At 58.2% G+C, this 55,390-nt stretch carries 44 protein-coding genes and 1 tRNA gene; 21 read left to right on the forward strand and 24 right to left on the reverse strand.

The window, feature by feature from the left end; genetic code table 11:
- Window positions 1-191 precede the first annotated feature (191 nt).
- The 4 genes from LK493_RS07605 to LK493_RS07620 form a co-directional block, all read right to left on the reverse strand.
- Complete coding sequence (locus tag LK493_RS07605; RefSeq protein WP_199409482.1) at window positions 192-1,361, reverse strand: ATP-binding protein; 1,170 nt, start codon at window positions 1,359-1,361, stop codon at window positions 192-194.
- Between the two features lie 228 nt (window positions 1,362-1,589).
- Window positions 1,590-2,966 carry an MATE family efflux transporter gene (locus LK493_RS07610; protein ID WP_117746646.1) on the reverse strand — a complete coding sequence of 459 codons (1,377 nt, stop codon included), beginning with the start codon at window positions 2,964-2,966 and terminating at the stop codon, window positions 1,590-1,592.
- A gap of 87 nt (window positions 2,967-3,053) precedes the next feature.
- Window positions 3,054-4,682: an amidohydrolase gene (locus LK493_RS07615; RefSeq protein WP_158554608.1), complete on the reverse strand. Its 1,629-nt coding sequence runs from the start codon at window positions 4,680-4,682 to the stop codon at window positions 3,054-3,056.
- 315 nt (window positions 4,683-4,997) lie between these two features.
- On the reverse strand, window positions 4,998-5,990 hold the full coding sequence (locus LK493_RS07620) for a helix-turn-helix domain-containing protein (protein ID WP_217750206.1): 993 nt from the start codon (window positions 5,988-5,990) through the stop codon (window positions 4,998-5,000).
- Window positions 5,991-6,118: 128 nt separating this feature from the next.
- Between LK493_RS07620 and LK493_RS07625 the strand changes: the two genes are divergently transcribed.
- Window positions 6,119-6,310, forward strand: a complete 192-nt coding sequence (locus tag LK493_RS07625) for a hypothetical protein (RefSeq protein ID WP_227790628.1) — start codon at window positions 6,119-6,121, stop codon at window positions 6,308-6,310.
- Window positions 6,311-6,345: 35 nt separating this feature from the next.
- Here the strand turns inward: LK493_RS07625 and LK493_RS07630 are convergent, their stop codons facing one another.
- Window positions 6,346-7,755 carry an APC family permease gene (locus tag LK493_RS07630; protein WP_227790629.1) on the reverse strand — a complete coding sequence of 470 codons (1,410 nt, stop codon included), beginning with the start codon at window positions 7,753-7,755 and terminating at the stop codon, window positions 6,346-6,348.
- On the opposite strand from LK493_RS07630, the gene LK493_RS07635 reads away from it, so the two are divergent.
- Window positions 7,754-8,023 carry a hypothetical protein gene (locus LK493_RS07635; RefSeq protein ID WP_147325424.1) on the forward strand — a complete coding sequence of 90 codons (270 nt, stop codon included), beginning with the start codon at window positions 7,754-7,756 and terminating at the stop codon, window positions 8,021-8,023. The two genes, LK493_RS07630 and LK493_RS07635, sit on opposite strands and share 2 nt — an antisense overlap.
- Window positions 8,024-8,301: 278 nt before the next feature.
- On the opposite strand, the gene LK493_RS07640 is transcribed toward LK493_RS07635, so the two are convergent.
- From LK493_RS07640 to ptcA, 3 genes are all read right to left on the reverse strand, one after another.
- Window positions 8,302-9,507, reverse strand: a complete 1,206-nt coding sequence (locus LK493_RS07640; protein ID WP_022094159.1) for an agmatine deiminase family protein — start codon at window positions 9,505-9,507, stop codon at window positions 8,302-8,304.
- Window positions 9,508-9,875: 368 nt separating this feature from the next.
- Window positions 9,876-11,315, reverse strand: a complete 1,440-nt coding sequence (locus tag LK493_RS07645) for an APC family permease (protein WP_022093785.1) — start codon at window positions 11,313-11,315, stop codon at window positions 9,876-9,878.
- Window positions 11,316-11,448: 133 nt separating this feature from the next.
- A complete protein-coding gene (ptcA, locus tag LK493_RS07650) occupies window positions 11,449-12,522 on the reverse strand; it encodes a putrescine carbamoyltransferase (protein WP_227790630.1) in 1,074 nt (357 codons plus the stop codon).
- A 330-nt stretch (window positions 12,523-12,852) separates the two neighbouring features.
- Between ptcA and LK493_RS07655 the strand changes: the two genes are divergently transcribed.
- Window positions 12,853-13,818 (forward strand): response regulator transcription factor, encoded by a 966-nt coding sequence (locus LK493_RS07655; protein WP_117635778.1) that lies wholly within the window; start codon window positions 12,853-12,855, stop codon window positions 13,816-13,818.
- Window positions 13,819-14,147: 329 nt separating this feature from the next.
- On the opposite strand, the gene LK493_RS07660 is transcribed toward LK493_RS07655, so the two are convergent.
- Both LK493_RS07660 and LK493_RS07665 read right to left on the reverse strand, forming a co-directional pair.
- Window positions 14,148-16,370 (reverse strand): ABC transporter permease, encoded by a 2,223-nt coding sequence (locus LK493_RS07660; protein ID WP_227790631.1) that lies wholly within the window; start codon window positions 16,368-16,370, stop codon window positions 14,148-14,150.
- Window positions 16,360-17,145: an ABC transporter ATP-binding protein gene (locus LK493_RS07665; RefSeq protein ID WP_227790632.1), complete on the reverse strand. Its 786-nt coding sequence runs from the start codon at window positions 17,143-17,145 to the stop codon at window positions 16,360-16,362. The genes LK493_RS07660 and LK493_RS07665 overlap by 11 nt, the downstream gene beginning before the upstream one ends.
- 313 nt (window positions 17,146-17,458) lie before the next feature.
- On the opposite strand from LK493_RS07665, the gene vsr reads away from it, so the two are divergent.
- From vsr to LK493_RS07680, 3 genes are all read left to right on the forward strand, one after another.
- Window positions 17,459-18,445: a DNA mismatch endonuclease Vsr gene (gene vsr, locus LK493_RS07670; RefSeq protein WP_227790633.1), complete on the forward strand. Its 987-nt coding sequence runs from the start codon at window positions 17,459-17,461 to the stop codon at window positions 18,443-18,445.
- A gap of 498 nt (window positions 18,446-18,943) precedes the next feature.
- Window positions 18,944-19,873, forward strand: coding sequence for an AraC family transcriptional regulator (locus LK493_RS07675; RefSeq protein WP_227790634.1), 930 nt, complete (start codon window positions 18,944-18,946; stop codon window positions 19,871-19,873).
- A gap of 56 nt (window positions 19,874-19,929) precedes the next feature.
- Entirely contained in the window at window positions 19,930-20,553 is a 624-nt protein-coding gene (locus LK493_RS07680) for an HAD family hydrolase (RefSeq protein ID WP_227790635.1), read from the forward strand.
- A gap of 221 nt (window positions 20,554-20,774) precedes the next feature.
- Here the strand turns inward: LK493_RS07680 and LK493_RS07685 are convergent, their stop codons facing one another.
- The gene (locus LK493_RS07685; protein ID WP_022095149.1) at window positions 20,775-21,632 is read right to left on the reverse strand and encodes a class II fructose-bisphosphate aldolase; all 858 of its coding nucleotides are present in this window, start codon (window positions 21,630-21,632) and stop codon (window positions 20,775-20,777) included.
- A 334-nt stretch (window positions 21,633-21,966) separates the two neighbouring features.
- Between LK493_RS07685 and LK493_RS07690 the strand changes: the two genes are divergently transcribed.
- On the forward strand, window positions 21,967-22,770 hold the full coding sequence (locus LK493_RS07690; protein ID WP_227790636.1) for a DeoR/GlpR family DNA-binding transcription regulator: 804 nt from the start codon (window positions 21,967-21,969) through the stop codon (window positions 22,768-22,770).
- Window positions 22,771-22,835: 65 nt separating this feature from the next.
- On the opposite strand, the gene LK493_RS07695 is transcribed toward LK493_RS07690, so the two are convergent.
- Both LK493_RS07695 and LK493_RS07700 read right to left on the reverse strand, forming a co-directional pair.
- Complete coding sequence (locus LK493_RS07695) at window positions 22,836-23,996, reverse strand: FprA family A-type flavoprotein (RefSeq protein ID WP_227790637.1); 1,161 nt, start codon at window positions 23,994-23,996, stop codon at window positions 22,836-22,838.
- Window positions 23,997-24,125: 129 nt separating this feature from the next.
- Window positions 24,126-25,112, reverse strand: a complete 987-nt coding sequence (locus LK493_RS07700; protein ID WP_227790655.1) for a LacI family DNA-binding transcriptional regulator — start codon at window positions 25,110-25,112, stop codon at window positions 24,126-24,128.
- A gap of 383 nt (window positions 25,113-25,495) precedes the next feature.
- Between LK493_RS07700 and LK493_RS07705 the strand changes: the two genes are divergently transcribed.
- The 3 genes from LK493_RS07705 (at window position 25,496) to LK493_RS07715 (ending at window position 29,899) form a co-directional block, all read left to right on the forward strand.
- Window positions 25,496-26,701, forward strand: a complete 1,206-nt coding sequence (locus LK493_RS07705) for a galactokinase (protein ID WP_227790638.1) — start codon at window positions 25,496-25,498, stop codon at window positions 26,699-26,701.
- Window positions 26,692-28,320, forward strand: coding sequence for a UDP-glucose--hexose-1-phosphate uridylyltransferase (locus LK493_RS07710; protein WP_227790639.1), 1,629 nt, complete (start codon window positions 26,692-26,694; stop codon window positions 28,318-28,320). The genes LK493_RS07705 and LK493_RS07710 overlap by 10 nt, the downstream gene beginning before the upstream one ends.
- Window positions 28,321-28,597: 277 nt before the next feature.
- Window positions 28,598-29,899 (forward strand): ATP-binding protein, encoded by a 1,302-nt coding sequence (locus LK493_RS07715; RefSeq protein WP_227790640.1) that lies wholly within the window; start codon window positions 28,598-28,600, stop codon window positions 29,897-29,899.
- A 270-nt stretch (window positions 29,900-30,169) separates the two neighbouring features.
- On the opposite strand, the gene LK493_RS07720 is transcribed toward LK493_RS07715, so the two are convergent.
- The 7 genes from LK493_RS07720 to LK493_RS07750 all read right to left on the reverse strand — a co-directional run bounded on the left by LK493_RS07720 (window position 30,170) and on the right by LK493_RS07750 (window position 36,341).
- The gene (locus tag LK493_RS07720; protein ID WP_227790641.1) at window positions 30,170-31,105 is read right to left on the reverse strand and encodes a hexose kinase; all 936 of its coding nucleotides are present in this window, start codon (window positions 31,103-31,105) and stop codon (window positions 30,170-30,172) included.
- Between the two features lie 55 nt (window positions 31,106-31,160).
- The gene (locus LK493_RS07725; protein ID WP_227790642.1) at window positions 31,161-32,042 is read right to left on the reverse strand and encodes an aldose 1-epimerase family protein; all 882 of its coding nucleotides are present in this window, start codon (window positions 32,040-32,042) and stop codon (window positions 31,161-31,163) included.
- 119 nt (window positions 32,043-32,161) lie between these two features.
- Window positions 32,162-32,686: a galactose-6-phosphate isomerase subunit LacB gene (lacB, locus tag LK493_RS07730; RefSeq protein ID WP_006234831.1), complete on the reverse strand. Its 525-nt coding sequence runs from the start codon at window positions 32,684-32,686 to the stop codon at window positions 32,162-32,164.
- 63 nt (window positions 32,687-32,749) lie between these two features.
- The gene (lacA, locus tag LK493_RS07735) at window positions 32,750-33,178 is read right to left on the reverse strand and encodes a galactose-6-phosphate isomerase subunit LacA (RefSeq protein WP_006234830.1); all 429 of its coding nucleotides are present in this window, start codon (window positions 33,176-33,178) and stop codon (window positions 32,750-32,752) included.
- Between the two features lie 307 nt (window positions 33,179-33,485).
- Window positions 33,486-34,457, reverse strand: a complete 972-nt coding sequence (locus LK493_RS07740) for a hypothetical protein (RefSeq protein ID WP_227790643.1) — start codon at window positions 34,455-34,457, stop codon at window positions 33,486-33,488.
- A 327-nt stretch (window positions 34,458-34,784) separates the two neighbouring features.
- Window positions 34,785-35,123: a PTS lactose/cellobiose transporter subunit IIA gene (locus LK493_RS07745; protein WP_006234827.1), complete on the reverse strand. Its 339-nt coding sequence runs from the start codon at window positions 35,121-35,123 to the stop codon at window positions 34,785-34,787.
- Between the two features lie 213 nt (window positions 35,124-35,336).
- Window positions 35,337-36,341 carry a LacI family DNA-binding transcriptional regulator gene (locus LK493_RS07750; RefSeq protein WP_227790644.1) on the reverse strand — a complete coding sequence of 335 codons (1,005 nt, stop codon included), beginning with the start codon at window positions 36,339-36,341 and terminating at the stop codon, window positions 35,337-35,339.
- Between the two features lie 357 nt (window positions 36,342-36,698).
- Here LK493_RS07750 and LK493_RS07755 point away from each other — a divergent pair, with 357 nt between their 5' ends.
- Window positions 36,699-38,465, forward strand: coding sequence for a lactose/cellobiose PTS transporter subunit IIB (locus LK493_RS07755; protein ID WP_227790645.1), 1,767 nt, complete (start codon window positions 36,699-36,701; stop codon window positions 38,463-38,465).
- A 66-nt stretch (window positions 38,466-38,531) separates the two neighbouring features.
- Complete coding sequence (gene lacG / locus LK493_RS07760; protein WP_227790646.1) at window positions 38,532-39,971, forward strand: 6-phospho-beta-galactosidase; 1,440 nt, start codon at window positions 38,532-38,534, stop codon at window positions 39,969-39,971.
- Window positions 39,972-40,232: 261 nt separating this feature from the next.
- On the opposite strand, the gene LK493_RS07765 is transcribed toward lacG (LK493_RS07760), so the two are convergent.
- Complete coding sequence (locus tag LK493_RS07765) at window positions 40,233-41,261, reverse strand: LacI family DNA-binding transcriptional regulator (protein WP_040358938.1); 1,029 nt, start codon at window positions 41,259-41,261, stop codon at window positions 40,233-40,235.
- A gap of 350 nt (window positions 41,262-41,611) precedes the next feature.
- On the opposite strand from LK493_RS07765, the gene lacG (LK493_RS07770) reads away from it, so the two are divergent.
- Window positions 41,612-43,054: a 6-phospho-beta-galactosidase gene (gene lacG / locus LK493_RS07770; RefSeq protein ID WP_321573279.1), complete on the forward strand. Its 1,443-nt coding sequence runs from the start codon at window positions 41,612-41,614 to the stop codon at window positions 43,052-43,054.
- Between the two features lie 176 nt (window positions 43,055-43,230).
- Window positions 43,231-44,991 carry a PTS lactose transporter subunit IIBC gene (locus tag LK493_RS07775; protein ID WP_022094682.1) on the forward strand — a complete coding sequence of 587 codons (1,761 nt, stop codon included), beginning with the start codon at window positions 43,231-43,233 and terminating at the stop codon, window positions 44,989-44,991.
- A gap of 333 nt (window positions 44,992-45,324) precedes the next feature.
- Here LK493_RS07775 and LK493_RS07780 read toward each other — a convergent pair whose 3' ends face one another.
- Entirely contained in the window at window positions 45,325-46,326 is a 1,002-nt protein-coding gene (locus tag LK493_RS07780; protein ID WP_227790656.1) for a LacI family DNA-binding transcriptional regulator, read from the reverse strand.
- A gap of 284 nt (window positions 46,327-46,610) precedes the next feature.
- Here LK493_RS07780 and LK493_RS07785 point away from each other — a divergent pair, with 284 nt between their 5' ends.
- The 5 genes from LK493_RS07785 to LK493_RS07805 all read left to right on the forward strand — a co-directional run bounded on the left by LK493_RS07785 (window position 46,611) and on the right by LK493_RS07805 (window position 52,330).
- A complete protein-coding gene (locus LK493_RS07785; RefSeq protein WP_227790648.1) occupies window positions 46,611-48,389 on the forward strand; it encodes a PTS lactose transporter subunit IIBC in 1,779 nt (592 codons plus the stop codon).
- A 75-nt stretch (window positions 48,390-48,464) separates the two neighbouring features.
- On the forward strand, window positions 48,465-49,886 hold the full coding sequence (gene lacG / locus LK493_RS07790; RefSeq protein WP_227790649.1) for a 6-phospho-beta-galactosidase: 1,422 nt from the start codon (window positions 48,465-48,467) through the stop codon (window positions 49,884-49,886).
- A gap of 457 nt (window positions 49,887-50,343) precedes the next feature.
- Window positions 50,344-50,610: a type II toxin-antitoxin system Phd/YefM family antitoxin gene (locus tag LK493_RS07795; RefSeq protein WP_195363394.1), complete on the forward strand. Its 267-nt coding sequence runs from the start codon at window positions 50,344-50,346 to the stop codon at window positions 50,608-50,610.
- Window positions 50,600-50,905 carry a type II toxin-antitoxin system RelE/ParE family toxin gene (locus LK493_RS10385; protein ID WP_227790650.1) on the forward strand — a complete coding sequence of 102 codons (306 nt, stop codon included), beginning with the start codon at window positions 50,600-50,602 and terminating at the stop codon, window positions 50,903-50,905. The genes LK493_RS07795 and LK493_RS10385 overlap by 11 nt, the downstream gene beginning before the upstream one ends.
- Window positions 50,906-51,073: 168 nt before the next feature.
- The gene (locus LK493_RS07805) at window positions 51,074-52,330 is read left to right on the forward strand and encodes an ATP-binding protein (RefSeq protein ID WP_227790651.1); all 1,257 of its coding nucleotides are present in this window, start codon (window positions 51,074-51,076) and stop codon (window positions 52,328-52,330) included.
- Here the strand turns inward: LK493_RS07805 and LK493_RS07810 are convergent, their stop codons facing one another.
- Window positions 52,331-53,095: a DeoR/GlpR family DNA-binding transcription regulator gene (locus LK493_RS07810; protein WP_227790652.1), complete on the reverse strand. Its 765-nt coding sequence runs from the start codon at window positions 53,093-53,095 to the stop codon at window positions 52,331-52,333.
- 205 nt (window positions 53,096-53,300) lie between these two features.
- Between LK493_RS07810 and LK493_RS07815 the strand changes: the two genes are divergently transcribed.
- Window positions 53,301-54,353 (forward strand): aldose epimerase family protein, encoded by a 1,053-nt coding sequence (locus LK493_RS07815; RefSeq protein WP_227790653.1) that lies wholly within the window; start codon window positions 53,301-53,303, stop codon window positions 54,351-54,353.
- Window positions 54,354-54,437: 84 nt separating this feature from the next.
- Here LK493_RS07815 and LK493_RS07820 read toward each other — a convergent pair whose 3' ends face one another.
- The gene (locus LK493_RS07820; protein WP_227790654.1) at window positions 54,438-54,917 is read right to left on the reverse strand and encodes a PTS system mannose/fructose/N-acetylgalactosamine-transporter subunit IIB; all 480 of its coding nucleotides are present in this window, start codon (window positions 54,915-54,917) and stop codon (window positions 54,438-54,440) included.
- A gap of 157 nt (window positions 54,918-55,074) precedes the next feature.
- On the opposite strand from LK493_RS07820, the gene LK493_RS07825 reads away from it, so the two are divergent.
- Window positions 55,075-55,150, forward strand: a tRNA-Thr gene (locus LK493_RS07825).
- Window positions 55,151-55,390 lie beyond the last annotated feature (240 nt).

Consider the following 55,390-nt stretch of genomic DNA (forward strand, 5'->3'; position numbering starts at 1 on the left):
GGAGAGAGCGCTCCCGCAAACTGCCTCTTGACAACTTATAGGAGCGTCGGTTTTATTGAGTATTTGTTGCGATGTGCTCGGCATATCCAAATAAGTCTACTCACTTGCATCTAAGACGCACCAGATAGGCAAAAACCGCCGCAAAAAGGGGGCCGGTTCCCTTCGCGGCAGCCGTTAATACGCCGAGCTTGTTATCGTAAAAGCCAATCACGCGCCGAAACCACACTACAGTCTTTCGACTCATACGTTGAGTCCACGCGGGCCACAACATAGCGCGCATCTTTTGCAATGTCGATCTCATCGCATACAGTCTGTAGATGGCGGGCGTACTTATCGTGATACGTTCTGGATGATTTTATTTCGATAGCCTTGGGACTCCCTGAGTTTGTACAGTCGAGCAAATCGATTTCACGCTTGCTGTCGTCCCTATAGAAATACAGCTCGGGATTCTCGCCCACGTTGAGATGGCTCTTCGCCGTTTCGGAAACGATGAGGTTTTCGAAAACGGCCCCCAGATAAGGGCTCTCCAATAGTTGCTCCAGTGATCCAATTTTGAGCAAGTAGCAGAGCAGCCCCGTGTCGTAAAAATAGAGCTTGGGCGTTTTAGTTAGACGCTTCTTGGCATTTGCATAATAGGGCTGCAGCGAAAACGTCAGGTAGCTCTGCTCCAGAATGGACAACCAGCTTTTAATGGTCGATACGCTCACGCCCGTATCTCGAGAAAGCGAGGATATATTGATGAGGGCACCGACGCTCTGAGCAATTATGGACAGAAACTTATGAAACTCCGCCTTATTGCGCACATCAAGCAAGCCCACAACATCGCGCTCAACATAGGTATCGATATAGCTGGGAAAATAAACCGAGGACGGCATTCCGGCGGAACGCAGGCGAGGGTATCCCCCTTCGAGCGCGAACAAATCCACTTCCAGCTGCCCCTGCTGGCCCCTCTCCGCTTCTCGAAACGATAATGGCAGCAATTTTAAGATCCCGACTCGCCCGGCAAGAGACTGCCCGATGCTTTTCATCATCAAAAAGTTTTGCGAGCCTGTAAGGATGTATTGACCGGCGTCTCCCCGCTCATCCGAAACAACCTGGATCATTGAAAACAAATCCGGGGCGTATTGCGCCTCATCGATGATGAGTCCGCCCTTTCGGTTGCGGATAAAACTCACCGGATCCTCCAAGGCCGCGCGCCTCGTTTGAGGGTCCTCAAGCGTGACGTAGGAATAGTCGGGAAAGGCATGCCGAACCAGCGTAGACTTACCACTCTGCCTAGGCCCTGTCAACGACACAACAGGAAACCAGCCTGCCATGCGAATGAGCAACTCATGCAAATCCCTGTTAATGAACTCAGCCATATCAACGCCCCTTATTACGCTGTTACCATAATCGAATAGTTTCATTCTCCATAATCTTATAGTAGCGTTTACCATAATCTTATAGTAACCCAGTTCAAAAGCATTATTTATAGAGCCGAAATCTCAGACCCTAAATAACAAAAGCCACCACAATGGGGGCTGTCCCCATTGTGGTGGCTTGCAGGCGAGTTAACTTGTTCGACTATCGTACGCCAGCCATGTCCGAGCCTAGAGCGTGGCAAGGCGCTTGGACTCGTGCGCGGCGAGCGCAATGGAGATGATGCCAGTAATGGCATCGGCCACCACCAGGGCGATCCACACGCCCTCGACACCCATCATGTTGCCGAGGAGGTACATAAGCGGCACCGAGCAGATCACATAGCGAAGCAGGCCCGTAAACGTGGCGACACCCACCTTCTCGACCGCCTGGAAATACATCGACATGGTCATGGCAAGATAGCCCAGGGCAACAGCCAGGATGACAGTACGCGTGGCGTTGGCGGCAACCTCAACGAGCGCAGGATCGCTGCCGGCAAAGAAGGCGCACACCGGGGTGGCGGCAAGCCAGAGCGCGACGGTGACCAGCGCCAGCGTCACAACCTGGTACTTAAGCGTGCAGGAGAGCGTCTCCTTAAGGCGTGCCCAAGCCTTTGCGCCGGCGTTGAAGGCAGCGATGGGCTGCAGACCGTAGGAGAAGCACTGGGCAACCATCATGGTAATGTAGAGGATGTAGCCGTTGATCACGCCAAAGGCTGCGATGTAGAGCGAGCCCATGTCGCCGCCGAGCGAACCCAAAAGCGAGTTGGCAACGGTATTAAAGATAAAGGTCGCACCCTGGACCAGGAAGAACGGGAAGCCGATCTTGAAGATCTGGCCGCAGATGGCGAGGTCGAGCTTAAGGTCGGCCAGGCTAATCTGGAGCTGGGACTTTTTGCCCCCGATGAACCAGAAGATACCGATGGCCCAGATACCGATGGAAAGCCCGTAGTACACGCCGGCGCCCATAACGCCAAACTTGAGCACAAACGTGGAAAGCGCGAGCCAACAGATGGCGACGATGGCCGAAACGGTCATGAGGTTGGCCTGGATCTGAACCTTCTCGTCCACACGCATCACAGCGGTGATCATCTGGCCAATGACCGTGAGCGGCAGCAGCACGGCGAAGGTGCGCACGCCGGCAACGGTATCGGCCATGATGTCGGGCGTGGCGCCAAAGAATGTGCAGATGGGCTCGGTAAACACTGCCATCACCACAGCAAGCAGCACACTCACGATCGTGGTGAGCCAAAAGCCCTGGCTAAAAGCCTTGCTTGCGCCCTTGATGTCGCCGGCACCCAAAAGGTTGCCCACCACGGCGGGCACGCCGGTGCCAAACAGGTTGCCAAAGGCCAGGTTGATGTACTCGACCGACATAATGATCGAGACACATGCCAGGCCGTGGGCACCTAGGCCCCAACCCATCACGAGGCCCTCAAGGACCACCATGATGATCTGGGCGAGCATGCCCTGGCCGGTGACGATGGTGTACTTACGCACCAGACCGGGAATCGGTTGGGAGGCGAGCTCGCGCTCCTCCTCCACGGCAGCGGTTACTTCTTCTGCCATTGTTCTCCCCTTTCCTTGAGAGAGTAGTGCTGAATGGATGTCAGGCGGCTGACAACTGGCACCAAGCCGCCCAATCAAACGATGGCGCTATGCCTCAAAGACCACCTTGCCGGCGATCATCGTGAGGGCTGCGGTAGCCTCGAGCACCTCGGCCGGCTCGCAATCAAAGAGATTGCGGTCGAGCACGCAGATATCTGCCTGTTTGCCGCACGCGAGCGTGCCGATGCGGTCCTCGGCATGCATGGCGTAGGCGCTGCCATAGGTGTAGGCGCGCAGAGCCTCGGCCATGGTAATGCGCTCCTGGGGGAACCAGCCCTCAGGGTTGGAACCGTCCTCGAGCATGCGGAAGACCGCGCCGTACACCTCCTCCATGGGCTCCAAGCCCACAACGGGGAAGTCACTGCCCAGGTGCACCACGGCTCCGCTGGCAAGCAGGCTATGCAGGGGCCACGAAAGCGCGGCACGCTCGGGACCCACGGCTTCGTCCTTGGCAAGGTCAGCCATATCGAGCAGCATGTGCCACGGCTGCATGCCGGGGCAGACGCCGAGCTCGGCATAACGCGGCATATCCTCGGGTTGAACCGTCTCGTTGTGCTCCATGGAGTGGCGACAATCCCGCTTGCCATGCAAGCGCTCGCCCTCCTCAAAGCAATCGAGCACAAAACGCACCGAGCGATCGCCGATTGCATGGATGCGCGTGTCAACGCCCCATTCCTGCGCCCTCAGGATGGCAGCACGGATGCGCTCCGGCTCCTCCGCGGGCTCACCACAGGTGTCGGGTGCGTTGCTATAGGGTTCAAGCATCCAGGCGGTATGGTCGGAGCACACACCATCAAGGAACTGCTTAAAGCCGTGCCACTCCACCTGCGTACCCGGGAAGGCGTATTTCTCCTTGATCTGCTCGAGCGTCAAGGACTCGTTTTCGAACAGGTCGGTGTACAGGAACACGCGCAGCGGCAAGTCGCCCTTGGCATTAAGACCTGCCAACACCGCATACGGGTTTTCCATGCTCACAAACGTAGGATTGACCATGCCGACCGTAGTGATTCCCAGGGCATTGGCGCGCCGGGCGGTTTTTGCAAACGACGCGTCAACAACCTCGGGCGCTGGGTCGTAGACCTCGTCCATAAAGAAGGCGCCGGCGTTGTTGGAAAACACGCCCGTCAGATTGCCGTCGGCATCCTTAAGGATCTTGCCGCCTGCGGGATCGGGCGTCTGCGAAGTTACTCCCACCTTGTTGATGGCGCAGGTATTGGCACTAAAGGTATGCAAGTCAACCTGCTGCAGAAATACCGGGCGGTCGGAGATGTACTCATCGATCATCGCGGCCGTGGGCATCTCGGGGACATCCCACTGGAACTGGATAATCTGGCAGCCCAGAATCCACTCGTTATCGGGATGGTCGGCCGCAAACGCCACGACACGTTCCATCGCCATCTCAAAACTGGTGCAGTCGATGAGGTTGACGGCAAAATCGGGGTCGGTCATAAACGCGCCCTGGGCAAAATGCGTGTGCGAGTCGATCAGGCCGGGCATGACGAGCTGGTCGCCAAAGTCGCGCACCTCGGTATCGGGACCGATAAACGGTGCCAGGTGAGCATCGTCACCGCAGGCAACGATTTTATCGCCCCGCACGGCAACGCCGCCCTTAAACGGCTCGAGCCCATCGCCGGTAAAGACGGCGTCGCTCTTGATAACTACATCAGCCTTGTCCATGCGAGCCTCCTCAGGCATCTTTGGTTGTAACGCGGACGCACCGCCCGCGTGGGCACTCGGTTGGGAGCGTAGCGCTCCCGCATCGGCGCGTGCCTACAAGCCGTGCTCGGACGTCTGTCCCACGTCCGCGGCTTCGCGCTACACCCATTGATACACAGGGGCAAATCCGTGCCAAGGCCAGGGACCGCAAACGGTCAGTTTAAGCAGGTTTACACGCTTTACCTGCAGGTTTATTGTCTGAGATTATTACCGCTTCATTACGCCCAACGGTGTGGCCGCCCACACAGCAAGACCCGCATGCGAGGAAGAATGAGGCTAGGAACGCCAAAAGGTATCTATAAGGTCATCTCGGTTGGAGACGCCGCTTTTAACGTAGATGCGATGCAAGTGTGCCTTGACCGTGCCAGGGCTGATGACCAACTCGCTGGCGATGTTTTGGGCGTCGTTGCCCTTCAGCACCAGCGTGAGCACCTCCTGCTCGCGCCGTGACAGCTTATGGGCGTCGGCATAAATCACCACACGCGATGCGAGATCGTCCTCAGAGCTTGCGCTCTCGGCTGCCACGTCCTCATCGGCACGCGGATGACGGGCATACACACGCAGGATATGGCTAAACTGGCAAAAAAGCTGAGCCGCGCATACCACGAGCAGCACGTTTTCGGAGATATTGCGCTCGGACAGATACCACAAAAAGAGGCCGATGACGGGGTTTTGGGAGTCGGGGCGGCAGAACAAGATCATGTAGGTGTCCTCGGCGATCACGCAAAACACAAGAACGAAGGCCACCTTCCAAAAGAGCTTTGAGCGGTCGAGGTCGAGTTTCTCAACACGCGTTGCTCTGTACCGGTAATGCCAGGCGGCATAGGCAAGACATCCTACATTACCCAGGTCACGCGTGAGCCAAAAGAGATACTGCTGCACCTCTCCGGCAGCGCCGCTGCGAGGCACCAGCAGCAATTGCAAGATTGAAAACGGCACGATAGCGAGTCCGAGCATGCGCGACGTCGGTCTTTTGCGCAAGCGCGCAAACATCCATAGCACCACGCAGGCATAGATGGCAATACCAAGCACGCAGCGCAGCAAGGGGTGCTGCAGCGGCTCGCTAAAGGTAACGGCGTAGTCGTATTTGAGCCGATTGTACTCGTCAAAAAAGATGACCGACATATCGAGCATATAGAGCAAAAAACCCGCCGCGGCCACGAGGCTGTCGCGACGGCGCGTCATGAGCCAAACCACCAATGCCACGGCACTGGTCACCAGAGCCACACCCATGATAATCGTGGTGTAGATATAGAACGCGAAACTCATGCCCGCCTCCCCTGTCTAGATGCTGTGAGGATGTTGACAGATTCTTTGCCGCAAGATTAGACTCACCGATTAAACGTACTGTATCGTTTAGATAAACAAGCTGTGTCTCACCGATGAAAGGAGATGCCATGACACCGATCGCTCCGCTCAAGATGCTCGTCGCGCCCGCCGCCAAGGCCATCACCCAACTCGGTTCTTCCATGACCTACGACAATGTCCCCTGCGCCGTTGAGGCGCGTTCGGACAGCTGCCCCTACCTGGGCCACGTCCCCTACTTTGCACCCAAGCTCGCATCTGATCCCGAGCAGCGTGAGCAGTAATCCAAGATGCATCTAGCACCGCACAACTCGCGGCGCTACTGTTTTGGTGCAAAGCGACCTGTCCCCCTTGCGCCAACGCCGGGATTGTCGATGCTGCGGCCGCGGCGCGATATGAGGCGCGAAACCTCGCCCAGCAACACGCCGATCACCACACCCATGAGGATCGGCAACTTTGACATCTCGGCGGGCGAGCTGTTAAGCGGCACGATTGTCGCAACAATCGAAAGCACGAGTTCTACCACCGGCACCGCAAGCGCTACCGCAAGCACCTTGCCCTCGAAGGGCGCGCGAAACACGCGCGGGCGGTCGTCGTATTTACGCAGGCGCCAAAACGCCGGGAACATCGGGATATAGCTCATGAGCAGAAAGACGACGTTCATCGAGAAGAAGACCCAAAAGACGTCGGAACCTTCACCCAGCGGAATCTGAAGTAGCAGCACCAAGCTGGCAAAACAACCGTTAATGAGTGCCGAGCCGTTGGGCATGCCGGTCTTCTTGGACACCAGCGCAAAGGGACGCGGCATGTTGCCATGGCGCGCGGCATAGCTCGCCACGTTGTTGACGCCAAAGCTCCAACAGATCATGTTGGCAAACAGCGTTACCAGAAAGGCCACGCCCACGACCATCGTCAGCGGGTGAGCGCGCCCCACCATGGCGGCAACCGCGTCCACAATGCCCGAATCGAGTGAAAGCTGCTCGGTGGGAACCGCGGCTCCAATACCGATGCCACAGATAATGTAGATCGCCGCGATGGCAACGCCACCGGCGATAACCGCCTTGGAGATATCGCGCGATGGGTTCTTCATCGTGCTGGCAAAGGTCGCGACCACCTCAAAGCCCATAAAGTTGAATAGGATGATTGAAAGATACGTCAGTGAGTTAGTGTCTCCCAGATCGGGGACAAATGTCTTAAACGACATATCGTTGGCAAAGCCGTTGTTGCAGGCAAACCAGATGCCGATGATTCCCACCACGGCGGTAATGAGCACCTTGATGACGGCGCCGCCATCCATGACCCAATCGGCCTCGGCCACCGGCTGCATTGCCATGACCGTGACGCCCCACACAAAGGCAAGCTCGATGGCAATTCGGACCCCAAGCGAAAATTCGATGCCCCATACCGCATTGATGACACTGGGGAACATGCAGGCGATACTTGCCACCCACAGTGGAAAGTTGACCCAATAGCACCAGGAGCAGCGTGCACACCAACGGTCTCCCAAGCCCAGGCGAACCCAGTCGTACAGGCCGCCCTCGGAATCGAACGCCGTACCGAGCTCGGCCACCACCAGGCCATAGGGAAGCAAAAACGTAATGATAAGGAAGATCCACCAGAAGAACTGCACGTTACCCATGGCAGATGCCGGAGCAGCCGCCTCGATGGTAAAGACAACGCAGATAACCGAGAGGATGACCTCGAACAGGGAGAACTTTTTACCTGCCATGGCACGCTTCCCCTACAGCAAAAAGGATGGCATCTGTACCGAAGGCGCAGCCCAAGGTAGGGTTGCAGGCCGCGTCACCGGTGCAGGTGCCATCCCAAAGAGAAGAGAGGATGCAATTGTTGGACCAACGCTCGCGGAACAGGCGCGTGTAGATAACGATACGCTGGTACATAGATACTCCGATCAAAACGGCCGCGATTGCGACCGGAATCTTTTGGCAATTGAAGACGCGTCTGACCTGGGATATTCAAGCGAACAATTGGCCTAACCCGCAATAAATCCCAGATCAGACGCGTACTCAATCAAAGAGGCGGGCACTCCGAAGTGGAGGCAACGGAGTGCCCAAAGAAAAACCCAGCCGACCAAGACATCGAATAAACCGACCATCAATGCCCCGAGATGGTCACGGTGCGATTCACCGACTGTCCGATTGATCGGCTGGGTTTCTGAGGTGCGGCAGATTGCCCTGAAAGAGGAGGGCATAGACCTTAAGGGTCATGCCCGACGATTGAAGGGCAAGGTGCCGTGCCTCGGGAAGACAGACAATTACGCGGACGGCTCCTGCTGAGTAATGCAGTGGATGTTGCCGCCACCGAAGACGACCTGCTCGGACTGAACGCCGACGCACTTGTAGACGCCCTCGCCCCAGACCTCGTCGTAGATCTTCTGGAGCGTGTCGACGGCCAGCTGGTCGTTCTCGTCGCCGTACTGCGGGACGATAACGCCGTGGTTGGTCACGAGGTAGTTCATGTAGGAGGCGATCAGCGGCTCGTCGGGGACGCGCGGCTCGGCGTTCTCGTCGGCGTCGATGGTGTCGCAGGAAGCCTGGTCCATGAACAGCGGGTTCACGGGCATGCAGAGCTTGTAGACCTTCATCTTGCGGCCCTTGGCGTCGACGGCGTTGGAGAGGGTCTCGTAGGCAGCGTGGCACTGCTCGTAGAACGGATACTCGGGATCGTCGGTCCAAATGCAGGCCATGACGCCCGGCGCGATGAACGTGGCGACGTCGTCGATGTGGCCGTTGGTCTCCTCGGGGTCGATGCCCTCCTTGACCCAGATGACCTTCTCGACACCCAGGTAATCCTTGAGGTGCTCGTCCATGTAGGCGCGAAGCTCCTCGCTCCAGGGCTCAAACTTCTTGCGGTACTTGGGCCAGATGGACTCGGGATCCTCTTCCTCCTCCAGAACCGCAGAGCAGGTGCGGCCCGGGGAAAGCAGGCACTGGTCGGTCACGACAAGGGTGCCCTCGCCGTCGACGGTGATGGAGCCGCCCTCGAGGATCATGTCGTCGGGACGATAGCGGCGGCAGCCGGAGAGCTCAGCCATCTTGAGGGCGATCTGCTCGTCCTTGTCCCACGGGAAGTACAGGCCGTCGACGAGGCCGCCGTAGGCGTTGAAGTGCCAGTGGTTGGCGCGCTTCTCGCCCTTGCCGTTGATGACGTAGGTGGCGGCAGTGTCGCGGAACCAGGCGTCGTCGGTGGTCATCTCGATGACGGTGACGTTCTCGTCGTTCTCGAAGACGGCCTTGCAGTTGGCGTAGTCGACCTGGTTGGCGCACATATAGACCGGGGTGAACTCGGAGATGGCGCGGGCGATGGCGGCATACTGCTTCTGGGCCGGCTTGGCGCCGTGGGCCCAGGTGTCGGTGCGGTGGGGCCAGCCCATCCACACGCGATCCTGCGGGGCGAACTCGGCGGGCATGAAGAAGCCGTCGGCCTTGGGGGTGGACTCGGACTCGGTGATCGTACGCATAAGATTTCCTCCAAATCGAACGATCGCTTGCTGCGGGCGGGTTACCCGCAGCCTAAAACCAAGAGATGGTAGGCGCCCGTTCCCCGGCAAAGGTCGGGGCGCCCGGTGCCGGTTTTCACGGAATCGCACCGGCAAGCGACGACGTAACCAAGTGCGCGGAGACAAAACGCACGAAGGATACGGAAGAGAGATTGGGGTGGGCGGTGGTTACCGGAGCTATCGCTCACACCCACCCCGGGGGAATGGTTAGCAAACCTGTCGCTTGGACACGCCTCCGAAGAGGCTAGAGTGCCCGGAGTCGGGAGCGACAAGCCCGACGAAGCGCGCGTTGGTACACGAGGAGGGTTGGAGCCCCAGAACCGGGTGCTCTAGTTCTCCTCGGCCTCGGCGGCCTCCTCAGCGAGACGCTGGGCTGCGAGCTCAGGGGTCAGACCCTTGTACTCGGTCTCGCGGCCCTTAGCGCTGACGACGCGGACGACCTCGCCGATGAGCACGAGCACGATGAAGATAACGATCATCGGGACCTTGTCGCCAATTTCAGCAGCGGAGAACGGGATCAGCGTGGCAACGATGGCAAGAACCAGCTCGATGCAGGGGATGGCCAGCATGACCTTCATCATGGCGCCCTTAAACGGGAACGTGAAGATGCGCTCACGGTTGGGGTCGTTCTTACGAAGGTTGAGGAACGCCGGGAACATCGGGATGTAGGTCAACAGCAGGAAGACGACAGAGGTGCCAAAGAGCATCCAGAAGACACCGTTGGAGATGGCGTCGATGGGAACGAGCTGCAGGCACAGCACCAGGGAGGCAACGACAGCGTTGACCAGGTTGGCGCCGTTGGGCATGTCGTCATCCGAGATCATCGAGGCGAAGACCTTGGGCATGTTGCCGTGCTCGGCAGCGTAGCGAGCAACGGAGTTAACGCCGAAGGACCAAGCGGCCATGTTGGCGAACAGGGTGATCAGGAAGGCGATGCAGATGACCTTAAAGATCATGGAGTCGCCCACCATGGTCTGGACTGCGACGATCATGCCGTAGTCGGGATCGATGGAGTCGGCCGGCACGGCGGCGCCGATGCCAAAGCCAGCGAACAGGTAGATCACGGCGATGGACAGGCCACCGACGATGATAGCCTTGGGGATATCGCGAGCGGGATCGGCCATGTCGTCGGTCATGGTGCAGATGACCTCGAAGCCCATGAAGTTAAAGATGATGATCGACAGGTAGCCGAGAGCGTTGGTGTTGGTGAGCTCGGGCAGGAAGGTGGCAGCGGACATGTCGTTCGCAAAACCGTTCTCCATGGCATACCAAATGCCCAAAGCGCCAACGATAACGGCAACGGCGACCTTGATGATGGCGCCACCGTTAAGGACCCACTCGGAGTCGGCCGCCTTGGAGCGGCCCATGAGGTAGACGATCCACACAAAGGCAAGATCGATACCCATCTTGGCGATCAAGTTGAACTCGACGCCAAAGACCATGCCCAAAATGTCGGGGAACATGGTAGCCAGCGAGGCGATCCACAGCGGGTAGTTGACCCAGTAGTAGTACGAGATGCGGGCGCCCCATTTGTCGCCCAGGCCATCGCGTACCCAGTCGTAAATGCCGCCCTCGCCGTCATAGGTGGTACCGAGCTCGGCGACAACCATGCCGTAGGGAAGCAGGAAGGTCAGGATCAGGAAGATCCACCAGAAGAACTGCTGGTTGCCAATGGCAGCAGCAGGAGCGGCGGCCTCGCAAACGAAGACGACGCAGATGATGGTCGAAATGACCGTCAAGAAGGAAAGCTTTTTCTTTCCGTCGCTCATGATGAGCTCCTTCGCTCAGTCTTGGACAGATCCGAGGCCCTAAGGTATTAAGGCAATTGCTTGGGCCTCGGTGAGCGGGCGACAGGAGACGAGCATCCGCCGCCCGCAAACGTGCTTTTAGAAGCCTTGAGGCTTAGAGCTGCTCGAGAGCCTCGAGAGCGGCGTGGAGCTCAGCCTTGGCGGAGTACTCGACACCCTCGTCGTTGAGCGGGGTGCGCTTGCCCAGGGCGGCAAGGAGAGCACGGATGGAGTGCTTGCGGTTCTCGGCCTCGACCCAGCACAGGGAGCGCTCGGGATCGTCCATGACTTCGTCGACGACCTCCTCGTTGCGGGTGGCCGGCAGGCAGTGCATGAACTTGGAGTTGGGGCCGGCAAAGTTCATCATGTCCATGGTGACCTGATACTTGGGATAGAACACGTCCATGTAGTTCTCGCCCGAGACCTCCTCGTCGTACAGGCCATACCACACGTCGGTGTAGATGAAGTCGGCGCCCTTGATGCACTCGATGTCGTCGGAGATGACGACAGAGCCGCCGGAGACCTTGCAGTTCTCCTCGGCGATGGCCATCATCTGCTTGCCGAACTCGGCGCGCTCCTCGACGGTGCCAACGTGCAGGCCGCCGTCGGGAATCTGGTGGCCCTTAGGTCCAAACTGGACAAACTTCATGCCGACCTTGGAGGCGATGAACATGAGGGAGACGCAGACCTGGGTGGCGTCGCCGATGAAGGCCAGGGTGCAGTCCTCGATCTTCTTGCCCTCGGGGAGGTTCTCGAGCATGGTCATGAGGTCGCCCATCTCCTGCGTGGGATGGTTGAACTCGGACATGCCGTTGATGACGGGCACAGCGGAGCCCTCGGCGAGGCCGACGACGTCCTTGTGACGGTCAACGCGAGCCATCATGATGTCGAGCAGCGAGCCCATAACGCGAGCGGTGTCGCCCAGGGACTCGTGACCGCCGAGCTGGATGGTGCCAGGGCCATAGAACTGAGCATGGCCGCCGAGGTCGGTCATAGCGGTCTCGAAGGAAAGACGAGTGCGGGTGGAGACCTGCTGGAAGATCATGCCAAGGCTCTTGTTGCGGAGCAGGTGCGGATAATAACCGTCAACCTTGATGGCCTTCTTCATTGCCAGACCAAGATCCTCGATAGCCAGGATCTGCTCTTTGGTGAAGCCGTTGGTGTCGATGAAATCCTTAGGCAGTGCCATGTCGATTTCCTTTCCGCCGGTCTTGCCGACTATTACTATGAGGCGCTCGAACATCACGCCTCGTGTTGACAAGACCATCATTCACCCGTATGCAATTTTTACCTAGTTTATTCGGGATTAAAGACCGTTCATGGAGTTACACCCCCTCTAAACCAATATAAACCCGCAGGTCAAGAGTTTACAGGGGGTTTACCATCTAGAACCGCGAACGGTATACGGCTATGCTGTATCTCGGCGCCTAATCCGCAATGAAACGAAGGGTTGAGACGTCTATATCCCACAAGGTATACAGAGCTCGGCCATAGAATAAATGAGATGGGACGGTGACAGATGAACACCCTGATGTTCTTCTATACCCTAGCGATACTCGTGATCTGTATTGTGACGGCGGTGCTCTCGCTTGCCGCCTATGCCTCGTCTCGTCGACGCTTCTTTATCTATGGCAGCGGCGTATTTATCTGCTATGCCATCGAGATGACCGAGATTTTCTTTTTTGAATACACGCTGCAAAACCAGAGTTTTCCAGCCAGCGACTATTACTCAATTACCATGCCTGTGTTGCGGACCTTTGTGGCGACCGCTTCGCAGGCTTTTATTTGGCTCATTGCCATGGATTTGCTCGACAAGCATTCAAAAAAGCAGTTTGTCATTCCCGTCGCAACGTTCTTGCTGAGCGAGCTGCTGATTATCGTCGCTGTCCCCTACGGCCCCATTCATCAATGGCTCTACTACACGATGCGTCAGGTATTCCTTGTTTTCGTGGGGCTATATATCTTTTGGACGGCACGCAAGAGCACGCAAGTCGAGCTGAAGGCACGCGTTAACAACCAACGAAAGCACCTGATTATCGGCGCTATTCTGGTCGGTTGCATCGTTGCCGAGGATTTCTACAACATTCTGATTGTCCCCATGAGTCTGGCGCCCTCTTGGCTGCAACTATATCTGTCCGAGCGCAACTTTAGCGAAAACGTCTTTGCCTGCTACTTTGCGATTCTGCTGATCATCTACTCCTACCACGTGCTTTCAATCCGCATGCAGGAGGCGCCCGAGGAAAAGAACGTCAGCGATCTTGATCGACACATCGAAGAGCAGATGCCCTTCTATCGCAACGCCTACAAGCTCTCCAACCGTGAGACCGAAGTTATGCGTCTGGTCGTACTGGGCAAATCGAACCAAGAGATCGCTGACGAGCTATTCCTTGCCGTGGGCACCGTCAAGACCCACATCCACAACATCCTGGTCAAAACCGAACAGCAAAACCGCACGACGCTCATCCTCCACTTTTGGAAGCGATAACCTGCCAAAAAGGGACAGGTTTATTTTGGCAGGTTTTATCTGGGCAAACGCCAAAAACCGCCGCGAGGGAGCTACTTTCCCTCGCGGCGGTTTTCTAGCAGTAAAACCAAGTGAGTAGGCTTTTGGCGGGATGCCGAGCACACCTCAAAACGCCACAGCCCTGACCTGCGATTTTATTGAGCACTTGCCGCGATGTGCTCGGCAGATCCAAAAAAGCCTACTCACTTGCATCTGAGATGCTCTAGATACGCAAAATACCGCCGCGAAGGGAGCTGGACTCCCTTCGCGGCGGTTATTCGCTCTGATTTTGCGACGGTTTTGCCCGCTTGTTATTCGCTGTAGCGGGTGGCGATGGCGGCTCGCACCATGCCGGTGCTCATGAGGTAGGTCACCAGGAAGTAGCCGCCGTAGGCTGCCAGGAAGATTGCACAGGTGAGGCCCACGGTGCCACCGATGCTCATATTTCCGAATATGCTCACCAGCTCGATGATCACCTTAAGTGCCACAAAGGAGTGCGCCAGGCCCACTGCCAGCGGGAACAGGAAGAATACCGCTTGCTGCGCCATCACCGAATGGCGAATCTGGCGGTCGTCGCAGCCGATCTGTGCCAGCACACGATAGCTGCGGCTGCCGTCGGCCACGTTGGAGAGTTGCTGGATCGACAGAATCGCCGCGCATGCAACGACCAATACAAAGCCGATGTAGATGGCTAGGTAGCCAATAAGACCGTTCATTTGCGCTGCTTGCGCGTACATCTCGGAGCGTGTGATGAAGGTTCCCCACGACCCCGGCTCCTTGCCGTCAACGAGCAGATTGTCGAGCACAGTGTATTTAATACTCTCGTCTGCCTCGGTCGTATCCATCCCCTGTTTGTAGTTAACGAGCAGGCTACTGGAATACGGCTGCAGATTAAGTTGGGACAACAGCTCGTCGGCAACGACGACGGTACCCGGATTACTGCCCATCGCCGAGTTGGCGATGGCCGCCGTATCTTCGTCCGACTTATCGGTTGCGGGCTTGAGCGTATGCCCGCCCAAGGTAAGGGCATGGCCGCCAGCCATATACTTGGTGTACAGGTCGACCAGCTCGCCGCCCATATCACACGTGAGCAGATACTGGTCGTGACCGATGTGCACCGGCTCCTCGCCCATCATCTGACGCAGTTTGTTGTACTGGCTCGCCGGCGTCACAAACAGACCCATCGTATCGGCATTGCTACCCCCGAACGCCTTGGGAAGCTTTTCGCCCATGGCCTTGCACATTTCACTTGGAGTCACCGAAGGATCCGAACCGCCAAGCGGGTAACTCAGATACGAATCGATCTGCACATGCTCACCGGCAACATCGGCGATATTGACCTTCTTGCCGGTCTCGTCGTTGTTGTCCGCCGACTTGCCCTTACGATCGCCGTGCCATGGATCGCCGTGCCATGCGGAATACAAATCGACCGTACTATCGGCCAGCACCATGCGATCGGCTTCAGACGGATTGATGTACTCTTTGTAGTAGTCGAGCGTATCGGGCGTGTAATAGACATACGTCTGTGACACGTCAACAGGGTTATAGCGCTCCAGGTTTTCGTTCATCACATTGGCAATCGACATACCGCACGTCACCGAGGTGATGGCCAAAAACAGGAGCATCGCGATGACGCCCATCGAAAAGCACACCGTGTTGACCTTGGCCGCAAGCTGGCGCACGGTAAACATGTTGAGGCCGCGCCAATACACGCCGCGCAGGCTCTGCAGCAGCTTGATGAGCATGCCCGAGAGTCCCCAGAACAGGGCAAAGGTGCCCACTGTAACCATAGCGGTCGTAATACCAAACTGGTTCATGGCCTCTTGCAACTTGCTGTCCGTCGCGGTTAGCGGGAACCCATCACGTAGCAGACGGTAATAGGCCACGCCCACAAGCGCCACGCCCACGGCAAAGATGGCAATCGCAATCCAGGGGTTGCGTGTCTTGATGCTCTCGTTGCGACGCTCGGCACCCATAAGCTCGATGAGTTTGGTACGACGCACGGCGCGAAGGTTCAGCAGTAGCGTGAGCACAAACATTACGAGCATGCAGACAAGGGTCAGGTTGAACGCATGCACCGAGAAAAAGAAGTGAAAATTGGCGATCTGTGTCTTAAAGAGCGAGGCCGTAAAGAACGTCATGAGCTGGGAGAGTCCCACACCCAGCACAATGCCAGCGACAAAGGCCACGACCGACACTATCACGGTCTCGAGCGCCATGATCGTGGCGACGCGCCCGCGCCCCATGCCGAGCACCTGGTACAGGCCAAACTCCTTCTTGCGGCGTTTCATGATGAAGTTATTGGCGTACACCATCAAAAAGGCCATGACACCGGCCAAAAAGTACGTCAGGTCGCCGAGCATGCTGCCCATAACCTGCGCCAAGCCCTCTTCATCAATTCCGGCGATGTCGACCTGCATCGAGATGGTGTTAAAGGCATAGAAGACCGTGACGCCCAGGGTGAGCGTCAAAAGGTAGACGAGGTAGTCGCGGCCGGCACGGCGGACGTTACCCCAAGCGAGTTTACAGAGCATCGGAGCCCTCACCGCCCATCATGGCAACGACCTCCATAATGCGGTCGAAGAACTCTCGGCGGTCGGTGTCGCCGCGGCGCAGCTCGGTGAAGATCTTGCCGTCGCGGATAAACAGCACACGGCTCGTGTAGCTGGCGGCAAAGCTGTCGTGCGTGACCATGAGCACGGTGGCGCGCAGGCGGCGGTTGAGGGCCTCTAGGCTCTCGAGCAGCAGGCGGGCGCTTTTGGAGTCGAGGGCGCCGGTAGGCTCGTCGGCCATGATCATGGTGGGGTCGGTGACGAGCGCGCGAGCCGCGGCAACGCGCTGCTGCTGGCCGCCGGACATCTGGTAGGGATACTTGTCGAGCACCTGACTGATGGACAGGCGCGCTGCCACATCCTGCACGCGGGTCGAGATCTCTGCCGAGTTTGTGCGGGCGATGGTGAGCGGCAGGGCGATGTTCTCGCGTGCCGTGAGCGTATCGAGCAGGTTGGAGTCCTGGAAGATAAAGCCGAGCTCCTCGCGGCGGAACTGCGAAAGCTTAGCCTGCTTCATGCGTGTTACGTCCTGCCCGTTGATGCGGATCGTGCCACTTGTAGCGCTATCGATGGTCGACAGGCAGTTGAGCAACGTCGACTTGCCCGAGCCCGAAGCGCCCATGATGCCCACGAATTCCCCGCGGTTGACGGTAAAGCTGACGTCGTTGAGCGCGCGGGTCACGTTACCCAGCGCCCCATATACCTTTTCGAGATGCGCGACCTCCAGTACCGGGGTCGCTGCTTGCGTGGTTTGCATACCGAGTCCTTTCTTGCGATTAGTCTACGGCATCTATAGTCGCAAGAAGACGAGTCGGCTACCATCGATATGGCTTACGCTTGCCTTACCGTTGTGTAAGGTAGGGCAGCTCATTTGGGACGGGCTTTTTTGACTACTGAGCGCATGATTTTTCTGGGACGGGGATTAAAAAATCATTATGTACCGAATGATTTTTTAATCCCCGTCCCAGAAAAATCATCGACGAGGCAAAGGGGCATCCCGTGGGTAGTCAAAAAAGCCCCGTCCCAAATGAACCGCCCTGCCATGTGTTGATGCTGAGAGAGGACTCCTGTTGAAGACTGTTCATGTTGCCGCTGGGATCATTCGCAAGGAAGGATCCGACGAGCTACTGGCCGTGCAGCGCGGCTATGGCGACATGCAGGGACTTTGGGAGTTCCCCGGTGGCAAGCTCATGCGCGGCGAGACGCCCGAGGACGCCGTACGCCGCGAGCTCATGGAAGAGCTGCAGGTAAAAGTCACCAACCTGCGCGATTTCTATACCGTTGAGTATGACTACCCCGATTTCCATCTCTCCATGGAGTGCTACTACTGCTCGCTCGCCGATGAATCCGATGAACCCCAGAAGCACGACCGCCAGCTCGATATCCGCTGGATTCCGCGCGCCTCGCTTGCCACGGTGGAATGGATGCCCGCCGACAAGGGGCTTATCGATGCCCTGATTGAGCTGAAGGAAGACCGACTCGAGACAAGCTCCGCCGATGACGCCGTGCCCAACACAGCCGACAAACCCGCCACCAAACCCAAGCGCGCACCTAAGCGCCGCAGCAAGAAGCGTCCCAAGCCCGGTCTGCTCGACGGCATCGATACCTCGGACCTCTCCGCTGACGAGCGCGAACTGGTCCGCCGTCGCGCCGCCATCAAAAAGTCCATGAAGGGCAACAAGCGCGCCAATACCAAGCCAGAGCTGCTCGTTCGCCAGCGCCTGCGCGCAGCGGGCCTCACCGGCTATCGCCTGGAATGGAAGGTTCCCGGCAAGCCCGACATCGCCTTTCCTGGGCGCAAGATTGCCATCTTCGTCAACGGCTGCTTTTGGCACCGCTGCCCCAAGTGCAACCCGAGCCAGCCCAAGCGCAACGTTGAGTTTTGGGAGGCAAAGTTCCGTCGCAACGTCGAGCGCGACCGCGCTGCCGTGGCAGCACTCACTCAAATGGGCTGGACACCCATAACCATCTGGGAATGTGAGCTCAAGAAAGACCGCATCGACGCCACGATGGAAAAGGTCGTCGAGCAGGTGCGCGCCGCAGAGCCGCAGCGCTAGGAACGAGCCATCCACACGCCCCACACAGGCGAACCACACCCGCGCCACAAACCTTAGAAAGCCCTTAAGCTCAAAACCTTTCAAGAGTGTTACTCGATAGCCTTGAGCTGCGGTTTCATGGTTACATCAAACCTGATTAAGCCTTTCTTTAGCGCTTCTTTGCAACAGCCGCGGCATAATACTGCCAACGCACGGGACCTAGCAGCACACCCCGTGCGCAACCTTTTGGTGGACATCGAGGAGGCCGCATAAGCATGCATTCTTCCAATGACGCAGCACAGCAGCCATCCCTAAAACATGCAAACCTTTTCTCCTTCCCCCCGACACAGAGAAACAGCCTCCTCGACTCCCCCACCACAAAAACCAACCGCTCAACCAATCAGAGCCTCAACTTGCGAGCATCCTTCGAAAAGCTCCAGGCATCCCTAGACAAGGCGTTCCCCGAACAGGCAAGAGCAATCTAAGCCCATCGCGCTTTATACTGATGCCATGCGAAACATGGATCACATAGAATTGCACCGCGGAGGACGCGAGGAAGCGTTTCCCGAGACCGCCGAAGACTGGCCCTATATTGCCGAACGCGCAGAATTCGCTCGCTATCCGGGCAATTCCGTCCCCTGGCACTGGCATTCCGAAGTTGAGCTTTTCTACATGGAGCAGGGAGCGATTGACTATCGAACGCGCGCGGCTCATGAGCACGTACGCTTTGAGGAAGGGTCCGCCGGCTTTATCAACGGCGGCGTTTTGCACAGCACGCTGCAATCACCCAATTCGGCGCCAGCCATTCAAATGCTGCATATCTTTCAGCCGTCGATGCTCGGCGATCCCGCGGGACGTCTCCAAAAGCGCTACATCAACCCATTGCTTCAATGTCGAGGCGTCGATGTGCTCAAATGGTCGCCCACCAACCCCGACGATATGCCCTTTATCGATTTGCTAAAGAGTTCCTTTAACCACGACCTTCAACGGCCGCAGAACGAGATGGCGCTTCGGAATAGCTTGTCAGAGCTCTGGATTCAGATTTACGCCAAGGCCGAACCGCTCTTTTCCTCCGACAACGCCTCTTGGATGACCAACCGCGACGTACAGTTCAAGGCAATCCTGGACTATATCCGCGCAAACTATGCAGCCACTATAGATGTGCCCCAGATGGCATCTGCAGCCGGCGTAAGCGAAAGAGAGTGTTACCGCATTATCGAAGCTTGCGCAGGAACGACCCCGGCGGCATATCTGCGCGCATACCGCGTAAACCGTGCTTGCGAACTTTTGGCACACACCACGCGAACGGTCCAGGCAGTCGCGCGCCAATGCGGCTTTATAACAGCAAGCCATCTTGGCCAGGTATTTAAAGAACAAATGGGGTGCACTCCTTCGAGCTATCGAGCAGCGAGGCAGAATCTCGATAGCACCAGGCAGAAATCCCGCTAGCCCTTCTTCTGTCACTGCATCAAACTTGCAGGCAAACAACAGAGAGGAGCAATCATATGAAGCACTTTGACCATATCGCATTTGACGTTGATGGGACATTGGCAGATACAGAAGAAAGCGTTCTGTCATCACTTGGCCAGATTGTCCAAGAAGAAACCGGCAAAACGCTCCCCCGACACGAGCTTGAATTTGCCCTCGGCATACCCGGCAAGAACGCCCTTGAGAAACTTGGGATCTACTCACAGGCAACGCTGGATCGCTGGTGCCAAGTTGCCGCCAGCTTTAAAAGCACCATCAGCGTGTTTCCCGGCTTGCACGAAGTTATCGCGACACTCTCCGACAACGGCTGCAAACTTGGCATCGTCTCCTCACGTGCGCGCGACGAATACGCAAAAGAAATTGCACCCCTTGGCTTCGATAAGTATTTTGAGCACATCATCCTTGTCGAAGACACAACCGAACATAAACCCGCACCCGCTCCCATGCTCGAATATCTCCGGCGTACGGGCGCGAATCCTGGCAACGTCGTCTACGTTGGCGACACCGTCTACGACGAACAATGCGCAACTTCGGCAGGGGTCAGTTTTGCCAGAGCGGCATGGGGATCACACCAAGACATCCCAAACGCCACCTACAACCTCAAAACCCCCAACGACCTGTTAGCCCTAACAACCAAGTAACCCTCCCATCCCAAATTCGCAGTCCTAACGCCACAAGGGCGACGACCTCGAGTAGGTCAACCTGGGAGGGACGAGGGCTTAGCTCCCCAATCTTTCCGCAGGGGGCAAAAAGCCTCGCCGCACGAAGTGCGCAGCGAGGCTTTTTGCATGCCCGAGGACGATTGGGGAACTAAGCCCTCGTCCCTCCCCGGGATATGTAGCGAGTCGGAGTACCCTTGCTGTTACTCTGCTTTGCCCACAGAGTTGAGGTTGGTCATGCGGATCTTAACCAGCTCGGTGATCTCACGCATGCCCTCCTTGGCCGGCTTCTTGGGATCGAAGCAAGCAGGGTTCTCGGCCATGTAGGCCATGAAGCCCTTGGTGTAGGCCTGACGCAGCTCGGTGGCGTAGTTAACCTTGCAGATGCCGTTCTTCACAGCCTCGGCAACCTGCTCATCGGGCACACCGGAGGTGCCGTGCAGAACCAGCGGCACGTCGACGGCGTCGCGAATGGCCTTGACCACGGACTGCTCGATGTGCGGATCGCTCGTGTACACACCGTGGCTGGTGCCAACGCCAATTGCGAGGGAGGTGCAGCCGGTACGCTCGACGAACTCCTTGGCCTCGGCAGGATCGGTGTAGGGGCTCTCGCCCTCAACCGCGGGACCGTCGTCCTCCTTGCCGCCAACCTTACCGAGCTCAGCCTCGACAGGCACGCCCATGGCGCGGCCAGCGTCGGCGACGGACTTGGTCAGGGCGATGTTGTCCTCGAAGGACTCGTGCGAACCGTCGATCATGACAGAGGTGTAGCCCGTGCGGAAAGCCTGCATGCAGCGGTCATAGCCATCGCCGTGATCGAGGTGCAGAGCGACGGGCACGGAAGCGCGCTCGGCGGCAGCCTTGACCATGCCGTAGAAGTAGTCCAGACCAGCGGTCTTGATGGTGCCCGGGGTGGTCTGCATGATGACGGGGGACTTGGTCTCCTCGGCAGCGGCCAGAACGGCCATAACAAACTCGAGGTTCTCGACGTTGAAAGCGCCAACAGCGTAGTGGCCGGCCTGAGCGTCCTTGAGCATCTTTTCGGTGGTAACAAGTGCCATGAGCGTTTGCTCCTCTCCCTCGCCCGCATCTGGACATCGGGCGTAGTTGTTCGCAAGGCGTTTTACCTTGCGTTTTGCTGCGCCCATTGTATGAAATTCAGCGGCTTTACACGCGCGAGATATTGAGCCCATGCAGGTCAATACAGTCGTTTTTGAAAAGTAAACGGAAGGAATTTGAGCCGAGTGGACATGTTCGATATTGAATTTTAGGCGTTCAGCGTCTTTCTTTTATAGAAAAGATAAGTAATCGAAAGGTGTTTTCTTACTCAAAAAGAAAATGAACGAAAATAGAGTCAACACAATTCCTGCAAATTTAGCCGAGAATGGAGCAAGCATGGCCCAAGCCAACAACCGCGCTTTTGCCGACGAACGCCGTACCGCCATTATGGAAATGCTCGATCATAATGCCTCGGTGCAGGTAGCAGAAATCGCCCAGACCTTTGGCGTGTCCTCCGTCACCGCCCGCGCCGACCTGGACGCGCTCGCCGAAGCAGGCAAGCTGCGCCGCACGCACGGCGGTGCCGTATCACTCCACAAACGTCTGACCGTCTCCACGCAAGATCGCCGCATCAATGTCAACGTCGCCGCCAAGCAGGCCATCGCGCAAAGCGCCATCGAGTTCGTCAATGACGGCGACACGCTGCTCGTCGACTCGGGCACCACGGCGCTCGAGTTCGTCCGGCTCCTCGATCAGCGCGACGGTATCACCGTCATCACGGCCGACATTACCATTGCCGATTACATCGACGAGAGCATGCCCTCAGTCGATGTCGTCATGCTGGGCGGGGCGCTGCGCAAAGGCCATCGTTATTTGTACGGACCGCTCACTATGCAGGCGCTCCAAATGGTCCATGCCGATCTGGCCGTCATGTGCCCCGGCGCCTTTGTCCCCAGCTGCGGCTTTACGACCGACTTTCCCCAGATGGCCGAGACCAAAACGGCTATGATCGCCGCGGCCCATCAAAGCGTCGCCCTCATGGACGCCAGCAAGGTTAACGGACGCGGCATGTACCGCTTTGCCGAGCTTGCCGATGTCGACTCCATCGTGATGGACCGTGACCCCGACCATGCCGTCGCCACCTCGATCGCCGAGGCCACTGACAGCTCACGTCCAGCCCTCGTCATCGCCGGCGCTTAAACAAAAACCACCACAAAGGTGCCTGTCCCCTTTGTGGTGGTTTTGACGGTAGAAGCGAGCCGTTGTTACTTGGACAGCTCGTCGGCGAGGGCCTCGATCTGAGCGCGCGAGGCGTCGTTGAGCGAGCCCAGCACGGTCACCTTGTTCTGCGTCAGGGTGATGTCCTTCATACCCTCGAGCTCCTTGGTCATAACCTTGGCGGCAGCGGGCGCCCAGGAGCCGGCCTCAACGAGCGCCACCGTACGGTTCTGATAGGCGTGCTCGGCGAGCGTGTGGATGAAGGTGCTCATGCACGGGAAGATCTCGCCTTGATAGGTAATGGAGGCGAGCACCAGACGGTCGTAGCGGAACGCATCCTCAACGGCCTCGGCCATGTCGTCGCGAGCCAGATCAAAGACGGAGACCTTCTGGCCGCGAGCCTCGAGCGCAGATGCGAGCTCCTCGACGGCAGCCTTCAGATGGCCATACACGCTCGCATAGGCGATCGTGATGCCCTCGTCCTCGGGCTGATAGCTCGACCAGGTGTTATAGGTGTCGAGGTAGTAGCCCAGGTTCTCGGTCAGCACGGGGCCGTGGAGCGGGCAGATGATCTGGATGTCCAGGTCGGCGGCCTTCTTGAGGACGGCCTGCACGAACTTGCCGAACTTACCGACGATGCCAAAGTAGTAGCGGCGAGCCTCGCAAGCCCACCCTTCCGGATCCTCGATGTCGTTGGCGCCAAACTTGCCAAAGCCGTCGGCACTAAAGAGCACCTTGTCGGTGGACTCGTAGGAGAAGATCACCTCGGGCCAGTGAACGTTGGGGGCGCCGATAAAGGTCAGGCTGTGGCCGCCCAGGTCGAGCACATCGCCCTCTTTGACGACCATCTTGCGCTCGGGGTAGTCGGTGCCAAAGTAGTTGACCATCATGCGGAAGGCGCCCATGCTAGCCACAATCTGGGCCTGGGGATAGCGCTCCATAAAGGCGGCGATACCGGCGGAGTGATCGGGCTCCATGTGATGGACAACCAGGTAGTCGGGCGTACGGCCGTCGAGCGCGGCCTCGAGGTTGCCGAGCCATTCGTCGACAAAGCCAGCGTCAACCGAATCGGCGACAGCGATTTTATCGCCCAAGATAACATAGCTGTTGTATGCCATGCCGTTCTCGGACACGTCGTACTGGCCCTCAAACAGGTCAATGTCGTGGTCGTCGACACCGATGTAGCGGATATCCTTGGTGATCTCCATCAGGCAAAGCCTCCTAGATAGACAAAAGAGCCCGTCTATCATAGCACTCGGCAGCATTCCAACTGTTATCTGCCGGCATCCTTACCGATTGTTATTGAAATACGATAAATCGCCGTTTACCTGCGTAAACTATGAGCGTGGTATCGCCGTGCTATGTCGAATAATGAGCTGGCCGGGAATACGAATGGCAACGGTTTTGCCCGCCGTACCCGCCTCGGGAACCGCATGCTCGAATACCTCGCGTCCGCGCTGATGCAAATCGAATCGAACGGTCGTGAGCTCGTTATGCGCGACAAAATCATCGAGCGAATCGTCGACACCCACCACGCTCACGTCCTCGGGCACGCGCAGGCCGCTATCACGCAGCGCGGCAATCGCGCCATTTGCCATCTGATCGTTTGCCGCATAGATCGCCGTCATGGTGTGATCGTGCTCGGCCAGGTACCTGCCGGCCTCGTAGCCGCTGTTGGCAGACCAGTCGCCCTCGAGCGGCTCTGCCGGCTCGATGTGTTTACGCTCGAGCGCATCCTGCCAACCGGCGCGACGAAATTGCTCGTCGACCGAGAACGACGGGCCGCCGATATAGCGAATCTGCTCGTGCCCCAGCTCAAACAGGTGATCCATTAGCAAGAGCGAGCAGCCGTAATGGTCGGAATCGACCGTGGTCACGCGCGGATGCGCGTACATGGTAACGATGACCGTGCCAATGCCCGGCAACGGATCAAACGTCTCAAAGTCGGGCGCCATGCGACTCATACCGATGATGATGCCGTCCACCGGCAATGCGGCCATACGACGCGTGGCCTCGGCAAGCGAGAATTCCTCGGTCTTGGACATCTCGACCAGCGTGATGGCGCAATGATGCTCGCGAGCAGCGCTGGCGATGCCATCGATCATTGAGAGGTTGCCAAACTTGGTGACATCGTTGATGCATAGGCCGACCGAATGGTAACGGCCGTCGCGCAGCGAGCGACCGGCATAACTCGGACGAAAGCCGAGCTCTTGCATAGCGGCCTGCACGCGCTGGCGCGTCTGCTCGTTAACGTTGGGCAAGCCGTTGGCGACGCGCGAAACCGTCTGCTGCGAAACGCCAGCAGCGCGGGCGACGTCGGCCATGGAGACCGGACGCGTACCTGTATCGTTGGACGGGCGCCTTGCCACAGGATCACCTTCACCCTTGCGAGATCTGAATAGCGTGCATGCCGGCCCGGGCAGAAATACATCCCGCGCCGAGGCCCGCCATCGTCGGACGCATGCTAACGTACTCTACTTTTTCAATCCGCAACTCTTCTGCTTTATAAGTCCATACAGCAGTACCGTTCACGGCTGTATTTCTACCGATTACCAGATTCTCAAAAAGTGACAAGCGTTGTGTTATGAGTACGTTAACATAGCCCGTAACGTGCGGTATCGTGAACACTTGGTTCATGCCGCTTCAAGTTGTTAACGTACTCATAACGACGCAAAACCCACCCGGGCGCGCCAAGGAAAGGACTCCCATGACCACCCCCGACGAAAAGACACTCGCCACGCTCACCAAGCTATTTGAGGAGGAGTTTGGCCCCATCGGCGACCGCCAGGTGCTCTACGTGCACGCGCCCGGGCGTTCCGAGATCAGTGGTAATCACACCGATCACGAAGGCGGTCACGTTATCGCCGGCTCGCTCGATGTCGCTGTCGACGGCATCGCCGTGGCAACCGACTCCAACAAGATTCGCGTCGCCGACGAGGGCTATCCTACGTTTGAGATCACGCTCGATACGCTGGATGTTCAGGAGTCCGAGAAGGGCACGTCCGCAAGCCTCGTCCGCGGCATGGCGCACGAGATTGCAGCCCTTGGCGTTGAGCCCCACGGCTTCGACTTCGCCTTCACCTGCTCCGTCCCCTCGGGCGGCGGCCTTTCCAGCTCTGCCGCCGTCGAGGCCGCGTACGGTCGTGCCATGGAAACCCTCTGGGGAGCACCCGCCGTCGAGCCCGTCGCGCTCGCCCAGATGAGCCAGCGCACCGAGAACAACTATTACGGCAAGCCCTGCGGTCTGATGGACCAGGCCGCTGTGTGCCTGGGCGGCCTCGCCTACATGGACTTTGAGGACCAGGCTCAGCCTAAAACCCAGAAGCTCGAGCTCAACTTTGAGGATCACGGCTATGCGCTCGTGCTCGTTAAGGTCGGTGCCGACCACGTGGCCGCCACCGACGACTACGCCGCCGTTCCGCGCGAGATGCAGGACGTCGCTGCCGAGTTTGGCAAGGCACGCCTGTGCGAGGTAAACGTGGCGGACTTTGACGCCAAGCTCCCCGAGCTGCGTGCCAAGCTGGGCGACCGTGCCTGCCTGCGCGCCGTTCACTACTGGTACGAGAACGGCCTGGTCGACAAGCGCTGGGCAGCTCTGAACGCCGGCGACATCGACCAGTTCCTGGTCCTGACGCGCGAGTCCGGCGCCAGCTCTGCCATGTACCTGCAGAATGTTGTTGCCAAGCTGGGTTCCGAGCAGCCTTCCATGTATGCCCTGGCGCTGGCCGAGCACGTGCTCGACGGCCGCGGCGCCGTCCGTATCCACGGTGGCGGCTTTGGTGGCACCATCCAGGCCTTCGTGCCGCTCGACCTGGTCGACACCTTCATTGCCAAGATGAACGGCTGGCTGGGCGAGGGCTCTGCCCGTCACTACGCCATCTCTGACAAGGGGGCTTACGCGGCATGGCTGTAATGACTGACGTGCGCGAGGCCGCACAGAACCTGATCGAGTACGCCATCCACCGATCGATGATCGGCCAGGACGACCGCATCTGGGCATACAACACCATTTTGGAGTGCATCGGCGCTACGGGGCCCGCGCTCGATATGGCCTGGGCGCTCCAGGTTGAGAAACTCTCGCTCTTGCACCCCGATACCCTGCCCGACTTTGACCTTGAAGGCACGCTTGCCGCGCTTTCCGAGACCGCCGTTGCCAACGGTGCCGCCGAGGACACAGCATCGGGCCGCGACCGCATCGCCATGCGAATCATGGGCGTGCTCACGCCGAGGCCTTCGGTTGTAAACGAAGAGTTCAACGGACGTATGGGCGTCAACGAGCCCCGCGCCGCAACCGACTGGTTCTACGGCCTGTGCTGCGACGCCGGCTACGTGCGCCGTGCCGCCATCGCGCGCAACATCAAATGGAGCACCCCCACCAACTGGGGCGATCTTGAGATCACTATCAACCTGTCCAAGCCTGAGAAGGACCCGCGCGATATCGCCGCGGCAGGTGTAGCCAAGAACACGGGCGAGAAGTATCCCGCCTGCCAGCTCTGCATCGAAAACGAGGGCTACCCCGGACGCTCCGCCGCAGCCGACGGCGGCGCTCATCCCGCCCGTCAGAACCTGCGCGTTATTCCCATCCAGCTCGACGGCGAGCGCTGGGGTTTCCAGTACAGCCCGTATGCGTATTTTAACGAGCACTGCATTGCTATGAACTCCGAGCATCGCCCGATGCACGTGGACCGCAAGAGTTTGACCTGTCTGCTTGACTTTGTCGACCTGTTCCCGCACTACTTTATTGGCTCCAACGCCGACCTGCCTATCGTGGGCGGCTCGATCTTGTCGCACGACCACTTCCAGGGCGGCGCGCACGAGTTCCCCATGATGCACGCCGCCGAGATCTCGCAGTTTAGCGTGCCCGGATTTGATCAGGTTAGCGGTACCGTGCTGCAGTGGCCGCTCTCGGTGCTGCGCCTGCGCTCGCATGACCGCGCCCAGCTGCTCGACGCTGCCGAGAAGATTATCCTCGCCTGGCGCGAGTGGACCGATGAGTCTGTGGGCGTCATCGCGTACACAGCCGATGGCGTGGCGCACAACACCGTGACGCCCGTCATCCGCCGCGTCGACTCTCGCGGAAATGCCGGCGGCGAGATCTACGAGGCCTACCTGGCGCTTCGCTGCAATATCACGACCGACGAGCACCCGCTAGGCGTTTTCCACCCGCATGCCGAGTACCACCACATTAAGAAGGAGAACATCGGCCTGATCGAGGTCATGGGCCTGGCCATTCTGCCGCCGCGCCTGGTTCCCGAGCTTGGCGCTGTCCGTGAGCATCTGCTGGCAGCCAAGGTCGATGCCAGCTACGATCTTGCCGGTGCGCTCGAGGGCGATGATCTTTGTCGCAGCCATGCCGCGTGGGCCGAGGACGTCTTTGCTCGCCGCGCCGACGAGCTTACGGTGGATAACGCCATCGATATCCTGCACGAGGAGGTCGGCGTGGTGTTTGGCCACGTGCTCGACAACGCCGGCGTCTTTAAGTGGGACGAAGCCGGCCGCGCCGCCCAGCAGCGCTTTATCGACTCGCTGTAGAGCACAGACCCGGACGCTCAACGGCAGCCCCCACGACATAGCCACCTACACGACAACGGCGCCCGCCGGCAACATCGCCGGCGGGCGCCGTTTTCTGATGCAAGGGTAGCTAATTTGCACCAAAACAAGGAGTGTTCCAAACTGCCGGCAGAGAAGGAGCGCCCCAGGTGCCGACCTAAACCCCACATTATTCGATGGAAAAACGTGGTTTACTCCCACATTTTTCGATGGAAAGACCAAGACGGTCTTATACTAACCATGATCGTTAGGGGGCAGTATGCAGCGACAGCTAATGGACGAACTCATCGCTTGGAAATCTAGGTCAAACCGCAAGCCCCTCCTGCTTAAGGGGGCCCGCCAGACGGGAAAAACCTGGCTTCTCAACGAATTCGCAGGCCAGCAGTATCAAAACGTCATCCGTTTTGACTTTATGCTCGAACCGGGCGCACGTTCGCTGTTCGACGGAAGCCTTGACCCCAAACGCATCATCTCCCAGATAGAGCTCCTGCGCGGCCAGACCATAACGCCGACAGACACGCTCATCATCTTCGACGAAATCCAAGAGGCACCGCGTGGCATCACCTCGCTCAAATACTTCAACGAGCTGGCGCCGGAATACCATATCATGGCAGCCGGCTCCTATATGGGGCTCGCGCTCCGACGCGAAAACGAGTCGTTCCCCGTCGGCAAGATCGACCAGCTTACCATGCGCCCCATGGGGTTTGTCGAGTTCGTTCGTGCCGTCGATGGCGATCCGCTCGCAGATGCCATCCTTGCCGCAGACATGGACCTGCTGGCGAACGTTTCCGAAAAGCTCGAGCGCCTGCTCAAGGAATACCTCGTTGTCGGTGGCATGCCAGAAGTTGTCTCCGCTTTCGCCGCCTCCCACGATTTCATCGAGGCCCGCAGGCTTCAGCAGCAAATCATCGAAGCTTATGAATCCGATTTTGGCAAGCATGCGCCAGCCCGCATCGTCGAGCGCATGAGGCTGGTTTGGAAATCCCTTCCCGGCCAGCTCGCAAAGGAAAACAAGAAGTTCGTCTACGGCGCGCTTCGTCCCGGGGCGCGCGCACGCGATTTTGAGGAAAGCCTCCAGTGGCTCATGGACTATGGAATCGTTCATAAGGTACCACGTGTTTCCGCCCTAAGAGCACCGCTCACAAGCTACGAGGATCTCTCGGGCTTCAAGCTGTTCTGCATCGACACCGGCATCCTCGGAGCACTCTCCGGCCTCACGCCAGCCATTGTTCTGAACGGGCCCGCTGTTTTTACGGAGTTCAAAGGCTCGCTGACCGAGCAATACGTCGCACAGGAGCTTTTGCTCCAAGGCAAAACTCCCGCGTATTGGTCATCCTCCTCCGGCAATGCAGAGACTGACTTTGCCATCGACCATGCGGGGACCGTGCTTCCGCTCGAGGTCAAGGCAGCAGAGAATCTCAAAGCAAAGAGCCTGAGGATTGCCTGCGAGAAGTTCAAGCTCGAGCGCTGCGTGAGAACATCGTTAGCGGCATATAGAGACGAGGGCACGCTCGTCAACATTCCGCTCTGGGAGATTGGGCAAATCGACAAGCTGGCATAGGCGCTGTGGAGGGGGTGCCCCGTAAGGAGTGTCCCAAACTGCCAGCAGAAAAGGAACGTCCCTATCTGCCGCATTCCCGAAGCAAGGCAACGCCGATGTCTTGGAAACGACAGCGAGCGGGCCGCATTTGAGACAAGGTGACGCGAAACGAAAGGGCGCTGACCTTCTGGTCGCGCCCTTGAAGTTGAACGTCAGATTGTCCAAATGCGGCCCGCGCAGCGTCGGCAGGTTACGGCGTTTGGTAAAACGCCGTAACTCGACGCCGTAACCCTAAAGCTCCGTTACTTCAACGCTGTTGTAGACCTCGTCCCAGCGATCCATGACCAGGTGGCCGGTCTTGGGATCCATGGCGTTAAGCTTGCCGCAGGTATTGGCGGTCTTGAGCACCGTGACGTCGTCGGCACCAGCAGCAATCGCATGCGCAAAGCCGGCGATGGTCGAGTCGCCGGAACCCGTCGCGTTCACAGCCGCAATCGCGGGCGTCTTGGCGCGGAACGCACGGCCCTCATGGAAGCCCACCGAACCGGCAGCGCCCATCGAAACGACAACCCAGGGAATACCGGCAAAGCGGCCATCGGCGGCAAGCGCCTCGCGCAGGGCATCGACATCATCGGTCGTAAAGGACGTACCCAGCAGGCCGTTGATCTCGGTCAGGTTGGGCTTTACGAGCTCAGGCTTAGCGTCGGACTCCAGCGCGGCCTCCAGCGATGCACCCGAGGTATCGAGCAGCACCTTGGCGCCCGCCTCCTCGGCAATCTTGACCAGCTCGGCGTAGTAGCCGGCATCGACACCGCGCGGCAGCGAGCCCGAAAGCGTCACGACATCCGCCTTCGCCGCGAGCTCGGCAAACTTGGCCGTAAAGGCCTGGAGCTCGGCGGGAGCAATCTGCGGACCGCTCTCCAAAAGCTCGGTCTGATTGCCCTCGTGCAGAATATTCAGGCAAATGCGCGTCTCACCGGCGATGGGCACAAAGTCGTTCTTGACGCCATCGGCATCCATGAGCTCGGCCATATAGGCACCCATGTGTCCGCCGAGCAGACCGGTCGCGAGCACATCGTCGCCCAACTGCAGCAGCACACGGCTCACGTTGAGGCCCTTGCCGCCAGCGGTCTTTTCGGGCGTCACACGGTTCACGTCGTCGATGATCAGCTTGTCGAGCTGATAGCGCGTATCAATCGACGGGTTCATGGTAACGGTCAGAATCATGTTGAACTCCTGTTCCGGGGCACGACACGCGCGGCCCCAAACATACGATAGCTCGTTAAAGGATCTCGATCTCAAAGCCGCGGGTAACGGTCTCCCCCGGCTTGGCCACCAGGCAGCCGCGCTTGTGCTCCAGAATATCGTCCTCGTCGGAGCAGGTGGACAGGCCGCCCCACGGTTCCACGGCCACAAAGTCCCCCTCGGGCTTGCTCCACACAATCAGGTACGGCATATCGGGGAACGTCAGGCGCACGCCCTTGTCCTCGGTCTTCTTGGTCAGCGTAACCACGCGGCTCTCGAGCACGTCAAAGATGGTCTCCGCGAAGTCAAAGAGTTCGTGGGTCAGCGGCAGGTCATGGCCAACCATCGGGTTCTTGCTGCGACGCTCAACATCAATCAGGCCCGTCGAGGGAACGGCAGTACAGAGCTCGGCGGCCTCGCGCTGCTCAAAACGGAGCTCGTAGTCGTCATAGGACTCGCCCTCGTCGAGCGGGCACTTAAAGCCAGGGTGACCGCCCACAAAGAATGGCATGTCCTCGGTGCCCTCATTGGTCACCTCGTACGAAACGGCCACCTTTGCCGCATCGATCGTGTAACGAGCAACGATCTTAAACGGATACGGGTACTGCTCGAGCAACTCGGCATGGTCGGCAGAGCTTAGGCTCAGCGCAACCATGTTGTCGCTCTGCTCCTCGAGCTTCCACTCCTGTTTGCGCGCAAAGCCGTGGCGGGCGAGCTTAACCTCGCGGCCGCCCATGGTCATTGCGCGACCGTCACGAAGACCGCCGCAGATCGGGAAGCAAATAGGTGCCTGGCCCGACCACACCGCCGGATCGCCCTGCCACAGATACTCGCGACCGTCGGCCACAATTGAGGTGAACGAGCCGCCCGCCGTGCTCAGTGCTACGCGGATAGAACCGTTATCAAGAACAAACTCCATAGGAGCCTTCCCTTTCTTACGACAGCCCGCCAAGTCAATAGGGCTGATAGAAAACCGGCCCGCGCCCCCTCACAGAAACGCGAGCCGTCAACGGACTAGTTAATTACGCCGGATACCCGCTAATCATGGTACTCGCCGCGGTCCCACTTCTCCAGGAACTCGTCAAAGAAGTGCGGGTCAGCCTGAGCCTCGGCGTCGGCCTTGTTGCAGGCATCGATCTTGGCAATCAGGGCGTCGTGCTCGGGGGTCTTCTCGTAGGGCTCCTCCAGGAAGGCAAGCATGATATCGGCCATCAGGAACTCGCCGGTGATCTTGCCACCAAAGCCCACGATGTTGGCGTTGAGCTCGCGACGGGCATACAGGGCAGAGGTCATGTCGCGGACCAGGGCGCAGCGGGCGCCGGGAACCTTGTTGACGGCGTTGGTGATGCCGATGCCGGTGCCGCACAGGGCCACGCCAAAGTCGGCCTTGCCGCTGGCAACAGCCTCGCCCACGGCCTTGCCATAGATGGGATAGTGCGTACGGGTGTGGCTGTAGGTGCCGCAGTCGAGCACCTTGTAGCCAGCCTGCTCCAGGCGGTCGGCCAGATAGATCTTCTCGTCCGTAACGATATGGTCGCAACCGATTGCGATGGTCTTCTTCATCAGAACGTCCTTTCGTCTGAATTCACAAGTTGAGGTAGAAGTTCGAGTTCTCGGTGGCTCTCGTTAGGCCATCTTGTTGAGCATGTCGACACGGATCTGGTGACGGCCGCCGGCGTACTGGGCGCGCAGGAACTCGCGGGCGATCTTCTTGGCGACCTCGGTGCCCACAACGCCCGGGCCCATGGTGACCATGCGCGAGCCGTTGTGCTCGCGGGTCATGTAGGCGGAACGCTCGTCGGAAATGTTGGCGACGACCATGCCCTTAATCTTGACGGCGGCCATATAGGAGCCGACGCCGTACTTATCGAATGCGAAGCCCTGGGAATCCTTGTGCTCCAGCAGGTCCTTGGCAACGGCGGTCGCGGAATCGACAAAGTCCGCGGCAGGGGTCTCGGAATAGTCGACGACCTCGTGACCGTCAGCGATGAGCATCTCCTTGATGGACTCCTTCATCGACATACCGTCGGCATCGGAAGCGATTACAACCCTCATGACATCCTCCTTGAGAGATACGCAGCTGCGTAGTTTCTGTTTGGAAGTGTTGAATCGCGTTCAGGTCCGGGCATCTGAACGTGCGGTTCTTCACTGTTCGTGTTTATTTGAACACATTCGAACATAAACTGCAACAACTATTTGTTTATCTTTGTTCTTTTTTGAACAAATACCGTTCACGGATGATTGCTGACCGTTTGAGCCGGGCGCGGACGCAGCGACCATGTGTTCAACAAACAAAAGGGCGGCCGAGAACGTGTCTCGGCCGCCCTTCTTACAGTTGATCTTCCAAAGAACGCTTTGCCGCCTACTCAGACTGCCTGCCCTTCTTGGCGTGCTTGGACGGAGCACTCAGAAAGCGGCCCGTCAAATAGTTCGCTGGGCCGGAAATATCAATCCCCAGTAGCGTGTGTCCCAGCCACAGAAACGCCGCGAGCACCAGCAGCGGGATAACGCACGAGGTCACGATCATCACAATGACGCCTTCGATGAGATCGGTCACTTGCTGCACAATTTCATCGGTCATCTGCTTGGCGCCGCTGGTCACCGACGTGACGAGGCCCGAGGCACCGTCGGCAAGCTGCTCGAGCACGCTCTTGGACTCTGCGGACTCGGTCTTTTTCTTGCTTGTTTTGGAGCTGTCGCTATCTGCCGCACCCGCAGCGTCGGCCGCCTTTTGCTCGGCCGCCTCGATGCTCACTCGATACGTTTCGTCGACCTTTTGCGACACCCATACGCTTGCAGGCACCAAGGCCATTCCGATCATGGCGACCACCAGCACGCGAGTCGCCACGCGGCGCAGGACGGCGCTCGTGCTCCAGCGCCCGTGAATGCCGAGCGACACCGCAAAGAGCACCAGCGCAAACGGGATCAGGATGCCCAGGCCAACCGACCACAAAATGGTCAGCAAGTATTTCTCGAGGTAGAGCACGGCAAGCACGATGCCCAAGTTACCCGAAAGCTGCGCGAGCTGCTCGGCAACCGGTGTTCCCGTATCACCCGGCAGCGCGGTAATGCCCGCAGACAGCGCCACGCACGAGGTCGTGAGCGCCAGTACGTTACCTTTCTTTTGATCGATGACCTCGATGGTGGAGTCCCATGTTTTGGTATCAGCGAAATGCGGACGAGCTACAAAGCCCGACAGCAGCGCCAGTACCACGAGCGCAACGATAAAGCCAATCTGCAGCTTTTTGTTTGCGCACACGACATCGGACAGGCTGGGCTGCAGCTCGGTTACCGTCGCATGCTCGGTTATCTGGACAGGACGCCCATGAGCCATCTCGCGCGCGTCTCTTTTTTGTATTGACCCGTTATCCGGCATTTGGATACCTCCTCAGTCCGGCGTTTAATGCGAAAGGAAGTATACCCACCGAGCAAAAATCGAACGGGAAGACGAACGGAGCGCATCAAGACTATCCCCAATGACTAGTCGTTTAAGAACGTCCCCAATGACTATCTCGGGATGAGTTGCGGTGGAATAGGGATTGTTTTGTGCCCGCCGGCCCCTATTCAGTCCCTATTCCACCGCAACTTGGAGGAGGACAGAAAAAGCCCTGTCGCGGGTAGCGGCAGAGCTTTTGGAAGGGGACTTGGTTGTGAGGGCTCGTTAGGCGAGCTTGGCCTCGAGCTCGGCGATGCGCTTGTAGGCATCGATGGTAAAGCGGGTCTGCTTCTCCAGGATCATAGTGGTCATGAGGGTGTCCTGAGCGTGAGCCATGATGAAGGTCATCTCCATCTCGCCACCGCCGGCCTCCTGCGAAAGCAGTTTGGTCTGCGTGTCGTGGGCACCGATGAGCGCATCGCTGGCATCCTTGTGCAGCTGTTCGGCCTTCTCAAAGTCACCCTCGCGAGCAGCATCGAGCGCTGCAAGCAGATCGGTCTGGGCGTCACCTGCGTATGCGACGATCTCGAATCCAACCATCGAGATTTCTTCTTTGGTTGCCATATTGCGTTCCTTTCACATATGAACCAATGGAGAGCATCGCGTCCGGGCATACGCGCTGCGTTGTGTATGACAGAAACAATAACATTCAAACAAAAAAGAACAGCTCAAAACGTAATTTCGAACTATGAACGGTCACTTTTCGCCCGTGAACGGTTTTTAAACCAATCTGAACAATATCGAACACAATTAGCGGCAACCCAAACAGGCCGCACCCTAACGCAAATCGCGCACCGTATCGCCCTCTACGAGCACACCGGGAATCAGCATGTGCTCCACGCCAGACGCACCCCCATCGGCGCCGGCAATCTTGTCGACCGCCCACATGCCGACGCGCTTGTTGTCAAAGCGCACCGTGGTCAGGCGACGGTCGGGCACGATATCGCCCAGGCTGTCATCAACACCCACCACGCTCACGTCCTCGGGCACACGCCTTCCGCACGACTCGAGCCCGCGAATGCAGCCATATGCCATGGCATCGTTGGAGGCATAGATGGCAGTACAGGTCGGATCATCCGCCAGAGCCTGGCCTGCGGCATATCCGCTCTGTGCCGTCCAGTCGCCGCGCACGAGCTGCGGGGGCTCAATGCCATGCGCGCGCAATGTCTCGCGCCAGCCTTCCTCGCGCCGCATGCCCGAAAGCGAGCGCTCGGGGCATGAGATAAAGTGCACAGTCTTGTGCCCCCGCCCCAGCAAGTACTCGACAACTTGACGCGAGCAATCGAACTGGTCGTTATCGACCGTTGAACAGAGCGGGTGCTCCAGCATGGTAACGAGCACCGTCTGCATACCGGGCAGCGGCTCAAAAGTGCCAAAGTCTGCCGGCATGCGGTTCATGATCACGACCATACCGTCTACCGGCAGCGCGCTCATGCGTGACGATGCGCTCTCGAGGGTATACGGATGCCCGTCTACTTTAGTGAGGGTGATGGCATAGCCATGTTTGTCGGCCGCGGCGGCAAAGCCCTCCATACGGTCGAGGTTGCCGGTACCGGTAATGTTGAACATGGCGACGCCGACGGTCTTAAACCTGCCACGGCGCAGCGATCGACCGGCAAAATTGGGGCGATACCCCAGCTCGCGCATGGCGGCACGCACGCGTTCCTTGGTCTCAGGGCGCACGCTGGGCGAATCGTGCACGGTGCGCGAGACCGTCTGCTCCGAGACGCCCGCGAGGCGCGCTACGTCTTTGACGGATACCGATTTTTTAACAGCGGCCATAGGTCGATCTTTCTATGTCAACGATGCCATTGGTGGCACCCTACGCAGTCAAATGAAACGTCTTCAAGTATATCTAACGCCTCCCCCACCATACGCTCACCACCCAAAACCTACCGTTCACCGACATTTTTGCTTCCCCGAACGGCTTTTGTCGCCCAAATGTTAACGTTGCCATTGTGCAAACACAGAGCCACCGGGCGGCTCAAACGTTTACGCGTAAGGAATCGACGGTTCGCAGGCACAGGAACCACCGGTTCGCGTCTTTTTTTGTGTCACAAAATGGCAACGTCAACATTTTGGCAACCGAACGTCAAAAGCTACCATCGTTGCTAACCCACCGACTCTTAGGAGCATTGCATGGAGCAACTCATCGCCATCATCGAAAAGGGCCAGCCCTTTTTCAACGCGATCGCCCGCAACAAGTACCTCAAGGCGATCCGCGACGGCTTTATCTCCGTCATCCCCATCATCATCTTCTCGTCCATCTTCTGCCTGGTAGCCTCGGTCCCCAACATCTGGGGTTTCTACTGGCCCGATGACATCAACAACGCTCTGTGGAAGTGCTACAACTACTCCATGGGCATCCTGGCCATCGCCTGCGCCGCCACCACGGCCAAGCACTTCGCCGACGCTCAGAACCGCGACCTGCCCAAGAATAACCAGATTAACTTTATCTCATGCATGTGCGCGGCCATCATCGGCTTCTTGCTCCTTTCGAGCGACACGATCGCCACGGACGCCGCCAGCGGTTTCAACACCACCTACCTTGGTTCCAAGGGCCTGCTGACCGCTTTCATCGCTGCGTTTGTGACCGGCATCATCTACAAGTTCTTCATTAAGCGCAACATCACCGTCAAGATGCCCGAGCAGGTTCCGCCCAACATCTCGCAGACCTTTAAGGACATCATCCCCTTCTCCGTCTGCATCGCCGTCTTTTGGGTTTTTGACATCGTCTTCCGCGCTGCTTTTGGCTTCTGCTTTGCCCAGGGCGTCATCCAGGTGTTCCAGCCCCTGTTCACCGCTGCCGACGGCTATATCGGCCTCGCTGTGATTTACGGCGCCATGAGCCTCTTCTGGTTCGTCGGCGTCCACGGCCCCTCGATCGTCGAGCCCGCCATCGCCGCCGCTCTCGTTGCCAACATGACCGACAACCTAGCTGCGTTCCAGGCTGGCCAGCACGCTTCCGCTGTCCTGACCCAGGGTGCTCAGTACTTCGTCGTCTGCATGGGCGGCACCGGTGCCACGCTCGTCCTGGTCTTTATGTTCTGCTTCCTGGCCAAGTCCCAGGAGATGCGCGCCGTCGGTAAGGCCGCTATCGTCCCGGTCTGCTTCGCTGTCAACGAGCCGCTGCTGTTCGCCGCGCCCATCGTGCTCAACCCCGTCTTCTTTGTCCCGTTTGTCTTTGCCCCGATCGCCAACATCTGGATCCTCAAGATCTTTATCGACTTCTTGGGCATGAACGGCTTTATGTACACCCTGCCTTGGACCGTCCCCGGCCCCATCGGCACCATCATGGGCTTGGGCTTCCAGCCGCTCGCCTTTGTGATGCTCGCCATCATCCTGGTCGTCGACTTTGCGCTGTACTACCCGTTCTTCCGTGCCTATGACGCCCAGAAGTGCGCCGAGGAGGCCGAGATCTCCCAGGAGGAGCTCGCCGCCAAGAACGCCGAGAAGGCCGCCAAGCTCAACGATGCCTTCCAGGGCAAGGCTGACGCCAAGAGCGTTGCCGCCGGCGCTGCTGCCGAGGCCGTGAAGGCCGACGCCGCTCCTGCTGCCGCCGCCGAGGCTACGGCCACCAGCGACCTCAACGGCAAGCGTGTGCTCGTGCTCTGCCAGGGCGGCGGTACCTCGGGCCTGCTCGCCAACGCGCTGGCCAAGGCTGCCAAGGAGCGCGGCATCAATCTTGAGACCGCTGCCGAGGCCTATGGCAACCACGTGGATATGCTCCCCGACTTTGACCTGGTCGTCCTGGCCCCGCAGGCCGCCAGCTACCTGGCCGACCTGCAGAAGGACTGCGAGCGCGTGGGCAACAAGTGCGTCGCCTGCCGCGGCAAGCAATACATCGAGCTCTCCCAGAACGGCGATAAGTCTCTCGCCTTCGTCTCCGAGCAACTCTCGAAGTAAGTAACACTTAGGGCCAGCCGACCATCCACAGCCGGCTGGCTTTTCGATTTAGACGATTGGATCATCATGTCCGTTAACCCTGCTAGCGTCACCAACCCGCCTGCGCAGTTTCCCGAGGGCTTTGTCTTTGGCGGCGCCACTGCTGCCTACCAGGTAGAGGGCGAGACCCGCACTCACGGTAAGGGCAAGGTTGCCTGGGACGACTTCCTGGAGGCCCAGGGGCGCTTTTCCCCCGATCCCGCTTCGGACTTCTACAACCAGTACCCCGTCGACCTGAAGCTGTGCGAGGAGTTTGGTATCAACGGCATTCGCCTCTCCATCGCCTGGAGCCGCATCTTCCCCAACGGCACCGGTGAGATTAACCCCGAGGGCGTCCAGTTCTATCACGACCTTTTCGCCGAATGTCACAAGCACCACGTTGAGCCGTTTGTCACGCTGCATCACTTCGATACGCCGCTGCCCCTCTTTGAGAAGGGCGACTTCCTCAACCGCGAGACCATCGACGCCTTTGTGGACTTTGCCGCCTTCTGCTTTAAGGAGTACGCCGACCAGGTGACCTACTGGTTCACCTTTAATGAGATCTGGGCCGATGCCTCCAACACCTACATCGAGGGCACCTTCCCCGGTGGCGTCAAGGCGCATCTGGCCGAGGCCTTCCAGTGCGAGCACAACATGATGCTCGCCCACGCCAAGGCAGTACTGGCCTTCCACAACGGCGGTTTTAAGGGCAAGATCGGCGTCATCCAGTCGCTGGAGTTTAAGTACCCGCTCAACGAGAACGACCCCGCCGACATCAAAGCCGCTAATAACGAGCACGTGTTGCAGAACCAGTTCTTGCTCGACGCCACTTTGCGCGGCGACTACGCGCCTGACACCTTGGAGTGCGCCAACCGCCTGGCTGCCGTCTCGGGCGGCACCATCGAGATTCTGGACGAGGACCTCGAGATTATGCGCGAGGCCGCGCTCTACAACGACTACCTGGGCGTTAACAACTATCAGTGCCGTTTTTTGAAGGCTTACGATGGCGAGAACGACCTGCACCACAACGGTACGGGCGAGAAGGGCACCGGCCGCTGGCGCGTTAAGGGTATTGGCGAGCATGTGAACAAGCCTGGCATCCCCACCACCGACTGGGACTGGATCATCTATCCCGAGGGCCTGTTCGATCTGCTCGTCTACATTAAGCAGCGCTACCCCAACTATAAGCAGATCTTCATTACCGAAAACGGCATGGGCTACAAGGATCCCTACAAAGACGGCTTTGTGGACGACCAGCCGCGCATCGACTACATCGAGCAGCACCTGCGCTGGTTGCTCAAGGCCATGGAGGTGGGCGTCAACGTGGGCGGTTACTTCCTGTGGAGCCTGCAGGACCAGTTCTCCTGGACCAACGGATACAACAAGCGCTATGGCTTCTTCTACGTTGACTTTGAAACCCAGAAGCGCACGCCCAAGGCAAGCGCCTACTGGTATAAGCACGTAGCGCAGACCCGTCGTCTGGACTAGCGGCTTGCGGGGTTACCCGCCCACATAACCTGTCCCCATTTCTCAGCCGGGGGCGGCACGTCACACGGCGCGCCGCCCCCGGCCTTTTTGTGCAGGTCGGAAGCCGTTTGTCTCGATCTGTAACATCTAGCCGAGTTTTTGGGTCCTAGCTGTTACAGATTGAGACGAACAGGATTGCTCTTTCCGAAGAATCTAAATCTGTAACACGTAGCCCGCTTTTGACCGTCTACCTGTTACAAATCGAGACAGACGGAGTAGGACCTAACCCCGTATGTCCCTAACAGTCGAGCGTTCGACCAGCGTGCTCGGCACATGAATCGCCTCGATAGACGAGCTCTCTCCAATCGCCGCCTCAAACGCAAGCTTACCGACACCGCGCAAATCAAATCGCAGCGTCGTCAGCCGATTGTGAGGAACAAGTCCCTCGAGTGCGTCGTCGATACCAACCACGCTCACGTCGTCGGGCACGGACAGGCCCGCGTTCTCGAGCGCGGCGATAACGCCCAGCGCCATCTGGTCATTTGCCGCAAGCACGGCAGTCGGCGCCTGCGACCCGCCGGCAAGCACCTCGGCCGCAATCCGCTCGCCCATGGCGTACCCACTGTCCGCACTCCAATCGCCACGCAGCATCGGAGCGGCATCGACATGAGCACGACCCAGCGTATCGCGCCAACCGGCCTCACGAAAACGCGAGGAAATCGAGTTTTCCGGACCCGCCACAAACCGCATATTCGAGTGACCATGTTCCAGCAGATAATTGGTCAACAGCTCGCACGAACCATACTGGTCGGAGTCGATCGTCGTGCAGCGCGGATGCGCATACATGGACAGGATGACCGTTCGCACTCCCGGCTGGGGAACAAACTCCTCAAAATCGGGAGCCATGCGGTTCATGTTGAGAATCATGCCGTCGACGGGTCGCTCGACCATGCGGCGCGAGGCATCGGCAAGTGCATAGGGCTTGTCGCCGCCCATCTCGATCATAGTGACGGCAAAATCGTGCTCGCGCGCCGCTTGCATGATACCCTCGAGCGTCGCCAGGTTACCGACACGTGTGATGTTGTACATGCACAGGCCAATAGAACGATACGACCCGCCGCGCAACGCCGCTCCAGCAAAATTGGGACGAAAGCCCAGCTCTTCCATGGCGGCCAGCACACGCTTGCGCGTCTTTTCCGTCACGTTGGGCATACCGTTGACCACGCGAGACACAGTCTGGCGGCTCACGCCAGCGAGCGCCGCAACCTCTGCCGCGCTCGCCGAACGACCATTCCTTGTCTGCTGATCCATGCCTTCCACGCTAACCTGCTTCCCAACTATTCCCCGCGCCCATGGCGCATCGTACATACATTGATAACGTGCTCATGATACCCGAGCCATATACCACAACATGAAAACTTCTGTCAATCAAAACCGCTTACCGAACAAATACAACCGTTCGCGGCTGTTTGAAGTTGTTTTGTTTCTATACATCCCAGCCGGATGTTAACGTGCTCATTGTCAAATGTTCACGTGCTCATTTTGGTTCTAATCATTTTAAGATAGTGTTTATCGGGCTTTTTCACCGCTGAACGCTAACCAGGGAGCCTCCTGAGCGCAAACGCACAATATCGAACAGCGAGACGAGAGGGTGTATGCATATGTCTTTGCTAAACCGCGTACAGCAGCTGCCGAAGGGCTTTGTTTGGGGCGCCGCAACCGCCGCGTACCAAACGGAAGGTTCCACGAAGGTGGCAGGCAAGGGTAAGACCATGTGGGACGATTACCTTGTCGCCCAGGGTCGCTTTTTGCCCGACCCGGCCAGTGATTTCTACAACCGCTACGAGGAGGATATCCGCCTTTCTGCCGAGCATGGACTCAACGCCATTCGTGTGTCCATCGCCTGGACCCGCATCTTCCCCAACGGCGACGATGCCGAACCCCTCGCCGAGGGCGTTAAGCACTACCACGAGCTGTTCGCCTGCTGCAAAAAGTATGGCGTCGAGCCCTATGTGTCCCTGCATCACTTTGACTCCCCCGCCGCCCTGTTCAACCAGGGCGACTGGCTCAACCGCAAGACCGTCGACGCCTATGTGCGCTATGCCGAGTTCTGCTTCCGCGAGTTCCGCGAGGTCAAGAATTGGTTCACCATCAACGAGCTCATCAGCCTCTCGCACTCCCAATACATCCAAGGCAACTTCCCGCCCAACCATCACTTTGATGTGACGAGCGGCATCCAGAGCCAGCACAACGAGCTCGTTGCCCACGCCCGCGCCGTCAACCTGTATAAGGATCTTGACGAGACCGAGCACCTGGGCGGACGCATTGGCATGGTCAACGTCCTGACGCCGGCATATCCTGCCACCGACTCGCCCGCCGACCAGCACGCCGCCGACCTGTACAACGCCTTCTACACCGACTTCATCATGGACGGCGCCTTCCTGGGTCACTACTCCGCGCGCACCCTCTCACTCATCAACGAGATTCTGCGTGCCAACAACGCCACACTTACGGTTGAGGACAGCGACATGGAGGAGCTCGCCAAGGCGGCGCCCCGCAACGATATGTTCGGCCTCAACTACTATCAGTCGGCGTTTATCGCCGCCTACGATGGCGAGTCAACCAACAGCTTTAACGGCACCGGAGACAAGGGCACCTCGTGCTTTAAGTTTAAGGGCGTCGGGCAGCAGGTCGATATGCCGGGTATCCCCACCACCGACTGGGATTGGCTCATCTACCCGCAAGGCCTCTACGACACGCTCAAGCACATCAGCGCCACCTATCCCAACCTCCCCGTCATCTATATCACCGAAAACGGCCTGGGCCACAAGGACCCCGAGCCCGACGCAAACGGCATCGTCGCCGATCCCGAGCGCATCGACTTTGTCGACCAGCACATGGAGAAGGTGCTCCAGGCGCGCGCCGAGGGCGTCGACGTTCAGGGCTACTTTATCTGGAGCCTGCAGGACCAGTTCTCGTGGGCCAATGGCTATAACAAGCGCTACGGCCTGTTCTACATCGACTTCGACACGCAAAAACGCCACATCAAGCAGTCGGCACTCTGGTACAAGGAGCTCGCCGACACTATGGCGGACGCGCAGTAGCGCATCGCCTCGCTTTCCCCCGAGAAGGGAGCGGCCCTATGCGATACAAACCCAGCCGCTCCCCTCTCTCCCCCTGGGACCGGCCCCGCCTGCACCCGGGCTTTTAGCAAGCGGGAGACCATATAGGTTTTCAACGTCCATGCCATTAAGATTTCATGCAAAGAGGAGCGTGAACTATGGAATCGATCGTTAAGTTCTTGGAGAAAGGTCAGCCGTACTTCGACAAGGTCTCTAAGAACATCTACCTTCAGGCCATTAAAGACGGCTTTTTGGCAGCAATGCCCATCATCCTGTCTTCTTCTGTCTTCCTGCTTATTTCGACCCTGCCGGGCGTTGTCGCCACGGTCGGCGGCTTTACGCTGCCCGACTGGTGGAACGTCGACGTCGTGAACTTCTGCAACAAGGTTTACAACTTCACGATGGGCGTCGTGGGCATCATGGTCGCCGGCACCACCGCAAGCGCGCTGACCGGCTCCAAGAACCGCCGCATGCCTGCCGGCAAGGCCATCAACGCCACGAGCACCATGGTCGCCGCCATGTGCGCTATGCTCATCTTGGCCGTTACCCAGACGAGTGCCAAGATCGACGGCGCCGATGTCTCGGTGTTCTTTACCGACAACATGGGCACCAAGGGCCTGCTGAGCTCCTTTGTCGCCGCATTTGCCACGGTCAACATCTATGCCTTCTGCATTAAGCGAGACATCACCATCAAGCTGCCCAAAGAAGTCCCCGGCGCCATCGCCCAGAACTTCCGCGACATCTTCGCCTTCAGCTTCTCCATCCTGTTTGTCGCCGTCATCGACGTTATCTGCCGCACCTGCTTGGCCGTCCCGTTTGCCAACGTCATCTCCACGCTGGTGAGCCCGCTGTTCGCCGCTGCCGATTCCTACGCCGGCCTCGCCCTCATCTGGTTCATGATCCCGCTGTTCTGGTTCATGGGCATCCACGGCCCCTCAGTCGTTAAGCCTGCCCTCAACGCCGCGCTGTTTGGCAACATCACCACCAACCTCGCCACGCTGCAGGCCGGCGGTCACCCCGCCCTCGCCCTGACCGAAAACTTCGGTAACTACATCGGCGAACTCGGCGGCACCGGCGCCACGTTCATTGTCCCGATTATCTTCCTGCTCTTTATGCGCTCCAAGCAGCTCAAGGCCGTCGGCAAAGCCTCTGTCGTGCCCGTGATGTTCGCCGTCAACGAGCCGCTGCTGTTCGCCGCGCCCATCATCCTCAACCCGTACTTCCTGATCCCGTTCCTGTTTGCCCCCGTGGCCAACGTCCTCATTGGTAAGTTCTTCATCGACTTTTTGGGCATGAACGGCTTTATCTATGCCATGCCGTGGGCACTCCCCGGACCGATCGGCACCTTCATCGACACCAACTTCCAGCCGATCTCTCTGGTCCTGGTTGTCGTCCTGCTGGTCGTTGACTTCTTGATCTACTACCCGTTCTGCAAGGCCTACGACAACGTCCTGTGCAAGCAGGAGGCCGAGACCCTGGCCGAAGAAGAGGCCGAGGAGACCAAGGCCGTCAAGACCGCTGCCGCCCCCGCCGTTGAGGCTCCTGTTGTCGAGACCGCTTCTGCCACCGAGGCCTCCGCAGCTCCGTCCGCCCTTAAGGGCAAGGATCTGAGGGTTCTGGTTCTGTGCGCTGGCGCCGGCACCTCTGCACTGCTCGCCAACGCGCTTAAGGAAGGCGCCGACGAGCTGGGCATCGACATTACCGCCAACGCCGGTGCCTACGGCAGCCACTACGCCATCATGGACCAGTACAACGTCATCGTCCTGGCTCCGCAGGTTCGCACCTATTACAACGAGATGAAGGCCGACACCGACCGCCTGGGCATCACGCTGCTGTCGCCCAAGGGCAAACAGTACATCGACCTCACTAAGGATCCCAAGGGCGCCGTCGCCTGGATCGAGGAAAACCTCGAGGCATAAGACGCTGACACCACCTGCCGCTTGCAGACAATAAATGGCCCGTGCATCGATGTGTGATGCGCGGGCCATTTTGTTTAGACCGCACCCGTCCTCCTGTTCATCTCAATCTGTAACATCTAGCCGAGTTTTTCGGTCCTAGCTGTTACAGATCGAGATGAACGCACAGGCCAAGCCGAAAATCTCAATCTGTAACATGTAGACCACTTTTGACCGCTTAGACGTTACAGATCGAGACAAACGGAATATACCGGACCGAATTGTCTAAATCTGTAACAACTAGCTGAGATTTTCGGCCCTACCTGTTACAGATTTAGACGAACAGGCCGAGCACGTCTACGCCCGCAGGTCCTTTACGCTGGAACGTTCGACCAACACGCCCGAGACGAGCGTACGGCTTCTGGAGCTCGGGGCTTCCAGACCTGCGACGACCTCGTTAAGCGCACGGACGCCCAGCTCGCGGTGACGGAACTTCACCGACGTCAGAATCGAGTTGGGAATCGTCTTGTAAAGCTCGTCATCAAAGCCGATCACGGACACGTCGTCGGGCACACTGAGCCCTTTGTCACGTAGAGCCATCATCACGCCGTTTGCCATGCAGTCGTTAGCAGCGAGGACCGCCGTGCAATCGGCTTTATCGGCAAGCACAAGGCCCGCGGCATAGCCACTATCCGCATTCCAATCGCCTTGCAGAGGCTCGGGCGGCTCAATGCCATGCGCCTCGAGTGCCGCTCGCCAACCTTTCATACGGCACTGGCTCGACAGCGCTTCTTTCTTACCAGAGACGAAGTACACGTTCTTGTGCCCGTGATTCAAGAAGTACTCGCACGCCATGCGCGCGCCGCCCTCTTGATCGTCACTGACGGTGGAGCAGGTAGGATGTTCCATCGGTGTGATAATCACCGTCTTGAGGTCTTTCGGTGCCTCAAAAGTATCAAAGTCATCGACCATCTGACGTAGGTTGAAGATCATGCCGTCGACGGGAAGCTGCGACATCCTGCGCGCCGCATCGGCAAGGGTCATCTTCTCCCCCGCCCGCTTTTTGATCATCGTGAGCGCAAAGCCGCGTTCTTCGGCGGCATCTGCGATACCGTCAATCATGTCCACGGCACCGCCCGACAAGTGGAACAGCACCACGCCGATGCACCCGTAACGGCCCAACTTGAGCGAACGCGCGGCAAAGTTCGCCCGGAACCCGAGCGCTTCCATTGCGGAATGGACCTTATCGCGTGTCGACTCTCGCACGCTACCGGGCTCGTTAATCACACGCGAAACCGTCTTGAGAGAAACACCCGCGGCAATCGCCACATCGTTCATTGAGACATTTTTCTTGTCCATCGTTGCCACTACTTCTCCACTCGGTTCTCTATCGCTTGTTTTTTGCGTTCTAGCATACACCACCTGCCTGACTGATAAATCAACCGTTTACCGGACAATATCGACCGCTCACCCGTATATCCTTGTTGCTCTTCCAAAAATGTCTTACGTTGTCATTAACGAAATGACAACGTTGTCATTTCGCAATGCCTTCCTTAAGCAGGAAGGTTTCCGGGCAGTCCTGACCATCCATCGACGACCAGTTCCATCCACATGCATCGCGCATCAAGTAGCAAAGGAGCTCTATGGACGCCATCGTAAAGATGCTCGAAAAGCATCAACCGTTCTTCGAGAAGATCTCGAGGAACATCTATCTCCAGGCCATCAAGGACGGATTCCTTGGGTGCATGCCCATCGTCCTCACCTCTTCGATCTTCCTGTTGATCGCCACCCTTCCCGGCGTCGTTGGCATCACGCTGCCCCAGCCGCTCATCGACTGGTGCAACAAGCTGTACAACTTCACCATGGGCGTCATGGGCATCATGGTTGCCGGCACCACCGCCAAGAACTTCACGGCTTCCATGAACCGTCGCATGCCCGCCGGCAAGGTGCTCAACGACGGCTCCACCATGGTTGCCGCCCAGTGCAGCATGCTGCTGCTCGCTGTTACGCAGTTCACCACCAAGTTCAACGGCTCCGAGCTTTCTGTCTTCGATTGCACCAGCATGGGTACGCGCGGTCTGTTCTCGGCCTATATCGCCGCGTTCATTACCGTTTGGGTTTATAAGTTCTGCGTCTCGCGCGATCTGACCATTAAGCTGCCCAAGGAGGTCCCGGGCGCCATCGCTCAGAACTTCCGCGACATTATCCCCTTCGGTGGCGCCGTCATCATCTGCGGCATCATCGATGTCGTCGTGCGCAACCTCATGGGCGTTCCGTTCTCCGAGCTGCTTATCAAACTGCTCTCCCCGCTCTTTACCGCTGCAGAAACCTATCCTGGCCTTATCCTTATCCAGGCAGCCACCGCGTTCTTCTGGTTCATCGGCGTCCACGGTCCTTCGATCGTCCAGCCGGGCATCGACCCCATCCGTCTTGCCAACCAGGCCGAGAACCTGCAGGTTCTGCTGGCCGGTGGCCACCCCGCCCACTCCCTCACTTTCAACATGTCGCTCGTGGGTGAGTTCGGCGGCACCGGCGCCACGTTCATCGTGCCGCTTCTGCTGATTCTCTTTATGAAGTCCAAGCAGCTCAAAGCCGTCGGTAAGGCCTCGATTGTTCCTGTTGCCTTCGCCGTCAACGAACCGCTGCTCTTTGGCGCGCCGATGATCCTTAACCCCTACATGCTCATCCCCTTTGTTGCCGCCGGCTGCGTCAACGTAAGTGTTGCCAAGTTCTTTATCGATAACGTGGGCATGAACGGCTTCTCCTTCGTGGTGCCTTGGGCTACCCCTGCCCCCATCGGCATCTTCATCACCACGAACTTCCAGCTTATCGCCCTGGTATTTGTCGCGATCATCATCTTGCTGGACGCCATCATCTACCTGCCGTTTTTGAAGGCATACGATAAGCTGCTCTGCGACCAGGAGGCCGAACGCGCCGCCGAGCTGGGTCTCGAGTCCGATGGTGCTGCCACCATCGCCGCCAGCACCTCTGCGCCCGCTGCCGAGCAGACCACCGCTGCCGTCGAGCCGACCGCCGCTGCCGCCGACAGCAAGCCTGTCGCCGATCAGCCCGAGCCCGCCTCCGACGCATCCGCTAAGAAGGACGTCGATGGCCTGAAGGTCCTCGTCCTGTGCGCCGGCGCCGGCACCTCTGCCATGCTTGCCAACGCCATCAAGGAAGGTGCTGCACAGACCGGAGAGAACATCGCTTCCTCCGCAGGCGCCTATGGCCAGCACACTGCCATCATGGATCAGTACGACGTTATCGTGCTTGCCCCGCAGGTCCGTAGCTACTACAACGACATGAAGGCCGACACCGATCGCCTGGGCATTAAGCTGCTCGCCCCGCGCGGTAAGGAATATATCGACCTTACTCGCGACCCCGCTGGCGCCATCAAGTGGCTCCGCGAGAACCTCGACTAGTTCCTCCCTCTGTTGGTGCCCGGATCCCCAGTTCGGGCACCTCCCCCTATTCGTATCCCACAGAAAGGATGACTCATGACCAACCCCATGCAGTTCCCCGACGGCTTTGTGTTTGGCGGCGCCACCGCCGCTTACCAGGTTGAGGGCGAGACCCGCACGCACGGCAAGGGCAAAGTGCCCTGGGACGATTTCCTGGCAGCTCAGGGTCGCTTCTCCCCCGATCCCGCAAGCGATTTCTACAACAAGTACCCGGTCGATATCGACCTGTGCCAGCGCTTCGGCATCAACGGTATCCGCGTCTCCATCGCTTGGAGCCGCATCTTCCCCAACGGCACTGGCGAGATCAACCCCGAGGGTGTTGCCTTCTATCACGAGCTCTTTGCCACCTGCAATAAAGCCGGCGTTATCCCCTATGTCACGCTCGATCACTTTGATACGCCCGAGGCCTTTTATCAGAACGGCGGCGAGGGATTCCTGACGCGCACGACCATCGATGCCTTCGTCGAGTACGCCAAGTTCTGCTTTGCCGAGTTCACCGAGGTCAAGCACTGGTTTACCTTTAACGAGATTCCCGCAACCGCCGAGGGCAGCTTTATCGTCGGCAACTGGCCGCACGGCGAGAAGTACCGCCTGGACAAGGCCTTCCAGCTCATGCACAACATGATGGTGGCCCACGCCAAGGCTGTCGTCGCCTTCCATGAGGGCGGCTTTGAGGGCGAGATCGGCATTGTCCAGAACCTGGAGCCCAAGTATCCCCTCGATCCCAACAGCGCTGCCGACTGCGAGGCGGCTCGTATGGCCGACGTCATCAACAACCGCTGGGTACTCGACGCCACCTTCCGCGGCCACTATGCAGCCGACACCATGGAGGCCGCGACCAAGCTGGCCCATATCGCCGGCGGCGAGCTCGACGTCCGCGACGAGGACATCGCCGCGCTGACCGCCGCGCTCCCCTACAACGATTGCCTGGGCGTCAACACCTACAAGTGCCAGTTCCTGCGTGCCGCCGAGGGCGAAAACGACATCAACCACAATGGCACCGGCGACAAGGGCTCCTCGCGCTGGTTCCTCAAGGGCGTGGGCGAGTCATGCGTGCGCGAAGGCGTACCCACCACCGATTGGGACTGGATCATCTATCCCGAGGGCCTCTACGACCTGCTGCTCCGCATTAAGAACGATTACCCCAACTACAAGAAGATCTACATCACCGAGAACGGCATGGGCTATAAGGACGACTTCGAGGACGGCTTTATCGATGACGCCCCTCGTATCGACTACATGCGTCAGCATCTCGAGTGGATCCTCAAGGCAATCGACGGCGGCGTAAACGTCGACGGTTACTTTGTGTGGTCGCTGCAGGACCAGTTCTCCTGGACCAACGGCTACAACAAGCGCTACGGCCTGTTCTACATCGACTTTGAGACCCAGAAGCGCTATCCCAAGGCGAGCGCGTACTGGTACAAGAACGTCGCGGAGACCGGCCTGCTTATGGCCTAACTTTTGCCGCATACCCCCTGTCGGCCGCATGCGAATCCCTCCACGGGTTCGCATGCGGCCTTTTTGTTTTTTGCCGAGCCGCGCGGATCGTTTGTCTCGATCTGTAACATCTAGCTGGGATTTTCGGTCCTAATTGTTACAGATTGAGACGAACGCGCAGGCCGGTCCGAATAATCTAAATCTGTAACACCTAGCCCACTTTTGACCATCTACCTGTTACAGATCGAGACAAACGCACAGGTCAATCCGCTCAATCTCGATCTGTAACACTAAGCCGAGTTTTCAGTCCTAACTGTTACAGATCGAGACAACCAGAATAGGCCGGACCAGAAAATCTCAACCTGTAACACTAAGCCTGGTTTTGGCCGCCCACCTGTTACAGATCGAGACAATTCAGCAGCATCAGTCACGCAAACACACCGTGGTATAATTATGCCCCATCGCAAAGGAGGTTCTTATGCCCGCTTGTGTGCCCGTCCGAGATATGAAGGACACTGCTGCATTTACCGCGCTTGTTGAGTCTGAGCGCGACGTCACTGTCACCAAAAACGGCTACGAGGCCATGCACTGCATTAGCAGCGACCAGTATCGCCTCATGCAAGACGAAATCGCCAAGGCCAAGTTGTTATCTCGCATGATGTTGGCAGAAGATGAGATATCGCAAGGCGACTACAGCGACTACGACTCCTTCGCGACCTCGATCCGAGACAAATATGACTTATAACGTCGTAATACTCAAAAGCGCGCGATATGAGTACGAGAGTATCGTCGGATACCTTGCCCAAATCCTCAAGAATCCGCGCGCAGCGGGCAATTTCGTCGCTGAGTTTGAATATCAGCTTGATCTGCTTCGCGAGCAGCCGCTCCTACGGCCCCTCTCACACATACGAGAGTTGGCGGCACGCAATTATCGATCGTTTCCCGTCAACAACTACGTGTGTCTTTACAAGTTTGAGCGCGAAACGATCTACATCGCCCACGTTTACCACCAGTCACAGGACTACGCCCGCCTGGTCTAGCTTGTAATCTGATTGCTTTCCCCAACGCATTTGCGTGTCAAATCGCGTCACTTTGACACGCAAAATGACACGCAAATTTTTACGTGTCATATTATTGACGCGCAAAATGACGTGTAAAATTTTACGTGTCATTTTTCACGTCAAATTGAAGCGAAACGGAGCAACACGATGCAAGAATCCAAAGATCTTGAATTCAAGGAATGCGTCACCAATTCGTTCCTTAAAACTGTCTCCGCTTATGCAAATAGTACGGGCGGGCGTGTCCTGTTTGGAGTTAACGACGACGGAGAAGCCGTTGGCCTCGATGATCCCAAGCAGACCTGCCTGGATATCGAAAACAAGATTAACGATTCGATCATCCCCCAGCCTGATTACTCCCTAAAAATCAACGAGCCCGATGCAACCGTGGAGCTTACGGTCTTTCCCGGCAGATCGAAGCCTTACCTATACCGCTCGAAGGCATACAAGCGCAATGACACCGCGACCATACCAGTTGATACCCTAGGCCTTTCGCGTCTTGTGCTCGAGGGTCAAAATCTCTCCTTTGAGCAGCTCCCGGCAAACAAACAAGATTTATCTTTTACCGTTTTAGAGAATCGCCTAACAGCAAAACTTTCGCTTCAGTCATTCACAACCGATACCCTCAAAACCCTTGGCCTGCTCGATGAAACCGGAACCTACAACAACGCGGCAGAACTGCTCGCGGACGAGAATGGCTTCCCGGGTATCGACATCGCAGTGTTTGGTGAAACTATCAACCTCATTAAGCAGCGCAAGACTCTTGCGCATGCATCGGTTTTAACGGAGATTGACGGCGCTCTTGAACTATTTGAAACTCAGTACTGTTACGAAGAGATCAAGGGAATGGAGCGGATCCGCAAGGAGCTCATTCCGCTCGAAGCATTCCGCGAGGCCATTACCAATGCAGTCGTTCACAGGACTTGGGATGTACCCGCGCACATTCGCATCTCGATGTTCGACGACCGCGTGGAAGTCGCCTCGCCCGGCGGTTTGCCGGCAAGCATGACTGTCGATGAATACCTGTCCGACATGCTGTCCGTAAGACGCAATCGTATTCTTGCCGAAGTCTTTTTGCGCCTAGGCCTTATCGAAGCATTCGGAACGGGCATTATGCGAATTCGAGACACCTATAAAGACAGCATCAAAAAGCCTCGTTTTCAAGTATCGGATAACGCTATTGTGGTCACGCTTCCCCTACTCATGGATAACCCCGGGCTCGAAGGCGACGAACTTACCGTATTCGGACTGCTGAGTGGAGTACACCCTCAATCGACAAGCGAGCTTGCGGCTAAAGTCACCTTTAGTCGTTCGAAGCTACTCCGCATCCTCAAAAAACTCGTTGAGACAGGCCTGGCGACAGTTGAAGGCACCGGCAGGGGGCAGAAATATCGCCTGCAGCGTTAGCTAGCAGATGACCTGCGTGTGCTCCTCGATGGCGACACGATCCTCGGCGGCGATACCCGGCTCGCACACCACGGCGTCCAAATTGTCCAGGCGGCAGAAGGTGTAGAAGTCGCGCTTGCCGATCTTGCTGGAGTCGGCGATCAGATAGCGCGAGTCGGCCTTGCTAAAGGCGAGCTGCTGGATACGACCCTCTTCCATGTTGGATGTGGACACGTCGCCGTCCAGAATGCCGTTTGCGCCGATAAAGGCTGCGTCGATCCCCAGTGCGCGCAAGGTGTCCTCGGCCGTAGGGCCCACAAAGGCGGCGGTGCGGCGGCGGTACACGCCGCCCACCAGGCACAGTTCGCAGTCTTCGCGCGCCTCGAGCAGGTTAAACACCGAAAGCGAATTGGTCACAATGCGCAGGCGAAACGCCGGCAGCATCGAGGCCATCTGCTCAACCGTGGTGCCCGTGCCCAAAAAGATGGTCGAGCCTTCCTCGATAAGCTCCACAGAACGGCGCGCAATCTGCAACTTTTCCTCGGCATGCTTCGTGCGCTTTTCGCTGTGCGAATACTCATGGCGCAGCATAGCGTGTGGACGGCCCTGCGCACTGCGGGCTCCGCCGTGCACGCGCTCGATCTCGCCCAGGCTCGCAAGCTCCTCAAGATCACGGCGGATCGTCATATCCGAGACACCTAACGCATCCGAAATCTCCTTGACCGAGACCGTTCCCTGTTCCTCGAGCAGCTGCCGAACCTTATCCTGTCGCTCCGCTTTAATCACGATGAGTCCTCGCTGTTCCACGCTCACGTCAATTCAAACAATAACGAACAAATTGTATCAGACTCGCGCGCGTCAGAAATGAACGCCCGCACAGCTCCAATCATCACTTTTTTGAGAAAAATACCCCCTGCTTTAGTGGGGTGTAGTGATAATCTCGCCTGTTCGCGCTACAGTTTGTCCGAAATACCTCGATGTTAGGAACCAAATGATCACTTCCGAGCTTTTCGGCACCGCGCCGTGCGGTACCCCCGTTCATCGTTACACCCTCAACGGGCCCGAGATCTGCGTTCGCATTATGGACTATGGCGCCACCGTGCTGGGTATCGATGTGCCCGACATTCCCGGCAACGTGCGCGATGTGGTGCTGGGCTTCGATAAGCTCGAGGATTACTTTGACAACCCCGCCTGCTTTGGCGCGACCATCGGCCCCGTGGCCAACCGCACTGCAGGTGCCACGATCACTATCGCTGGCACGGACTGGCATATGCCGGCCAACGAAGGCGCCAACAACCTGCACAGCGATCTTGAGCATGGTCTGCACAAGCGCGTGTGGGATGTTGAGCTCGACGAGACTCACAACGCCGTGCGCATGACCACCTCACTTGAGGATGGCGAGCTGGGTCTCCCCGGCAACCGCACCTTTACGGCCGTGTTTACCGTGACGCGCACCGGCGTCTTTCGTGTCGAGTATGGCTGCGAGAGCGACCGCGCCACGTACGTGTCCATGACCAACCACACGTACTTTAACCTTGCCGGCCATAACGCCGGCATGGACTGCGAGCACTTCTTTGTTGCCAACGCTGCCCACTACCTGCCCATCAACGAGCAGAATATCCCCACCGGCGAGATCGCTCCGGTCGAGGGCACGCCGTTTGACTTTCGCGAGCTGCACCCTGTCGCGCCTGGCATGGAGGCCGACAATCCGCAGATTAAGCAGGCCCGTGGCTACGACCACTGCCTGTGCATCGATGGCTATCAGTACGGTCGCAACCTGCGCCGTGCGATGCACGTCGAGGAGATGTGGACCGGTCGCGAGCTGGACTACTACACCACTGCCCCGGGCGTGCAGCTCTACACCGGCAACTGGCTGGGCGACGAGCACGCCAAGGACGATGCTAACTATGGCTGGGGCGCCGGCTTTGCTCTCGAGGCCGAGATGTACCCCGACACGCCGCACCAGCCGTTGTTCCCGCAGGGCATTGTGGGCCCGGGTCACCCCTACAGCAATGTGATCGAATACCACTTTATGAGGCACTAAGCCCACAACGCAACATATCGCACAGCAGCGCCCGCCGGCACCACCGCCGACGGGCGCTTTGCTACCTAGTCATTGGGGACGTTCTTAAATGACTAGTTGGATGGGGTCGGGATTGGAGCTGGGGAGATAACGGATTTCTAGTTCTATGCCGAGTTCTTGCAGCTCTTTGAAGGCGGCGACGTCCGCATCGTCTATGGCGACTGCGGGCGTCGCGGAACGCTTGCCCTCCCCTGCCTGCATATGGCCAATGCTGATCTTGGTGATCGGCACGCCACCCTTAACCAGCGCCAACGCATCGGCGGGCGACGCCACCATGATGAGGATCCATTGGCGCGGAGTCGCGGTATGAATAATGCCAATCGTCCTTTGGATCGAGAAGAACCGAGTCCATACGCCATCGGGCGCCGCCACCCTCATGGGTGCCCATTGGCGCGAATCCGCCGCGATCTCATCGTTGACGATTAGGACAAGGTTGGAACCCACGGCTTCGTTCCACAGCTCAACGTCTTGCCCGTAAATGAAACGGTCGTCGATACGCGTGAGAAGAATCTTGGGTTGAGCCATGGCAGTCCCATTCTGTTTGAGACTCGTAAGAGCGAGACATCACGTCTCCAATATTAGTGCATTTAAAGTGAGAAAAGCCGTCAGAACACTTGCACGGATGTGCGATGTCCCGTATCATAGACAGCCGTTGACGCCTCAGTTGCGTCACCACATGGCCGCCAGCGTAGCTCAGTTGGTAGAGCACCGCTCTCGTAAAGCGGGGGTCACCGGTTCGAGCCCGGTCGCTGGCTCCATTGCACAAGATAGCCGCCTTCGGGCGGCTTTTTTGTTGCCGATTCGCCCACTCGGTGGACTTCGGATTTAATGCTTAGGGGGCGGGGATTTACCAAAGTGAAATTTTAATGAAAAGAAACCCAGCTGCAACAATTGCCATGGTGAGGGCTCGAATTGGCCATATAGATTTAAAATAGCCACGATACCTTCTCTTTTGCTGGAACGATATATCTATACAAGGTTGTGAGCGGAAAACAAAA

The sequence above is a fragment of the Collinsella aerofaciens genome (genome assembly GCF_020709435.1).
In the GTDB taxonomy this organism is placed as follows: Bacteria; Actinomycetota; Coriobacteriia; order Coriobacteriales; family Coriobacteriaceae; genus Collinsella; species Collinsella aerofaciens_AU.

What these genes read in the sequence shown, in the direction of transcription:
- LK493_RS07605 (WP_199409482.1), bottom strand. Translation starts at nt 1,361, where the DNA reads ATGGCTGAGTTCATTAACAGGGATTTGCATGAGTTGCTCATTCGCATG.
- LK493_RS07610 (WP_117746646.1), bottom strand. Translation starts at nt 2,966, where the DNA reads ATGGCAGAAGAAGTAACCGCTGCCGTGGAGGAGGAGCGCGAGCTCGCC.
- LK493_RS07615 (WP_158554608.1), bottom strand. Translation starts at nt 4,682, where the DNA reads ATGGACAAGGCTGATGTAGTTATCAAGAGCGACGCCGTCTTTACCGGC.
- LK493_RS07620 (WP_217750206.1), bottom strand. Translation starts at nt 5,990, where the DNA reads ATGAGTTTCGCGTTCTATATCTACACCACGATTATCATGGGTGTGGCT.
- LK493_RS07625 (WP_227790628.1), top strand. Translation starts at nt 6,119, where the DNA reads ATGACACCGATCGCTCCGCTCAAGATGCTCGTCGCGCCCGCCGCCAAG.
- LK493_RS07635 (WP_147325424.1), top strand. Translation starts at nt 7,754, where the DNA reads ATGGCACGCTTCCCCTACAGCAAAAAGGATGGCATCTGTACCGAAGGC.
- LK493_RS07630 (WP_227790629.1), bottom strand. Translation starts at nt 7,755, where the DNA reads ATGGCAGGTAAAAAGTTCTCCCTGTTCGAGGTCATCCTCTCGGTTATC.
- LK493_RS07640 (WP_022094159.1), bottom strand. Translation starts at nt 9,507, where the DNA reads ATGCGTACGATCACCGAGTCCGAGTCCACCCCCAAGGCCGACGGCTTC.
- LK493_RS07645 (WP_022093785.1), bottom strand. Translation starts at nt 11,315, where the DNA reads ATGAGCGACGGAAAGAAAAAGCTTTCCTTCTTGACGGTCATTTCGACC.
- ptcA (WP_227790630.1), bottom strand. Translation starts at nt 12,522, where the DNA reads ATGGCACTGCCTAAGGATTTCATCGACACCAACGGCTTCACCAAAGAG.
- LK493_RS07655 (WP_117635778.1), top strand. Translation starts at nt 12,853, where the DNA reads ATGAACACCCTGATGTTCTTCTATACCCTAGCGATACTCGTGATCTGT.
- LK493_RS07660 (WP_227790631.1), bottom strand. Translation starts at nt 16,370, where the DNA reads ATGCTCTGTAAACTCGCTTGGGGTAACGTCCGCCGTGCCGGCCGCGAC.
- LK493_RS07665 (WP_227790632.1), bottom strand. Translation starts at nt 17,145, where the DNA reads ATGCAAACCACGCAAGCAGCGACCCCGGTACTGGAGGTCGCGCATCTC.
- LK493_RS07675 (WP_227790634.1), top strand. Translation starts at nt 18,944, where the DNA reads ATGGATCACATAGAATTGCACCGCGGAGGACGCGAGGAAGCGTTTCCC.
- LK493_RS07680 (WP_227790635.1), top strand. Translation starts at nt 19,930, where the DNA reads ATGAAGCACTTTGACCATATCGCATTTGACGTTGATGGGACATTGGCA.
- LK493_RS07685 (WP_022095149.1), bottom strand. Translation starts at nt 21,632, where the DNA reads ATGGCACTTGTTACCACCGAAAAGATGCTCAAGGACGCTCAGGCCGGC.
- LK493_RS07690 (WP_227790636.1), top strand. Translation starts at nt 21,967, where the DNA reads ATGGCCCAAGCCAACAACCGCGCTTTTGCCGACGAACGCCGTACCGCC.
- LK493_RS07695 (WP_227790637.1), bottom strand. Translation starts at nt 23,996, where the DNA reads ATGGAGATCACCAAGGATATCCGCTACATCGGTGTCGACGACCACGAC.
- LK493_RS07700 (WP_227790655.1), bottom strand. Translation starts at nt 25,112, where the DNA reads ATGGCCGACGTCGCCCGCGCTGCTGGCGTTTCGCAGCAGACGGTTTCG.
- LK493_RS07705 (WP_227790638.1), top strand. Translation starts at nt 25,496, where the DNA reads ATGACCACCCCCGACGAAAAGACACTCGCCACGCTCACCAAGCTATTT.
- LK493_RS07710 (WP_227790639.1), top strand. Translation starts at nt 26,692, where the DNA reads ATGGCTGTAATGACTGACGTGCGCGAGGCCGCACAGAACCTGATCGAG.
- LK493_RS07715 (WP_227790640.1), top strand. Translation starts at nt 28,598, where the DNA reads ATGCAGCGACAGCTAATGGACGAACTCATCGCTTGGAAATCTAGGTCA.
- LK493_RS07720 (WP_227790641.1), bottom strand. Translation starts at nt 31,105, where the DNA reads ATGATTCTGACCGTTACCATGAACCCGTCGATTGATACGCGCTATCAG.
- LK493_RS07725 (WP_227790642.1), bottom strand. Translation starts at nt 32,042, where the DNA reads ATGGAGTTTGTTCTTGATAACGGTTCTATCCGCGTAGCACTGAGCACG.
- lacB (WP_006234831.1), bottom strand. Translation starts at nt 32,686, where the DNA reads ATGAAGAAGACCATCGCAATCGGTTGCGACCATATCGTTACGGACGAG.
- lacA (WP_006234830.1), bottom strand. Translation starts at nt 33,178, where the DNA reads ATGAGGGTTGTAATCGCTTCCGATGCCGACGGTATGTCGATGAAGGAG.
- LK493_RS07740 (WP_227790643.1), bottom strand. Translation starts at nt 34,457, where the DNA reads ATGGCTCATGGGCGTCCTGTCCAGATAACCGAGCATGCGACGGTAACC.
- LK493_RS07745 (WP_006234827.1), bottom strand. Translation starts at nt 35,123, where the DNA reads ATGGCAACCAAAGAAGAAATCTCGATGGTTGGATTCGAGATCGTCGCA.
- LK493_RS07750 (WP_227790644.1), bottom strand. Translation starts at nt 36,341, where the DNA reads ATGGCCGCTGTTAAAAAATCGGTATCCGTCAAAGACGTAGCGCGCCTC.
- LK493_RS07755 (WP_227790645.1), top strand. Translation starts at nt 36,699, where the DNA reads ATGGAGCAACTCATCGCCATCATCGAAAAGGGCCAGCCCTTTTTCAAC.
- lacG (WP_227790646.1), top strand. Translation starts at nt 38,532, where the DNA reads ATGTCCGTTAACCCTGCTAGCGTCACCAACCCGCCTGCGCAGTTTCCC.
- LK493_RS07765 (WP_040358938.1), bottom strand. Translation starts at nt 41,261, where the DNA reads ATGGATCAGCAGACAAGGAATGGTCGTTCGGCGAGCGCGGCAGAGGTT.
- lacG (WP_321573279.1), top strand. Translation starts at nt 41,612, where the DNA reads ATGTCTTTGCTAAACCGCGTACAGCAGCTGCCGAAGGGCTTTGTTTGG.
- LK493_RS07775 (WP_022094682.1), top strand. Translation starts at nt 43,231, where the DNA reads ATGGAATCGATCGTTAAGTTCTTGGAGAAAGGTCAGCCGTACTTCGAC.
- LK493_RS07780 (WP_227790656.1), bottom strand. Translation starts at nt 46,326, where the DNA reads ATGGACAAGAAAAATGTCTCAATGAACGATGTGGCGATTGCCGCGGGT.
- LK493_RS07785 (WP_227790648.1), top strand. Translation starts at nt 46,611, where the DNA reads ATGGACGCCATCGTAAAGATGCTCGAAAAGCATCAACCGTTCTTCGAG.
- lacG (WP_227790649.1), top strand. Translation starts at nt 48,465, where the DNA reads ATGACCAACCCCATGCAGTTCCCCGACGGCTTTGTGTTTGGCGGCGCC.
- LK493_RS07795 (WP_195363394.1), top strand. Translation starts at nt 50,344, where the DNA reads ATGCCCGCTTGTGTGCCCGTCCGAGATATGAAGGACACTGCTGCATTT.
- LK493_RS10385 (WP_227790650.1), top strand. Translation starts at nt 50,600, where the DNA reads ATGACTTATAACGTCGTAATACTCAAAAGCGCGCGATATGAGTACGAG.
- LK493_RS07805 (WP_227790651.1), top strand. Translation starts at nt 51,074, where the DNA reads ATGCAAGAATCCAAAGATCTTGAATTCAAGGAATGCGTCACCAATTCG.
- LK493_RS07815 (WP_227790653.1), top strand. Translation starts at nt 53,301, where the DNA reads ATGATCACTTCCGAGCTTTTCGGCACCGCGCCGTGCGGTACCCCCGTT.
- LK493_RS07820 (WP_227790654.1), bottom strand. Translation starts at nt 54,917, where the DNA reads ATGGCTCAACCCAAGATTCTTCTCACGCGTATCGACGACCGTTTCATT.